Consider the following 57,671-nt stretch of genomic DNA (forward strand, 5'->3'; position numbering starts at 1 on the left):
AAAGTAAGCTAAATTATGCTATGAGGCGTTTTTTTTCATACTAGTGCCGGTTTCTTCATATTTAGAATAGAATATTGTTTGGAAACAATCCATTATGGGAAAACTTACAGGTAAATATGCTTTAATAATAATGAGGGATACAAATGATTATTCGTTATAAAAAATCTTTTGAGAAAATTGCAATGGGCCTGCTTTCTTTTATGCCAGCTGAAAAAGATTTAAAGGTGCTCCAGCAAACGATTAAACAATACGAGGCTAATGAAAATTGGCAGCTTTTTTTATGGAAGGAAGAAGAGGACATCATCGGTCTGATCGGTATCATTTTTGAGGATGAGACGAGTATCAGCATTCAGCATATATCCGTTAATCCTTCTCATAGGCATCAAGGTGTTGGAAAAGCAATGGTGCAAGCAATTAAGTCACAATATACCAACAAAAAAATAGAAGCAAACGAATTGACTGTAGGGTTTCTTTCTAAATGCATGAATATGGAGGAAAATCTAAATTCGTAATAAATAAGCCCCTAACCAGAAAAGTGGTTAGGGGCTTTTTGCTGTTAAACTAATTAAGGCGGTTTTTCCGCTCCTCAATAGCAGCGGTTCTTTCAATCATTACCTCTGTTCTGTCTCGTGTCAAATGACGATTAATAATATCATCTATTGGAATGTGAGAGGACTGCCACTCCATTCCAACAGATTGACACCATTTCACACATTCTAGCTCCAGGGATTTAGCATTGATTGGCAGAATGAAGGGACTGTAGGATAGTTGATTCCTAATATCTAGCTGTCTTTGGTCCATTCTTTCGAACAATAATGTCTCATCAAGTCCGAAGTCATTCCAGTTCCAGTCACCGCGGTGAAACATGCTGGTTGCTTTCTCTAATGTTTTGCCTGCCCCGCGGAAGTTTCCCCGACGATGATGATAACAGGATACAGCTAAAAGGATAAAGGCAACCCAAATAGAGTCTTTATTGCCAGGATCGACCTCCTTCCAATATTCTTCTAGAATCTCGTGACACTCGAAAAAATCCTGATCTCCATGGAAATGCCCCAAGTACTCAATATATTCATGTGGATACACCAACACTTGCTCCTTTCCAAACAAATTAGCTAATGATTATTATACTGTGTTTAAAGGAAGACATAAAAGTCTTCTAATCTGCTTATTTGATCACTTGGTATAATTTATTATTGGATAACTTTGTCGAATCATCTATACTTATACTAGCATAGGAAAGACTTAGATGTTATTTTATTAGGATTTTGGTGAGATATAATGCAATATAATGTGAAAATTGATAGCTTTGAAGGTCCATTGGACTTGTTGCTGCATTTAATAAATAAATTAGAAATTGATATATATGATATAAACGTCGCAGAAATTACAGAGCAATATTTAGAATATATTCATGCAATGAGTGTGCTTCAGCTTGATATTGCCAGTGAATTTTTAGTTATGGCAGCAACGCTCCTAGCGATAAAAAGTAAGATGCTGCTGCCTAAATATGATGAAGAGCTGCTTGATAATGACCTTGTTTACGAGCATGAGGAAGACACAAGAGAGGACTTAATTGAAAGGCTTGTAGAATATCGTAAGTATAAGGAAGCAGCTGGTGACTTGAAGGAAATGGAGCTGGAAAGAGGCTTGATTTTCACAAAACCCCCAAGTGATTTGTCAGATTACGCCCAAGGTACGGAGGAATCAGCAAAAAGCGAGCTTGATGTTTCTTTATATGATATGCTGGCAGCCTTCCAAAAGCTGATGCGCAGGAAAAAATTGCAGGCGCCGCTAGCAACGAAAATAACGAGACAGGAAATTCCAATTGAAAGCAGAATGGAGGAAATCCTTCGGTTCATTAAAAGCAAACGAGGCAGAATCCATTTCGAAGAGCTTTTTCCTGTACATGATAAAACCCATATTGTCGTGACTTTTCTTGCGGTGTTGGAACTGATGAAACGTCAAACGTTATTTGTTGAACAAGAACATAATTTTGCAGATATATTTGTGGTTGGAAAGGAAGAGGAAGGATTTTGATGGTTACAAATTGGAAAGGTATTATTGAAAGTCTGTTATTTGCTGCAGGAGATGAAGGTCTTACAGTCAAGCAGTTGGCACATGTCCTGAATGTAGAGCAATTTGAAGCAGAACAGATAACAAGGGAACTGATGGAGGATTACGGAAAGGATCAAGACAGAGGTATTTCGATTGTGGAAATAGCGGGCACATTCCAGCTTGCTACAAAAAAGGAACACTCTGTGTATTTGAAAAAGCTCGTTGAATCTCCTCATGCTTCCACCTTATCGCAGGCTGCTTTAGAAACACTTGCGATTATTGCTTATAAACAACCGATAACAAGGGCGGAAATAGAGGAAATTCGCGGTGTAAAAACAGAAAGACCACTGCATACACTTTCCGCTAAAGCACTGATTAAAGAAGTAGGCAGGGCAGAAGGAGCAGGTAGAGCCATATTGTATGGGACGACGAAGGAGTTTTTAGATCATTTTGGACTCAAGGACCTAGGTGAACTCCCTGTACTTGCAGAAAAAGAAGAGGAATTTAAGCAAGAAGAGGCTGATTTATTTTTTGAGTCATTCCAGCAATTGGAGGATTAGCGGTAAGACTGTACTTTAAGCATAGCTTCCAAGTACAGTCTTTTTTTGTATATATCGGAGGCTGTTTTTTTATTTTTTAAACATGTTCCCCCTTTCTCTTTCATATTGTTTATAAACTGACTAATAGTGAAAAGGGGTTAACTTAACCAATGAGCAGCTACAATGAATATGTAAAAGATGTGTTAGTCTGGAATAAGGAATTGAAGGACTTTTTAGAAACAGAGAATATCCAAAGAAGTGATGAAATTTGGAAAAGCCTTGATAAGTTCACATCCTTAATGGAAACAGTCCAGCGAAAGCCGATAGATACAGAAGAATTAATTAAAATCCAGCATAAAGCAGAAGAACTACAGGATGAAATGGAAGGCTACTTTAAACAAAGGCAGCAAATAGGGACAATATTTGTCAATGAGCCGACAGTACCTGCAGGCGGTCACAGGCTGCCGTCTCTCCCATATGCTTATAATGCCCTAGAGCCTTACATAGCAGAAGAGATTATGAGGCTTCATCATACAAAACATCACCAGTCCTATGTTGATGGGCTGAATAAAGCGGAAAATATGCTCGTCAAAGCAAGGAAGGACCGAAAGTTTGAGCTAGTGAAGCATTGGTCCAGAGAGCTTGCCTTCCATGGATCAGGACATTATTTGCATACAATATTTTGGAATAATATGAGTCCGAATGGGGGCGGAGAACCAAAGGGGATGCTTCTTGAAGCGATTAAAGACTATTTTGGCAGCTATGATGCTTTCAAGCAGCATTTTACGGAAGCTGCAAAAGCAGTTGAAGGTGTTGGCTGGGCGATTTTGGTGTGGTCACCGCGAGCACGTCATTTGGAAATACTTCAATCTGAAAGGCATATGCTGCTGACACAATGGGATACGATTCCCTTGCTTGCCCTTGATGTATGGGAGCATGCGTATTATTTACAGTATAAAAATAATCGGGCAGATTATATCAGTAATTGGTGGAAAATCGTCAATTGGAAGGATGTAGAGGAAAGGTTTCTTAAAGCGAGTGATTTGAAATGGCGGCCATATTAATTTTAGCTTTTCAGCAGGTGAACAACTAGTGTTCACCTGTTTTTTTATGGAAGCAGTAGGCAGGTCGCACTGTTAAAGTTTCTTGATTTTGTCATAAGCCCGCTTGTCCTGCATAAGTATGTACAAACCATATAAGGAGACGAGGTAGTGTTATATGAAATCAAAGAATCTAATCCTATCTTGCATCGCTGTATTGCTATTGCTGACGCTTCCGCAAAACGCAAGTGCACAAATCTATGTCAGTGCTAACAGTGCCATCTTGATGGAGCAGGAATCAGGACGAGTTATTTACGAAAAGGATGCGCACACTCAAAGAAGAATTGCGAGCATAACCAAAATCATGACAGCCATTCTTGCCATTGAGTCGGGAAAAATGAATGATATGGTGACAATAAGTGAAAATGCGGTCAGGACTGAAGGCTCTTCCATTTATCTAAAAGCTGGCGATAAAATTCCGCTGGAAGATTTGGTATACGGGTTAATGCTGCGATCTGGAAATGATGCAGCAACAGCAATCGCCGAATATGTTGGCGGAAGCTTAGATGGATTCGTTTATTTAATGAAGCAAAAAGCAGAAGAAATTGGGATGAAGGATACTAACTTCGAAAACCCACATGGATTAGATGATCATGAAAACCATTATTCCTCTGCTTATGACATGGCATTGTTAACAAGGTATGCAATGGAAAATGACATGTACAAAAAAATAGCGGGAACGGAAAAATACCGTTCGGAAAATCCTGATGGGGACTGGGACCGGGTTTGGAAAAACAAAAACAAGCTGCTTACAGGTCTTTATGAGTACACAACTGGAGGGAAAACAGGCTTCACAAAATTAGCGAAAAGAACGCTTGTATCAACTGCTGAAAAGGACGGGGTAGAGCTGATTGCAGTGACCTTAAATGATCCTGATGATTGGGATGATCATATCAATATGTATGAATCAGCATTTAAGGAATATAAAATGGCATTAGTGGTAGAAAAGGGCAAGGTGAAAACGAAAGACTCTTTTTATAAAAACAAACTTTTTATTAAAGAGGATATAGCCTATCCAATCACCTCTAAAGAGGAAGATGGACTTGAAGTTAAATACAAGCTGTCAAAGGTTAAGAGTGACTGGAAAAAGCAGGAGCAACATGTGCCTGATATTGTTGGCAATGCGGAAATTTATTTAGATGGCAAGCTAGTTGATAGTACTGCAATTTATTATGAACATACCAAATTGAAAAAAAATAAAAGCTTTTTTGATCATTTTAAGAGTATGTTTCTAGCGGTTATGGGAGTAGAGAAGGATGGTTAATATCATCTGGGTGCTGCTGACTGTGATTGGAATTGTGTTTGCGATTTTTAATGGCACAATTGATGAAGTCAATAAAGCGGTCTTTTCTGGCGCGAAAGAAGCGGTCACAATTTGTATCGGATTGATAAGTGTCCTTGTCTTTTGGCTTGGCATGATGAAGATTGCCGAGCAGGCTGGTCTGTTAAAGAAGCTTACCAATTTGTTTCGTCCTTTTGTAACAAAGCTATTCCCCGAGGTACCGAAGGATCATCCAGCAATGGGGTATATCCTTTCTAATATGATGGCTAATATTTTTGGCTTAGGTAATGCAGCTACCCCTTTAGGCATTAAGGCAATGGAGGAGCTGAAAAAGTTAAATGGAGGCAAAAATAATGCAAGCAACAGCATGATTACTTTTTTGGCATTAAATACCTCCAGCATTACCTTAATTCCGACGACGGTTATTGCCATTCGCATTAATTACGATGCAGCTTCTCCAACAGATATTGTTGGGCCGACGCTGATTGCAACCATCTTTTCGGCAATAAGCGGTATATTAATCGATCGTTATTTTTACTATCGAAGAATGAAACGAGGATGAATTCATGATGCAGATTATTTCACTTTTATCCGTTTGGATGATTCCTTCTTTAATTTGCTTTATTCTCCTTTATGGGACGTACAAGCGTGTCCCGACATATGAAAGCTTTGTAGAAGGTGGTAAAGAGGGAATATCAATGGCTTTTTCCATTATTCCCTTTTTAGTCGGGATGCTTGTGGCCATTTCAGTATTTCGGGCGTCAGGAGCATTGGAGTTTTTTATGGGCTTTTTGAAGCCTGCCTTGGATTTTTTTGGAGTGCCATCAGAGGTCGCTCCTCTAGCGTTTATTCGTCCTATTTCGGGAAATGCTGCTTTAGGGATGACAAGCGATTTAATTGCGACATATGGTGCAGATTCTTATATTGGCAGATTGGCAGCGACAATCCAAGGAAGTACAGATACAACCTTTTATGTGCTGACAGTTTACTTTGGCGCTGTTGGTATAAAAAAAATGGGTGACGCACTTAAGGTAGGCTTACTTGCAGACCTTGTAGGATTTGTTGCAGCAGTCGTCGTGGTGACATTAATGTTTGGAAGATAATTCTCCGATTTTCTCGGAGTTTTTTTTATTTTCGACAAAAAGATGATATTCTTCATGGTTTTTATGGAACTTTCCTTTGAAAATGGGCAAACTTATGTCATAATTCATAAGTAACAGAAAAATAAACGTTATTGTCCTGTTTGATGAATTTAATGAGGTGAAACATAGATGGAAAGACTGCAAAAGGTAATTGCTCATGCTGGGATAGCATCACGAAGAAAAGCAGAAGAATTAATCCAAGATGGAAGAGTTACTGTAAATGGAAAAGTTGTCAAGGAATTAGGCGTGAAGGTTGGTTCAAATGATAAGATTGAAGTGAATGGGGTTCCGATTGAAAGGGAAGAGCCTGTTTACTTTATATTGTACAAGCCACGCGGCGTCATTTCGAGTGTTAACGATGATAAAGGCAGAAAGGTTGTAACAGATTACTTTTCTGAAATACCGGCAAGGATATATCCAATTGGCCGTCTTGACTATGACACATCCGGGATTATTTTGCTGACAAATGACGGCGAATTTGCCAACACAATGATGCACCCTAAAGGCGAAGTGGAAAAGGTTTATGTAGCGAAAATCAAAGGCATTCCAATGCGAGAAAAGATTAAGCAATTGGAAAAAGGTGTGATGCTTGAGGATGGTAAAACGGCACCTGCAAAAGCAAAAGTATTATCAGTAGATAAGAAAAAAGGAACATCTATTGTCGAACTGAAGATTCATGAAGGCAGAAACCGCCAAGTGCGTCGGATGTTTGAAGCAATCGGAACACCTGTCTTAAAACTGAAAAGGGAAAGATACTCATTCTTGAATTTAAATGGCTTGACTCCTGGGGATGCCAGAGAATTGACAGCGCATGAAGTAAAGCTGCTACGCACAGAAGCTAATAAGAAGAGATAATAAATAAAAATTTCATAAAACGTTCACAGAACAATGTGGATGATTACAATATCTGCAACATTAAAATGATATAATGACTATATAGTTTTTGTTCCTAAATCCCATTGATACATAACCATCTTTGGGATTTTGTTTATTTTAAAAACAGACTTGCGCATAACAGGAGCATGCACACATGCTGCTGCATGCTTCCGTTTAATAGGATAGAAGTGTTGTTAGGAGGATGTTCAAATGGAGAAGGAAATAAAGATTCTTGTTGTAGACGATGAGGAGAGAATTAGAAGGCTTTTAAAAATGTATCTCGAAAGGGAAGATTTTATGGTAGAGGAAGCAGCTGACGGCGAAGCTGCTTTAAAAAAAGCTCTTTCTGTTGATTATGATATTATTTTACTCGATTTGATGATGCCTGGTAAGGATGGGATGGAGGTTTGTAAGGAGCTGCGGGAGAAAAAAGCGACACCAGTTATTATGCTTACAGCTAAAGGCGAAGAAATTAATAGAGTTCAAGGCTTTGAAGCAGGTACAGACGATTATATTGTTAAACCGTTTAGCCCAAGAGAAGTTGTTTTGAGGGTTAAGGCTCTTTTAAGGAGATCGTCTCCGGCGGTTTTTGTTCAAAGTGAACCGGTTGCAAAAGACATGATTGTGTTCCCGGCATTAACGATTGACAATGATGCCCACCGAGTATTGGCAAATGGCAGGGAGGTCAGCCTGACCCCGAAAGAGTATGAGCTATTGTATTTTCTTGCAAGGTCTCCGGATAAAGTATATGACAGGGAGCTGCTTTTGAAGGAAGTATGGCATTATGACTTTTTCGGCGATTTGCGAACAGTTGACACCCATGTTAAGCGTTTAAGAGAAAAGCTTAATAAAGTATCAGAGGACGCTGCCCGGATGATTGTTACAGTTTGGGGTGTAGGTTACAAGTTTGAGGTTAGCAATGGATGATGTTTTGGAGAAGTGTTGTATTTAAGCTTTGGTTTACTTTTTTACTGCTGATTACTGTTGTGTTAATCATACTTACTGTTATGCTCCTAGAATATTTTGAGCAATACCATATGGAATTATCGAAAAAAGAGCTTACTAGCAATGCGGTCAAAGCGTCAAGCATGCTCGAACAGCACCCCGATATCGGGATGGATATCGTCTGGGAGCTTCTGGATGAATCTGCGGCAGCTGCCATTGTGACAGACAGTAACATCGCTATTTCTCCTGACAGTGAGTATAGCAAGGAAACTTTGGAGTCTGCACTAGCCCGTCAGGATTTAAAGACTGCTATTACGAGGAACAAACAGACTATTAAGACAATTGAATTAAGGGATAGCCGGACGAATGACAAAATCGAGGTTACCATCAGCGCTGTCCCAATCTTAAACGATAATAAAGCTGTCGGAGCTGTTTATGTTTTTCAAAATTTGTCTGTCCTTAATGATACTAAAAACTCGACAACTAAATTTATCGTGTTAGCGGCAGTGGTTGCCATCATTCTTACAACCATTTTTGCGTTCTTTTTACTTACGAGGATTACGGCTCCTCTCCGCAAAATGCGTGAGGCTGCGATGGAGCTTGCAAGAGGAAACTTTGAAACAACTGTACCGATATGGTCTCAAGATGAAATTGGAGAATTGTCCATTGCCTTCAATCAAATGGCAAAACGCCTTAATTTCAATGTGAATGCATTAAGCCAGGAAAAGGAACAGCTTGGCAATATATTAAGCGGTATGGCAGACGGTGTGCTGACCTTTAATAAAAATGGCAGCTTGCTTATAATAAATCCACCTGCTGAAAGGTTTCTTCAATATTGGCATTATGAACAAGGCAGCAGTGAGCCGTTACAAGAGCAAGTTCCGGATGAGGTAAAGGAGCTTTTCCATTTGGCCATCGGCACAGGAGAAGAGCAAATTGCTGAAATGAAGCTTTCTCATAAATCATGGGTTATTATTGTAAGTCCCCTTTATAATCAAGACCAAATAAGAGGGGCGATTGCTGTTATAAGGGATATGACAGAGGAGCGAAAGCTGGACAAGCTGCGAAATGATTTTATCGCAAATGTGTCTCATGAATTACGAACACCTATCAGCATGCTTCAGGGCTACAGTGAGGCAATTGTTGATAATATTGCTCAGACGGAGGAAGAAAAGCAAGAAATGGCCCAGATTATTTATGATGAATCACTTAGAATGGGTCGCCTTGTCAATGAACTGCTTGATTTGGCAAGGATGGAGGCAGGGCATCTAGAGCTGATGCTTGAATCGGTTGAAATGAGCTCCTTTTTCCATCGAGTTTCCAGAAAGTTCAATGCGATTGCAAAAGAAAAAAATATCGACATGACGATGGATATTCAAGAGGATATGAAGCCATTTACGATGGATGTTGATAAAATGGAGCAGGTTGTCACAAATATTCTTGATAATTGCATCAGACATACGCAAGAAAAAGGAACAGTCACGTTAAATGCAAAGTCGGACGATGTCGGGATTTATTTAGAGATACAAGATAGTGGTGTTGGAATTAAGGAAGAGGATCTGCCTTATATATTTGAACGGTTTTATAAAGCTGACAAGGCAAGGACGAGAGGCAACTCAGGTACAGGGTTAGGTTTAGCTATTGCTAAAAATATCATTGAGGCCCATAATGGCCATATTTCTGTAACGAGCAAATATGGGCAAGGAACGACATTTTTTATCTTTTTGCCCCGAAATGTTGAATAAATTTAGAGATGTTGCCGATTCTTCTTGATTCACAAGAAACAATTAAACATAATAGTACATAAGGAAGGATGGATTCCTTCCTTTTTGTTTTGGGTAAATTCCTGAAAAGCATTGGGGAAATACATAAAAATTAAGATAAATATAAAAAAAACCGTAACGATTAGAAAAGTAATTACGACTAATTTAATAAACGGGGAGGAGAAACTGATGGACTCCGTTTTTGATGAACTATATAAAAAATATCATCATGACGTTTTTCAATTTTTATTTTATATGGTCAGCCATAAAGAAACAGCAGAGGATTTGATGCAGGAGGTATATATACGGGTATTAAAATCTTATGATCGGTTTGAAGGGAAAAGCGCAGAAAAGACGTGGCTTTTTAGTATTGCACGAAATGTAGCAATCGATCATTTTCGTAAGCATAAAAACTGGAAAGACAGAATTATGGAGAAGTTTGATTGGTCAAAGCAGCAAATCAAAGCCGATGATTCGTTGCCAGAGGAATTGGCAATACTGTCTGAAGAAGTTCAACACCTATATAAAGTGTTGAAAGTATGTACACTTGACCAAAAAATGGTCATTATTCTTCGCTATATCCAAGAGCGTTCCATCATTGAAACAGCAGAAACTCTCGGCTGGACAGAGAGCAAGGTGAAAACGACCCAGCACCGTGCTCTGAAAGCATTAAAGAAGCATATGGAGGAATGGAGCAGAGAGGAGGAATACAATGAAAAAAAACAATTGGAGCGATGAGCAGTTGAAAAGCCTCTTAGGGCAATTTCCCTCTATAAAGGATGAACGAGATCCTAATGTCATCTATCAAAAAATAGAGGCAGGCAAAACAAAATACAGGCCCCGCCGTCCTTGGTTAATGCCAGCGGTGGCCACCGTGTTTGCTCTTATGCTATGCATCGTTATAGGTGAAAGCTTTTTCCGTTCAAATAACAGCAATTATTCTTTAAGTGATTCTTCTAAAATGGAAAAAAGTGAATATATAGCAATTAGCGAAGATAGAGATAATATGGAAAACTCATCGTCTTATCAGATGAAAGGGCAGGCTGATGATATACAAAAACAGCAGACAAGTAACCCTTTAATAACGGAAGCTGTTTATCAGGAGGATGTCGGGAACAAGGAACTCCTCACATACCCAATTCCAGATAATAATGTCCAAGTTGCAGTACCTGTCAGCATATTAGTGGATAACCCTGAAAACCTAACGAAATTCGATTTATATAAAAAGTACATGGATGTCATTAATGAAAATGCTTGGGGACTAAAAAATTATTATCCTTTCAATGGCAACATCGTCTATGACACAGAAAATGAAACAGTCATTATTGACTTCTTGGATGATATATCATCACTTGGTTCGTTCGGTTCCGATAACTTCTTAAATTCCATTGTGTATCAGCAGCTAGAATCTATTGGCGCAAAAAAAATGGAATTCAAACAGAATGGCCAAAACGGAGTAGTGGTTGGCAACCGTGAATTAAACGAAATGGTTTATCATCCACTTGAAAACAGAGGGTATTTCCTCTTATCTGATTCAAAAGATAATGAGACTGCTCTTTATGTTCCGTGGGAAGCACCATATCGTGATATTGAGACAGCAATTAGCAATATGAGCAAGGATATCCCAGATTATGGGCTGTCTGCGTCTATTCCAGAAAATATCTCCTTTGATAAAATTATTAAAAATACAGACGAAAATGAATTAGTGCTGCATTTTTCAAATGACAGCAGCCTTGCTGAAGATAAACATACAGTAAGAGCAATTGAAACGATTTTGCTTACAGCAAAGGATTTTGAATTTAAAACGGTAAAATTTGAAAATGCCAAGCTGGAGCAAATCGGAAAATTCGTAATGAATGAAGATATTACCGTCCCAGTTGCGGCAAATAAAAAGGAAATAGCTGAATAATTTATTTAAGCTCCAGCAAAATTGCTGGAGCTTTTTTGTACAGCTATTAATCCAATAGAAAAAAGTGCATGGTTTTATGGAACTTATCCCATACTAACATTTGATTCTTGCCTAATGGAATGTAGGCAGAAACTCGTATGTAAATGGTTGCTACTTTCTGAGCGCGGTGACTATGTCAGTTCTAAGACTAAACATGTACTCATATGGTGAAAGAGAAACTTTCGAATGTAATAGTAAATAAGGTAAGCAAAACTTCTTAAATTAATAAAATGCATAGACGCAAAGTATAGCATTGACCCGGACTACGGGAAAAGGAGGATACGATGGGAGACTTTATCAGACGGCTGCTCATAGCTGCAATAATGCTTCTGTTTGTCAGCTTGTTATTTTTAGGCGGCAAAGCTTCAGAGGCCCAATCACCTTCACTGTCTGAACGTACAAAAGGATGGACTTGGCCAAGTGAAGGGATGATCTCAGATACTTTTAATACGAGAAATGGCGATCATAAGGGAATTGACATTGCAGGGGATTTAGGGGCTTCCGTATATGCTGTAGACAAAGGACTAGTTGTGAAATCCTATTATTCCCAAAGCTATGGAAATGTAATTTTCATAAAGCATGAAAATGGGTTAGAAACAGTGTATGCTCATTTAAATGAACGACTAGTTGTGGAAAATCAAAATGTGGAAATGGGAGATATGATTGGGAAAATGGGCAATACAGGAAGGTCTTCAGGTGTCCATTTACACTTTGAGATACATGAAAATGAATGGACGGTAACAAAGGAGAATGCCATTAATCCAATCCTTGCATTAGGAGATGCAGATGTGGGACAGACAGTCGAGGCCGCAGCAAAACCAGCAAGGCAGGAAGCCGCTCAAGCCAAAAGAAAACAAGCACAGAAGGATATGACGACAAAAGTAGAAAATGAGAAAAAAAGCGAAGCTGAAGAAAAAGAAAAAGAAATTGAAAAAGCAAAATCAGAAACACTGGAAATTACGGTAGAAGAACCGGTTGAATATGACCCTGAGTTGGGCCAAGTTCCATATAAAAAAGCAATTTACTACATAAAAGAAAATGAAATAAGTAAAATTCTTGGTGAGTTGCCTGCGCTGCAAGCTCCAAAAAGCATTACTATTCAGCAGTTCAATGAGGTGCAGCAGAAAAAGGAAAGAAGTATTCGTGCACCGTTTACTACCTACTATGAGTAAGTATATACATAAAAAAATTTGCACATATTAGTTCAAAAAACTCTGTCGGTTAAGCATGTTTTTGTCTTTGTGTAAACTTATAGCAATATGTTGTAAGCATTGTTCTTTTCAAAGCAGTATTTCTTATGTATAATGAAGAAGTAAAAAAAATATTGATCTATCTTCGGGGCAGGGTGAAATTCCCGACCGGCGGTGAGGAACTTAGTTCTAAGTCCGCGAGCCTATTCGTTAGGCTGATTTGGTGAAAATCCAAAACCGACAGTAAAGTCTGGATGGGAGAAGATGGAGGTTCTGCAATCGTTCGAAAAATTATAGTTAGAACGTTTGTTAAGTGTGCCTTTAAATGCTCCCTCAAGCTTAGATTGCTTGAGGTTTTTATTTGGCATGCATTAACAAAATTGCTGAATCTCTCTTCTTAGGCTGATGGATCCTAAAGGGAGAGAGTAGAAATGATAAGAAAGAAAATGAATGTAAGAAAATTTGTATTAATTGGGATGATGAGCAGCCTTTCATTTGTGCTTATGCTTGTCCAATTCCCGCTACCGGTATTTCCGACCTTTTTAAAATTGGATTTCAGTGATTTACCGGCATTGATTACGGCTTTGATACTCGGTCCGGTTGCTGGAATATTAGTGGAGCTAATTAAAAACATTCTAGATTATTTTGTAATGAGCAGTGAAACTGGGATACCTGTAGGTCATTTGGCGAATTTTATTGCTGGTACGGCTTTTATCCTGCCTGCATACTTTATATATAATAAATTTAAAACAAAACAAGGCATGGTTGTGGGATTAATCTCAAGCGTACTTGTTATGAGTGTTGCCCTGAGTGTATTCAACTATTTTGTACTGCTTCCTGTTTATATGAAACTAATGGCAATTGACCCAATGTCCTCTGCCGAAATGCGCGGATATATAATTTCGCTTATCCTGCCATTTAACTTGGTAAAAGGCATCATTGTATCAGGGCTATTTATGATCATCTACGCGAAAATGAAAGTGTGGATCACTAAGCAGGCACAATATCGAAGAGTTGCATAATAAAAAAAAGCAAAAAGAGAAAAAATCTCTTTTTGCTTTTTTTTATTCGTATTTTAATGCGTCGCCATCAAACGATTCGTCAGAAACTTTAATGGAATCTGTTGGGCAGCCTTCAAATGCATCAAGCATATCGTCAAGCAACACTTCAGGAACCTCGACTGTACCTTCGTTATCATCAAGCATTACGAATGCCAAACCTTCATCATCGTAATCATAGATATCAGGAGCTGCAGCTCCACATGCACCACAAGCAATGCATGTATCTTTATCAACAATCGTATATTTTGCCATGAGTCGTAAAAACCTCCAGTATTCTTTGTTAAGTAATATGCATATATAAAAAACGCTACATCTTTACTATCCATTCCTTATTGTAAAACTGAATGTATAACTTTTCAATAAAAAAGACCAATATAAAGGAATAAAGTATTGTATTTTTGCAAATCCTCAAGTAACCTCCTGCATATTGTTGCCAAGTTTACCTCTCAGTGTTGATTTCATGATAAAATAAAAGCAAGAAAGTACATAATTCGACAGGAACCATCGATTTATTTTTAAAAGGAGTTTACGTATATGACCTTTATCGAGGTAATCGTGTTATATTGTTTACAAAGAATAAAGGGAGAAAGAACCATCTATTCTGTTCTTCACATCCTTAACGGCAAAAAATCAGCCCAAACAATTCAGGATATCCATATATTTAAGCTAAAAGCCATATTTCAAACATTTCCGAGTTTGTCGAGAGCAAATTTCGACGGCATTATCCTCTCTTTGAAAAAAAAGGCATGGATACATGTTGGTGAGTCAGGGCAAAGCTTTGTTATTCATCCTGAAAAAGAAGACTCTTTTAAGGAATTACTTATAGAATACCCTATTCCCGCCCATTTAAATGGCTGGAAATATCATCGAATTACAGTTGGATTCTGGGAGCGGCTTTCGCTCGCTATTCAAGTTGCGTCTCAATTAGCAAAAGGTAATAATCGGTATATGCCAGTTCAACGAAATATTGTCGTGCAAGCTTGGATGAAACAAACATTGCAGGATTTTCCTACTGAAAGGCAAAAGCTGAATGAACATCTTTTTCAAGAATTGGCAGAATGCTTGGAAGATGAGGGCGTTTATCCGGAATATCTTATATGCAGGCTGACAGGAGCAGACCATATTGGGCTGACCCCAGAACAAGCCGCAGATAATTTTAGGATAGATTTAAGCTATTATGATATGTGTTTTTTATCATTGCTGCATCTTATGCTTCAAAAGGTTTTAGATCAAGAAGGTGATTTTCCAATTTTGCGGAAAATGATACTAGATGATGATTCAGACTTTATCCTGACAAATTCAACAAAAGCCACCTATAAATTGATTCTGCAAGGCTGTAGTCTTGAAGAAATCAGTAACATTCGCCGTTTGAAAATGAGTACGATAGAAGATCATATCGCAGAACTCGTTTTAAACATTCCTGATTTTTCCATAGAGGAGTATGTAAGTAAAAGCAAAGTTGCAGAAATTACAAAAATTGCGAGAGACATTGCATCTAAGTCTTTAAAACAAATTAAACAACAGCTTCCAGATGCGACTTATTTTGAAATTAGGATTGTCCTTGCCAAATTAGGAGGTGGCATGAAGTGAATTTAGAAAGTAAGCTATATGAATTTTTTTCTTTATCTTCCTTTAGGCCAGGACAAAAGGAAGCAATAACGGCCCTGTTAGAACAACAGCATACATTGGCAATGCTTCCGACAGGTACTGGGAAGTCATTGGTTTATCAGTTGCCAGGAAAACTGCTTAAGGGAACTGTCATCATTATTTCACCTTTGCTGTCATTAATGCAGGATCAAGTTGAGCAAATGAAGATGAATGGAGAAAAAAGCGTTGTTGCTATTAATTCCTTTCTGACATGGCATGAGCGTACTGAAGTAATTAAGCATATACACCAATACAAATTTGTTTTTATTTCCCCAGAAATGATTAGCTCTGAATTTATATTAAATATATTAAAAAAACTGGAAATAGGCTTATTTGTTATCGATGAAGCACATTGTATTTCCCAGTGGGGATATGATTTTAGGCCAGAATATCAAAACTTAGGTAATGTGCGCAATCAATTGGGTAATCCATTAACATTGGCACTAACTGCAACTGCAACTCCCAGTATTAGGGATGATATTAAAGCAAGCCTATCATTAGTAGATGTGAAGGAAGTGATCTACAGTGTTGATAGGCCCAATATCGCCTTAAAAGCGGAAATGCTTGCTGGAGGATTAGAGAAAAAGAAAAGACTTGAGGAGCTAACAGACGATTTGCAAGGTCCGGGCATAATTTATTTTTCAAGTAAAAGGCTGGCAGAGCAAATGGCAGCAGAATTAAAGCGGAAAAGTGGCAAACGGATTAACGCCTATCATGGCGGTATGTCACAAGAAGACAGGATACTGATTCAGCAGCAGTTTTTAAACGGTCAGCTTGATATTGTTTGTGCAACAAGCGCCTTCGGTATGGGAATAAATAAGGATAATATCCGCTTTGTCATCCATTATCATTTTCCGACACAGGTTGAATCATTTTTGCAGGAGATTGGCAGAGCTGGCAGAGACCGGAAGGAAAGCATCTCTATACTTTTATACGTGCCTGGTGATGAAATGCTCGCATACCAGCTTATTGAAACAGAGCTGCCAAATGAGCTGCAGTTACAGCAATTTAAAAGGTCTCTTTTGCAATACTCTACCTACGAGGAATGGTCTAAAAAAGAACTAACCTTGATGGTGGGTCAATTTTCTGAAACGCAATGGAGAATACTTGCGGCGAATGTTCAGCCAGAAGGGAAAACGGTCAAGGAAATTATCGGTAAGCTGGAAGATTTTGCTCAATATTGTGCAAGCAGGCTTACGATAAAAAAACAAAGTATTCAACATATGTTATCTTGGGTCTATTTGAAGTCATGCCGACGCGCGTTTTTAACAGGATATTTCGAGGAAACTGAAATTAGCATGAATCCCGTGTGCTGTGACAATTGCGGATTTAGTTTAGATAGCTTCTATTCAAAGGAAAAAACAAACAATGGAAGAAACAATGAGATGGACAGCTGGAAAAAGAAGCTTGCCATTATTTTAAGTATGAAAAGTGGATCTGCTTATGAATAAGGAAAAATACTTTAAAGTATTGAATCAATTGACTGACAAAGAGCTTGTTAAGCACTTATATATTACCCAAATTATTTTAATTATTCTTTCAGCAGGATTAGGCATATTTGTTTTTCATATGGACGATTTTAGTTCCTTGTTGTCCTTCAAATGGTCATACGTACTAGCAGGAATTAGTGTAGGTGCTGCAGTCGTTCTCATGGATATAATATTTATGAAATATATTCCTAGTAAATATCATGATGATGGTGGGTTAAATAAGCGGATATTTCGTCAAAAACATCCATTGCATATCGCCGTAATTGCGGCGGTTGTTAGCGTAAGTGAGGAAATTTTATTTCGAGGTGTTATCCAAACCAATCTCGGATTATTAGCAGCAAGTATAATCTTTGCAGTCGTTCACTATCGTTATTTATTTAATTGGTTTCTTTTTATAAACATTATTTTTATAAGTTTAATTATCGGTTATTTATATGTATGGACAGGAAGTCTGTTAGCAACAATTATTATGCATTTTACAATTGACTTTTTCCTTGGCCTGTTGATTAGATACAAGGTTTTTGACTAGGTTTTTATATAGTGAGAAATATGTTTAGAAAGAGGGGATGTTCATGACAAGAGAAGATCCTTATAGAGTGCAGGCGGATCGGCAAAAACAGCGGATAACTCGAGTGGAGAAACAAGAGGTAATTCCAAGTGATAAAAAAGAAAAAGACGAGCTGCCGCCGCGCAGGTCGGTTCATCATAATAAGAAAAAAAAGAAAAAGAAAAATCAAAAATCAACAGCTATCACTGTTCTAGCTTTTTCGTTTATTGCCCTTCCAGTTATGTTACTCGGAATTCATGAAATAATGACACGTCAAACTGGAGAGACAATTGTTCCTGTTAGCGGCTCATCGACACAGTTTGAGCAAATCGGTGTCGAACAAAAGGAAAAAAAATCAGCGACAGTTGAAAATAAAGAAAAATCAGATGACTCAGATGAAACCAGCTCAAAGCAAGCGGCTGACGGGCAACAGTTGACTGACGAAGAGCAAAAAGCAGCAGAGGAAGCGGAGCAAAAGGCTAAGGCAGAAGCTGAGAAGAAGGCAGCAGAAGAAGCGGAGCAAAAGGCTAAGGCAGAAGCTGAGAAGAAGGCAGCAGAGGAAGCGGAGCAAAAGGCTAAGGCAGAAGCTGAGAAGAAGGCAGCAGAGGAAGCGGAGCAAAAAGCAAAAGCTGAAGCTGAGAGAAAGGCTGCAGAAGAAGCCGAGCAGAAAGCAAAAGCTGAAGCTGAGACAACGTATATTTACCATACAGTTGCTGCGAATGAAACATTATACCGGATTGCGATGAATTATTATAATTCTAAGGCGGGGGTTGATATCATTAAACAGGCAAATCAACTAGCAAGTGATAATGTAATGGTAGGACAGGTGCTGAAAATTCCTCAGCAATAATGCTTCTAACTAGTCCTTTCCCTTCATATAGTTTAAGGGAAGGAGGCTTGTAACATGGAAATATCTATATTGAAGCTCGACAGCAATACGGATGAAACAACTAGAGAAATGTTGCAAAAGCTTGTGGAGAAAAAAAAGAAATTTGATATGATCAAAGCAAGACATTTGGTTGTTATGTGGCTGACAATAATAGTTGGATTTTTTTATGCATACTGGCTTTATAAGCATATTGCCGTCCCGTTTTCCCATTCCTTTGCGATCATGTTTTCGATATTTATTGCGAAAACATTCAATTTATATGCGCTTTGTCTAATTGTTGGATCCTTTGGCTTTATGAATGTACTTAAACAAAAAAAGGACAAGGCCGAGAAGGAATATCATGAATTGCGCTGTGAAATCATTGATAAAGCAAAAGACCTGTGGAAGAAGGAAGAGGAATGGAAAAGTCGCCATCATGTTTTTTATATGATGAAAAAAGAGTATGATATAAATCTTTTTCATGAAACGAAATAAAAAAGAGACTAAACATTGCATTAGTCTCTTTTTGCGCACTTAGAAAACCTTTTTTCTGTCCCTGTCATCTTTAATAATTTCAACAGCCTCTCTGAAGCGCTGTGAATGAATAATTTCCCGCTCCCGCAAAAAGCGGAGGCTGTCATTTAAATCTGGATCATCACTCATATTAATAATCCACTGATATGTGGCTCGAGCTTTTTCTTCTGCAGCAATATCTTCATATAAATCGGCAATCGGATCACCCTTTGCTTGAATATATGTAGCAGTCCAAGGATTGCCTGAAGCATCATGATAAAATAACGCCTTTTCATGAGAAATATAATGACCATCAAGCCCTGCTGCTTTTAATTGGTCTGTAGTAGCGTCTTTTGTGAGTTTATAAATCATTGTCGCAATCATTTCCAAATGAGCAAATTCTTCTGTCCCAATGTCTGTTAACAGACCGATTACTTTATCAGGTATTGTGTACCGCTGATTTAAATAGCGAAGAGCTGCCGCAAGCTCTCCATCTGCACCCCCGTATTGTTCAATTAAAAATTTTGCAAGCATCGGATTACAGGTACTTACCTTAACAGGGTACTGCAGTTTCTTTTCGTATAGCCACATAATTAAAGCGCCCCCTCAGTCATCTTATACTTGCCAAGGCCACGGTCCCTCGTCCCAATCCCATGGGGTATTTGAAAAGCTGTTTCCAAACTGAAGCAGTGGCCCATAATTGCTTTCATACAAGTTTTTAAATTTTTGTCTTTCTTTCGCATAGTGGTTGAACTGATTAATGGCATCTTGATCGTTAGGATGTGTGTCTAGGTAAAGTGTTAATTCTACCAATACAAAATCGACAGCTTGAAGCTGTTCGAGCAGCTGGTAATATTCTTTAGGCAGCTGTTTCATTAAGTGTCACCTTCTTTTTTTTCATGTGGACCGTAATAAGGATCATAAAAAGCCTTCCATAATGTTCCTGCTCGTAATGCTTCCATCGGTGAAAATTGTGGTAGATGTGGTGGTTGAAAGCCCATATATAAATTGGGCGGTGTGGAATATTCTTTTGTTTTTATTGGCGGGCAAGGATCATTTGGGCTTATAAAGGGGTGGTATTGTTTGTAAAATTGACTCATGAAAAAAAGCCCTCCTTTTTTATTATCTATAAAATAATATGAAGAAAATGCTAAATCATGCTTTCGATTTGTTGGTAAAAAGGGTATGCACATTATACAATAACAAAAGGATAAGATGAAAAAGTGTAAAGGGGGGGATTGGATGCTGGCAACTATTAATGTTATCGTGGCAGTCATCCTGATAATCCTTGCAGGGATTGCATTAGTAATTAAGATGCATAAGAATGCATTGGAGGATCACATTAAATACGAAATGTTTTACTTTCCTAATTTTCCAAGGTCTTTCAAGGAAATTTCGTTATTTTTTATTTCAGATATACATAAAAGAGAAGTTTCTTCGTCCATTGTAGAAGAAGCGAAGGGGATTGCAAAGTTTGTTATTATTGGCGGAGATTTGCTTGAAAAAGGAGTAAGCTTCGATGCTATCCGCAAAAATCTTCGTAAGCTGAAGGAAATAGGTCCCCTTTATTTTGTGTGGGGTAATAATGATTACGAAGCAAATGTTGACGAATTAAAGGAGCTTTTTAGAAGTGAGGATGTAACAGTCCTTGATAATAGATCTGTTTCTTTCACCTCCAATAAAGGAGAAAAATGGCATTTAGCAGGGACTGAGGATCGTTCTTTAGAATTAGATGACCTTGACTCGGCACTTCAAGATATAAAAAAATCAGAATTTAAAATTTTGATTAGCCATAATCCGAAAGTGATGGAAGATCTTACTGATGATCATAAAGTAACTTTGGTGCTTAGCGGTCATACTCATGGGGGGCAAATACGAATTTTTGGCTTTGGACCATATGAAATTGGGGCTACTAAAGTAATTGGAAATACAACTATTCTTGTCAGTAATGGGTATGGAACGAGCTCGATACCATTAAGACTTGGTGCAAAGCCAGAAACCCACATCATTAAAATTCAGCATACAAAAGATAAACGAATCTAAATGATGCAGACAAATCACCGTTTTCCTGCTTTTTTCATACGTTACAGTAAGAGTTTTTTCAGATAGAGCAGGAGGCATTGTCATGCGCTTAGAACGATTGAATCATAACAGAATTAAGATCTACCTGACATTTGATGATCTGTATGAACGTGGACTGACGAAGGATGATATATGGAAAGACTCGATAAAATGGCAATATTTTTTTCATGAAATGCTCGAAGAAGCCAATGATATGTTTGATCTCGAAATACATGGTTCTGTCGCAGTCGAGATTTTTTCCATGAAGGCACAAGGGATGGTTATGATTTTAACAATGAACGAGGAAGAGTCCCAAGACGAAGAGCTGCTGGCAGAAGGTTTTTTGGAAATGCAGGTTACTGTTGAAGAGACTGTTGACATATTATATGAGTTTACGGAGCTGGAAAATGCCATTCAAGCAGCAAAGGTTCTGCAAAACGCCTGTTTCTCTGGGGGGACATTGTTTAGTATCGAAAATAAATACATTCTGTATTTTCCTGACATTGCTGCAGCAAAGGAAGCACAAGCAGCAGCAATCCTCGGTGAATTTGGTGAAGCAAGCATTAAAAGCATCTATATTATAGAAGAATATGGACGTACTATATTAAAAAACGATGCGATTGAAATGTTGAACCAACATTTTAAATGAATGATATCGTTAATCAGATCTTATAATTTCTTTTTTTACTCTTTCTTGGCCGCTTTTCGCCTTGGAAGAGTTTTTTTTTTAGAAAAGGAACGAAATTGCTCAAAAAATGTCCTGCAAAAAAATTGAAAACAGTTAACTTCATCGTTGGTAAATTCGAGGAAAAATGATAAGATAATGATAAAGAATTATATCTTAATTCTTTATAGCTGTGTCAAGCAAATCTCTTTAAGAACAAAAAATAGAATGTGCCGTAAAATGTATGGAAGATAGGGACAAAGTTGTATCTTTTTGAATATATTATAAAGGAGAGCATACTATAAAACATCTATCCATAGTGGCAAAGGCATTTTGTACAATTGACTCTGCTGTACATGCATAGATTTACCGTTTTTACGGTTAATATTTACTTTATGCATAAAGACAGAGACAATCCATTTTATAAAAATAAGCAGTAGTAATTTTCTCTAAAAAAATGCTTCAAAAAAGTACATACTATATTAAGCATGTATTTGTATGTAGACGAATAGTAATGCTAGTCTTTAATGAGAAATTTGACCGTTAAAAAATGATAATTTAACTTTGCAGTTTTTTAGGAGGATTCATTAAATGGTAGCCAAAAAGTCTAATGAAAAGAAGATTGTTGAGGAGCAACACGATGTTTTAAAATCAACACAAACGATCATTCATAAGGCATTGAATAAGCTAGGTTATTCTGATGAGGTGTATGAACTACTGAAGGAACCGATTCGCATGATGACAGTGAAGATACCTGTAAGGATGGACGATGGCAGTGTTAAGATATTCACTGGCTACCGGGCACAGCATAATGATGCAGTTGGTCCAACAAAGGGAGGAATTAGATTTCACCCGCAAGTAACAGAAACTGAGGTGAAAGCCCTTTCTATCTGGATGAGTTTAAAATGTGGTATTGTTGACCTTCCATATGGTGGCGGTAAAGGCGGGATTGTCTGTGATCCACGAGACATGTCCTTCCGTGAGCTAGAAAGACTTAGCAGAGGTTATGTAAGAGCAATCAGTCAAATAGTTGGCCCAACAAAAGATATTCCAGCGCCTGATGTTTTTACAAATTCGCAAATAATGGCATGGATGATGGACGAGTATAGCAGGATTGATGAATTTAACTCGCCTGGCTTTATTACAGGAAAACCACTCGTTTTAGGCGGTTCACACGGAAGAGAAACGGCAACAGCAAAAGGGGTTACCATCTGTATACGTGAAGCTGCTAAGAGAAAGGGCATTGATATTGTTGGTGCAAGAGTTGTTGTCCAGGGCTTTGGAAATGCAGGTAGCTTCTTGGCGAAATTCATGCATGATGCTGGGGCAAAAGTAATTGGTATTTCGGATGCATATGGTGCATTGCATGATCCGAATGGATTAGATATTGATTATCTTCTTGACAGAAGAGACAGTTTTGGAACAGTAACTAATTTATTTAATAATACTATTACAAACCAAGAGTTGTTGGAATTGGATTGTGATATTTTAGTTCCTGCTGCAATCGAAAATCAAATTACTGAAAAAAATGCTCATAATATAAAAGCAAGTATTGTTGTAGAGGCAGCAAATGGCCCAACAACATTAGAAGCAACAACGATTTTAACAGACAAAGGTATCCTTCTTGTGCCAGATGTCTTGGCTTCTGCTGGCGGTGTGACTGTATCTTATTTCGAATGGGTGCAAAACAACCAAGGTTTTTACTGGACAGAGGAAGAAGTGGAAGAAAAGCTTGAAAAAGTAATGAGTAAGTCTTTTGAGAATATTTATGATACGGCTCAAATCCGCAGGGTGGATATGAGATTGGCCGCTTATATGGTCGGAGTAAGGAAAATGGCGGAAGCATCAAGATTCCGTGGTTGGATTTAAGTTAGGATAACAAACTATTGTATAATAACCAAAAATCTCCTATGCTATAAATAGGAGATTTTTTTATTAAAAGCATACTACATAAAAGTATGATATATATGAATATACGCTGTAAAGAATGTAAGGAGAGGTTAACATGAAAGAGGAACAAGCGATTATTATCGGTGCAGGACCTTGTGGATTAGCTGCTGCAATCGCTTTAGAACAAGTAAACATCAAACCCCTTATTATCGAGAAGGGGAATGTAGTGAATGCAATCCATGGGTATCCAACACACCAGACTTTTTTCAGCACTAGTGAGAAGCTTGAAATTGGCGGAATTGCTTTTCTGACAGAACAGTATAAACCAAATCGTAACCAAGCGCTTGTTTACTATAGGGAAGTGGCGAAACGAAAAGATTTAAGAATAAATGCCTATGAAGAAGTAATCAATGTAAAGAAGGAAGCCGATTACTTTACAATAAGAACTTCAAAGGATGAATATCGTGCAAACTATGTAATCGTTGCTACAGGTTATTATGATCATCCTAATTATATGAATGTACCAGGTGAAGATTTGCCGAAGGTTAGCCATTACTTTAAGGAAGCACATCCATATTTTAATCATGATGTTACTGTTATCGGTGGCAAAAACTCAAGTGTTGATGCTGCGATTGAATTAGTGAAGGCAGGAGCGAGGGTAACGGTTTTGTATCGCGGCACAGAATACTCAACCAGCATTAAGCCATGGATTCTTCCTGAGTTTGAAGCACTTGTAAGAAATGATGTTATTAAAATGGAGTTTGCTGCAGAGGTCGTTGAAATTAAAGAAAAAACGTTAATATATACGAAGCATGGTGAAACAGTAGAAATTGCCAATGATTTTGTTTTTGCCATGACTGGGTATCACCCGGATCATCAATTTATTAAGCTGATGGGTGTTGAAATGGAGGCAGAAACGGGCAGACCAGTATTTAATCCAGAAACAATGGAAACGAATGTTCAAGGGATTTTTATTGCTGGAGTTATTGCAGCAGGCAATAATGCAAATGAAATATTCATCGAAAACGGCAAGTTCCACGGAGATCAAATAGCGGGAGCGATAGCGAAGAGAGCGTAATCGCATACCGCTAACAAAAAGGGAGAGGAAAAGAGCGAATGTTAGCCATACTATCCGCTGGTATAGCACCAGGGCTGGCGCTTTTAAGTTATTTTTATTTAAAGGATCAATATGAATCAGAACCAATCGGATTGGTTTTAAGGGCATTTATAACAGGGGCGTTGCTGGTTTTTCCGATAATGTTTATCCAATACGTTTTGCGGGTTGAGGAGGCTGTTCCTTCCAATTTGTTAAACTCCTTTATCACAACAAGTCTGTTAGAAGAATTTTTCAAATGGTTTATTTTGTTTTTTACAGCCTATCAGCATATAGAATTTGATGAGCCGTATGACGGTATTATTTATGGTGTATCTATCTCGTTAGGCTTTGCAACAGTCGAAAATATTCTTTACCTTGTAGCAAATGGTGTGGAATATGCTTTAGGAAGAGCATTGCTTCCTGTATCAAGTCATGCCCTTTTCGGTGTGATCATGGGGTATTATATCGGAAAAGGGAAATTTACGATGCCAAAAGGCAAGTGGATTTTCTATTCGTTGGTCATTCCCTTTCTTCTCCATGGTATTTATGATTACATCCTAACGATGCAAAAGAACTGGCTTTTGTTCATCACTCCCTTCATGCTGTTCTTATGGTGGCTTGGCTTACGAAAAGTCAAAATCGCTAGAGAACTGAGTCGAGACCATGTGAACAAATATATGAATGCAAATTTATAAAATTTGAGAACAAAAAAATAGGTAAAAAGAAAATGAATTCTGTTCATTTTCTTTTTTTTTGCATAAAAAACCAATCGCTACAAAAAATAGAGTTAATGACAAATAGTATTTACATCTGGGGGTTAACACGCATGAATAAAAAGTTCTTAACGAAAATTTCTGCCGTAATTTCCGCCTGTATCATTCTAGCGCCATTAGCGGTTGTGGAGCATAAAGCGGAAGCATTCACAAATCAAGTGGTTCAGCAAGGTGCTGTTGGAGATGATGTCATCGAACTGCAAGCAAGGCTCCAATATATAGGGTTTTATAATGGCAAAATTGATGGAGTCTTTGGCTGGAAAACATATTGGGCATTAAGAAATTTCCAATATGAATTTGGGTTGCCGATTGACGGAATGGCAGGCTGGCAAACGAAACTGAAACTAGCAAAAGCATCAAAGTATAATGAACAATTTGTGAAAGAACAAATCAACAGTGGGAAGAAATTCAGCCATTATGGCGGGGTAGATTTGAATAAACAAAAAACACCTTCCGCTAATAAAAACACGAACAATAAGGCTGCTGGCAATGCAAATAAAGGCAGTGCGGCACCTAGTAAAAATTCTAACGCTAACACAAACAAGGCTCCAAGCAGCAATAATCAAAAATCCACAAATCAGACAAAAACGAACAATGCTGGAGCAAATAAAGCAAACAATAATAATTCAACAACTAAAAATACAGGAACGAGCAATAATGCGAAAAAAACAACTCCAACGAAATCTGCCCAAAATAATGGCGGCGAGGTTGTGAAGAAGCAAACACCGACTGCGGCTAATGTGCCTAACGGATTCTCTCAAAATGATATTCAACTGATGGCAAATGCCGTTTACGGCGAATCAAGAGGTGAGCCTTATATCGGTCAAGTAGCAGTTGCATCTGTCATTTTAAACCGTGTGAGCAGTGCTTCCTTCCCAAATACAGTGTCAGGGGTTATTTTTGAACCGAGGGCATTTACAGCAGTTGCCGATGGACAAATTTGGCTGACACCAAATGATACAGCAAAAAAAGCTGTGCTTGATGCTATCAATGGATGGGACCCTACAGGAAATGCTATTTACTATTTTAATCCAGATACCGCTACAAGTGGCTGGATTTGGTCAAGACCGCAAATCAAGCAAATAGGCAAGCACATATTCTGTAAATAAAAGGGGTGAACGTTAAATGCTTAGAGGGATTATGATAGGCGTATTGACAATTGGGGTTGCAGGTGCAGCTTATTGGGGCTATCAAGAGCATAAAGAGAAAAACGCAGTGTTAATGAATGCGGAAAACAGTTATCAACGAGCTTTTCATGATTTATCGTATCAAATAGACCTTTTGCATGACCAAATTGGCACAACACTTGCCATGAATTCACAGGAATCACTTTCACCGGCATTAGCAGAAGTGTGGAGAATTACGTCAAACGCTCATAGTGATGTTGGCCAGCTTCCGCTTACATTATTGCCATTTAACAAAACAGAGGAGTTTTTGGCGAATATCGGAGACTTCAGCTACCGTACTGCGGTTAGAAATCTTGATGACGATCCACTGACAGATAAGGAATACAAATCACTGAAAAAGCTATACGGAGATGCAAAGGATATTCAAGATGAACTGCGCAACGTGCAGCATTTAGTCCTTGAGAACAATCTGCGCTGGATGGATGTAGAAATGGCATTGGCGACAAATAAGCAAGGTGATAATACTATTATCGATGGGTTAAAAACAGTGGAAGAAAAAGTCGATGGTTATCAGGAAACCAGCTTTGGTGTTACTAATGTTAATATGGAGAAAAGGGACGAAAATTTCAGCAATTTGGAAGGTAAGACAATAACAAAAAAGGAAGCACAGAAAATTGCTGAGAATTATGCGGACTTTAAAGGTGACTTGGATGTGAACATCACTGAAAATGGAGAAGGTGCAGGATACGGCTTCTACAGTGTTGCACTTAAAGAAAATGACTCCGGGGTAGAAGCAAATATGGATATAACAAAAAAGGGCGGTTTCCCTATTTGGTCCATTGTTTCTCGAGAAGTGAATAAACAAAAAATCAGCTTAAATGATGCAAGCAATAAAGCAGTCGATTTTTTGAAAAAGCATGATTTTAAAGATTTGGCATTGTTTGAAAGTATGCAATATGATAATATCGGTGTCTTTACCTTTGTAACAGAGGAAAATGGGGTGAAAATTTACCCTGATAGCATTAAGATAAAGGTTGCGCTCGATAACGGTAATATTGTAGGCTTTGCTGCAGAAGATTATTTAAAACAGCATAAGAAACGAGATATTCCAGATCCTGTTATTTCAAAGGCAGAGGCACAAGATAAAATCAGCAAAAACGTGAAAATAATGCAGGATGGATTAGCGGTCATACTTAATGATTTGAATCAAGAAGTGCTTTGTTATGAATTTATCGGGACATTGGATGATGATACGTACCGAATTTACATTAATGCAGAAACAGGCACAGAGGAAAAAGTAGAAAAGCTTAAAAACGCTGAACCACTGTACGATGAAGTAGTTTAAATATAAAAGCAGTAGGAATGTACTATTTCCTACTGCTTTTTTGCTGTCGTTTTTAAGGTGTCTATTGATATTCGCCATATTTCTGCGATAATATAGGTAAAAAGAATTACTATTAAATTGCAAACAAGAAGGCGTGGTACTGCAGTGATAAATATAGGAGATACTTTAATTTTAGAACCGGCTCATAGTGAGACTCCAGAACAATATAAATGCCGTTTAGTCGAAAGAAATGACAACGAAATTTTTATAGATTATCCTATTCATTCCAAAACAAAAAAAGCCGTATTCCTGCTTAATGGCACACAGCTGAAGGTTAGCTTTGTAACTAGCCATGGAACAGTTTATATGTTTTATTCAGAAATCATCGGCAGAGAAAAGCAAGGGAATATTCCGATGTTGCTTTTGCATTATCCTCCAAGTGACCAATTGGTTAAAATCCAAAGGAGGGAGTATGTAAGGGTAGAAACGAATGTGGATGTTGCGATTACTTCCAGTGATAAGGAACTAACACCGTTTGCTACCATAACAACAGACATTAGTGCAGGTGGTGCAGCAATCCTCGTACCAAAGAATTCTAATATGAAAGCAGAAACAATGGTTGAGCCATACTTTGTTTTACCGATGCAAAATGGCGAATATTACTATCCAAAAGTACAAGCACAAGTCAAAAGTATTTTCAAACATAATGAAACACATAATAAGGCACCGCTTGAGTTTCTTGACGTAAGTCCTGCTGATAGACAACTGTTTTTGCGCTTTTGTTTTGATCGTCAACTGTCATTCCGTAAGAAAGGCCTGGAATTCTGAATAAACGGATCATCATATTCCGATACTATGGTAAAAGCAAATAGAATTGGAGAGTATCGGAATATGAAGCGCATTGAACGGTTATTGATTAAGCTAATTGCCATCCAACTGTTTTTTTTGCTAGCTGGACAAATACTTATATCAACAAACATACTACCTGGAATGCAAACTCTTGCTGAATATGAAGGTGTGACTGAGTCGAATTATACCTCTATATTGGAAACAATTGGAATAGAGCAGAAGTGATGCATGAAAAACCTTTCGATCTGGGATTTGAAAGGTTTTTTTTTAATCATATGAATTCACAAAAAAATAGTATGGATTTTAATAGGTTTAATCAACAAATAAAAACATAAAATATGATAAAATAAACTTGCGAATAAAAATTTGTTCTAAGTAAATTCAATACTTAACGTTGAATACGAAGAATGGATAAGGTTTTTAGGAGGAAATATGGATAAGAAAATCAGCATTGCAATAGATGGACCGGCAGCAGCCGGAAAAAGCACTGTAGCAAAAATTGTGGCAGAACAGCTCGGTTATATATATATCGATACAGGGGCGATGTACAGAGCGCTAACCCTTAAGGCTATAAACAATGAGATTAGCTTAGAGGATGAGGCAGCATTGGTAGATATGCTTTCAAGTACATCCATTGAGCTGTTTCCTGGCGAAACAGGGCAAAAAATCTTCTTGGACAGTGTGGATGTCACAGAAGATATTCGCAGAAGCAATGTAACTAACTCGGTGTCTATTGCTGCTAAGCATAAAGAAGTGCGTGAAGAGATGGTTCGCAGACAACAAGGGTTTGCAATTGGCGGTGGCGTGGTAATGGATGGTAGAGACATTGGAACACATGTTATACCTACAGCAGAAGTGAAGGTATTCTTGCTTGCTTCTGTCGAAGAGAGAGCTGTTAGACGCCACAATGAGAACTTAAATAAAGGCTTTGAATCAGATTTAGAGCAATTAAAATCAGAAATAGCTGCAAGAGATAAGCTGGATTCAGAACGTGAAGTTGCTCCGCTTAAAAAAGCAGATGATGCCATTGAGATTGACACTACTTCTTTGTCCATCGAGGATGTTGTAGGTAAAATCATGGGATTAACAGAGGACAAAATCACTAGCTGATGTCCTCTGATTAGCTGATAAAGCACGCTAGTGTTTCTTACTTGACAAATAATCACATTTATAAGAAGTTAGATAGAAGAAATAAATTTTTATTATTCTATTAATTTTTTATGAAAGCTATATGGGATAAGCAACCTGCTGCATAAAATTCCAATAGAAAAGTTGAAGGAGGAGTACATATGTCTGAAGAATTAAATGATATTGTCGTTCATAATTACACAGTTGGAGACCGAGTTTCCGGTAAGGTAACAAAGGTCGAAGAGAAGCAAGTTATTGTCGCGATTACTGACAGCAAACTGGATGGAATCATTCCAATCAGCGAATTATCAAGCCTTCATATTGAAAAGGCTGAAGATGTTGTATCAGAAGGTGAAAAGCTTGACCTTCAAGTAATTAAAGTGGAAGAGGATGCTCTCGTTCTGTCCAAAAGAAAAGTGGATGCGGAAAAGGCTTGGGAAAGCTTGGAAGAGAGATTTAATTCTGGCGAAATCTTTGATGCAGAAGTAAAGGATGTCGTTAAAGGCGGTCTTGTTGTTGATTTAGGCGTACGCGGTTTTGTTCCTGCTTCACTTGTGGAAGCTCATTATGTAGAAGATTTTTCTGACTACAAAGGCAAAACCATCTCCTTTAAAATTGTCGAACTGGAAAAGGATAAAAATCGTTTGATTCTTTCTCATAAGGCTGTTGTGGAAGAGGAAAAGAGCAAACAAAAACAAAATGTGCTTGAATCGTTGCAGGAAGGGCAAACACTTCAAGGTGTTGTTCAAAGAATAACTGATTTTGGTGCGTTTGTTGATTTAGGCGGAATTGACGGGCTGGTTCACATCTCTCAACTTTCACATGAGCATATCACCAAACCTTCTGACGTTGTTCAGGAAGGGCAAGAAGTGAATGTAAAAATCTTGAGTGTTGACCGTAATAATGATCGCATTTCCTTGTCTATAAAGGATACTTTGCCGGGACCGTGGGCAAATATTGCTGATAAAGCCGAAAAAGGCAGTGTTTTGGAAGGAACAGTTAAACGCATTGTGTCTTATGGAGCGTTTGTTGAAGTGTTCCCAGGTGTGGAAGGACTTGTTCATATTTCACAAATTGCTCATAAACATATCGGAACACCGCATGAAGTTCTTAAAGAAGGTCAAACTGTTCAAGTTAAAGTACTTGATGTAAATGAAGACGAACAACGTCTTTCATTAAATATCAAAGACTTGACTGAAAAAGAGGAAGAAAATGAAGTATATGAGCTTCCAGAAGAATCAAAAGGCTTCCAATTGGGAGATATGATTGGCGAGCAATTGAGAAAATTAAAGCAACAATAATAGTATAGAGCTGTCTTAAAAAGAGCGGTCCCTTCTCACAACGGAGAAGGAACTGCTCTTTTTTTATGGAAACTTATTCACTGTATTTATTATCGTTTAATGCGCGGCCTTCAGCAGGGCTTTGCAAGCTTGTCGCCCCATTATAATGGATTGCCTGATCTCTGTCAGATTCTACACGATGACTTTTCTTCAACTTTTTTTCTTGTCGATCTTTACCCACTTAAACACACCCCCTAACAATAGAATGATATATAGTAGGACACTTTATACAGACAATTTCCTTGTGATTTTACTTGCCTGCTTTTTTCTTAGTTTAAAGTACATATTAAATTGACATAATGGAAAAAGTAGGAGTGTGAACAGATGATGGAAGGTAATTTGTTTTATTGGTTCGCGTGGATGCTTTGGGTAATATCAACCTTTATGATGGACAAGGATAATAGGAATAGGGTATTTTACGCATCCATTTTATTAATTGCAATGATTTTATATCCTTATCATTTTTTTATTGGCGGCATGGATTTATCGGTCTTGTTGTTAATCCAATTAGTAGCAGCATTAATATTTGCATCAAGACTGAAATTATCTCAGCAGCTCTTTACCGTGTTAACTTCGTTTATGACAATGCTTGCATATGTTTCTTTCCAGCTATTGAGCATTCTTGATCCAGTATGGCTGGTTGCTGACAAAAGTTTGCTGTTGGCTGCAACGCTTGTCCTATTAGCTCTTTTATTACATAAGTCTGTATTCTGCCAAGTCGTGATGGTTGTTTTAGGAAGTTCATTTGGTGAAGTAGTGTATGGCGGGTTGCTGCATTATTATTCTATGGATGTGGGATTCGGGACACCTGCCTATTTTGACAGTTTGCTTATAGGAATCAGCAGTTTGGTTGTGCTTCATATGACAAAAGTCGTTCTTGCAAGATGGGAACAGCATATTTATTTACTTGAAAAGGAGAAGCAAAAACTATGATGACTACATTTACATATCCGATCATGTTCGGACTTGTGATCGGAACTGCCCTCCGTATGTTTATGCTTCGAACAGATTACCGACAGTATCCAACATATTTGCATGGGAAGATAATCCATATTGCTCTGGGGTTTATCGCGGCTGGTCTTGGTACAGTCGCCATTCCTTCAATATTAGACAAGGATTTCACTGCAGTGACCTTCTTAACTGTCGCAGCATCACAATTCCGCGATGTTCGCAACATGGAGCGGAACACACTAACAGAACTAGATAGCTATGAAATGGTGCCACGGGGAAAGACATATATTGAAGGAATTGCGATTGCCTTTGAAAGCAGAAACTATCTTGTTATGTTCGCGAGCCTGCTTAGCACCTTTGGATATATTACTTTTCACATCTGGGGAGGAATAGTCGCTGCCATTATCTCCTTTTTTATCAGCCGGAAGCTGATGTCAGGTGGAAAGCTTCGTGACATTGTGACAGTCGATTATGTTGAGCCGAGATTCGATGGAGCAGGTCTTTATGTTGATAATATTTATATCATGAATATCGGGATACCAGCACGGCAGGAGGAAGTATTGAAATATGGTATGGGCTTTATCCTAACACCAAAGAATTTCAATGCGCGAACAACAATTGCTAATCTAGGGCAACGACAGGCAATTTTGTATGATGTCTCAACAGCTTTAGGAGTGTACAGGGATTCTGGAACACCTGCTTTGGTGCCTTTGGCAAAAAGGGACTTAGAGGATGGAAGGGTTGCTGTGTTTATTTTGCCGCAAAACAACCAAAAGGAAAAAGCGCTTGAAATAATTGGCGCTGTCCCTACCCTTGAAAATGCCATCCGTATGCCGAGCAAAAGGCTGCGACGGGAGGAAGAAGCACAGTGACAATTGAAAAGTATATATTAGCAGCTATTACAACAAAACCGGACAAAGTAGCACCAGGAACTGGCGTCTTTTATTGCAGTGATGTGAATGAAATGGAAGCAGTTGCGACAAACCTGGAGGCGATACTTGACGGAATTGCCCATAAAATTAGTGAGGACGTTTTTATTATCGTCAAGCATTGACTTATCAGGGTATTAGGAAAACCATGAACAGGCCATCTCCCTAACAATAAACAAATTTCTAGCTCTTGCCTGTACAAGGCCACTCTGTTAAGATATATTAGTTAGGGGACTGCCTCAAAAAAAAGGTAATCCCCTAATTGTTTTTAGTTAGTTTAAAAAAGGTGGCAAATAATCAATATTTATTGGCTTATGATAGACACAAGGCTTGGAATAACAAATATACATAGTATTTTGTGAGCATAAAGCAAAAAAGACTATTTTGAAGTATGGAAGGGTGTAAGTAAGAATGGCGAAACCTGTAATAGCAATAGTAGGAAGGCCTAACGTAGGTAAGTCTACTATTTTTAATAGAATTGTTGGAGAAAGAATCTCCATTGTAGAAGATATTCCTGGTGTAACAAGAGATAGAATATACAGCTCAGCAGACTGGCTTAATCACGATTTCAATCTTATCGATACTGGCGGAATTGACATTGGTGATGAGCCGTTTCTTGATCAAATCAGAGCACAGGCAGAGATTGCAATCGACGAAGCAGATGTTATTATTTTCATCACAAATGGCCGTGAGGGAGTAACAGCTGCTGATGAAGAGGTTGCAAAAATCCTATATCGAGCAAAAAAACCTGTTGTTCTTGCGGTTAACAAAATTGATAATCCAGAGATGCGTGAGCAAATTTATGATTTCTACTCATTAGGATTTGGCGAGCCAATGCCAATTTCAGGATCACACGGCTTAGGTCTTGGCGACCTTCTGGATGAAGCAGCTAATCATTTCCCGAAAGGAAATGGACAAGAATACGATGATGATGTTATTAAGTTCTCCCTTATCGGACGCCCGAATGTTGGGAAATCCTCACTAGTTAACGCAATGCTTGGAGAAGACAGGGTAATTGTCAGCAATATTGCTGGGACAACAAGGGACGCGATTGACTCTCAAGTAACTGTAAATGGCGAAAAGTATGTAATCATTGATACTGCCGGAATGAGAAAAAAAGGGAAAGTGTACGAAAGCACAGAGAAATACAGTGTGCTGCGTGCATTGAGAGCGATTGAAAGATCAGACGTTGTTTTAGTTGTTATTGATGGAGAAGAAGGCATTATCGAGCAAGACAAAAAAATCGCAGGCTATGCACATGAAGCTGGCAGAGCTGTCATTATTGTCGTTAATAAATGGGATGCTGTCGAAAAAGACGAAAAGACAATGAAAACATTTGAACAAAATATTAGAGAGCATTTCCTATTTTTGGATTATGCACCGATTGTTTTCTTGTCTGCTAAGACGAAAAAACGTATTCATACATTGATTCCAATGATAAATGTTGCGAGTCAAAACCATACATTAAGGGTAGAGACAAGTGTATTAAATGATGTTGTCATGGATGCTGTTGCAATGAATCCGACACCAACTGATAAAGGAAAACGTTTGAAAATATACTACACGACTCAAGTTGCAGTCGGACCGCCAACATTTGTTGTGTTTGTTAATGATCCTGAGCTAATGCATTTCTCTTATGAGCGTTTCTTACAGAATCGTATACGAGATGCTTTTGGTTTTGAAGGAACACCAATAAGAATTTTTGCGCGTGAAAGAAAATAATAGAGGTGGATCTAATGGGTAATCAAACAAAAGTCGCAATGATCGGAGCTGGAAGCTGGGGAACAGCACTTGCACTTGTACTTGCTGACAATGGACATACTGTGCATCTTTGGGGGAAAAACGAGCAGGATATTGCAGAAATAAATAAAAACCATATTAACAAAAAATATCTTCCGGAAATTAAGCTTTCAGAAAACATCATTGGATTTACATCCATGCAGGAAGCATTACAGGATGTCCAATTTATCGTCATGTCTGTTCCGACAAAAGCGATGCGTGAAGTAATGCAGCAAATGATTCCTTATTTGGATGAGCCGAAAACATTTATTCATGTTAGTAAAGGGATTGAACCAGGCACTCTTCTTCGTATATCTGAAATTATGGAAGAAGAAATACCGGAACAACTTTTGAAAAGTATTGTCGTGTTGTCAGGGCCGAGCCATGCAGAAGAAGTGAGCTTGCGTCATTTAACAACAGTTACCGTTTCTTCGAAAAATATGGAAGAAGCAGAAAAGGTTCAAGATTTATTCATTAATTCTAAATTTAGAGTTTACACAAATCCAGATATTATCGGAGTTGAAATTGGCGGAGCGTTAAAAAATATCATCGCTGTTTGTGCCGGTATTACAGATGGATTAGGATTCGGAGATAATGCAAAAGCGGCTCTTATCACAAGAGGACTTGCTGAAATGGCAAGATTAGGAACGAAGATGGGAGCTAATCCTTTGACGTTCTCAGGCTTAACTGGGATTGGTGATTTAATTGTGACATGTACAAGCGTCCATTCACGCAACTGGAGAGCCGGAAATCTGCTTGGAAAAGGTTGCCCGCTAGAAGAAGTCCTTGAGAACATGGGAATGGTCGTAGAGGGGATTAGAACGACGAAAGCAGGACATCAGCTTTCTGTTAAATACGGCATTGAGATGCCGATAACAAATGCCTTATACGATGTGCTTTTTAATGGGAAGAACGCGAAGGATGTCGTTGAAGGTTTAATGACAAGAGACAAAACGCATGAGATGGAAGATCTTGTGAATATTCTTGCTTCCCAGTATACGGAATAACCACCACATCTTCTAAAATTTAGGTGTTTGTTTTCAGAAATTGTTATATTACTGGGCATTTTCATGATGCGAAATATATATTTATGCATACAATGCCTTGAAGCAACCTGGTGGAATGAACAGGTGATGGGCTATATAGTCATTAAATCAAAGTAAAGGTTCCCCTGCTTTTACTTTGATTTTTTTTTGAGAAGAAATATTGGCTATTTAACTGATGTATACAAACGAAATAAAATAATATTTTTAAAAATTGTCATAACCCTTTTTTTCATGTGTATACATGATTTAGAAGGGTTATTTTTTTGGCGTGAATAAAACCTTAAAGGAAAACATCACTAGTAGCTTTTCTTTTAAGGTTTGCGATAAAGTCCGCTATTTTCCTGTGTTTGTGCTAGTTAAGAGAATGGTTTCAAAGGGGATTTGGCTGTTGATTTACAAGTTGCCTAGCAAAAAAAAGGGGGAATTTTTAAAAGTAGTCATAATGAGATAGGACAACATCATAAATATATAATGTCTACAAGTTATTATATGGATTTTTGTTAATCTCTACACTAGGGAGAGTTCAGGAGGGGATCATTTGGAAAAGGTTAATATTTTTAAGGATATTGCCGAAAGAACTGGCGGTGATATTTACTTAGGTGTAGTAGGTGCTGTTCGTACAGGCAAGTCTACTTTCATAAAGAAATTTATGGAATTGGTTGTAATTCCTAATATGGATAATGAAGGAGATCGTGCAAGGACGAAGGATGAGTTACCTCAAAGCGCTGCAGGCAAAACAATCATGACGACTGAGCCAAAATTTGTTCCAAATCAGGCTGCATCCGTTACTGTAGACGAAGGTTTGGATGTAAATATCCGATTAGTTGATTGTGTCGGCTATACAGTTCCAGGTGCACAAGGGTATGAGGATGAAAATGGACCTCGAATGATTAATACTCCATGGTATGAAGAGCCGATTCCATTTCATGAGGCGGCTGAAATTGGTACAAGAAAGGTTATTCAAGAGCACAGCACAATCGGTGTCGTCATAACTACAGACGGGACGATTGGGGATATTCCAAGAAGCAATTACTTAGAAGCAGAAAATAGGGTTATTGAAGAGCTGAAAGAGGTTGGTAAGCCTTTTATTATGATTATCAATAGTGCTCAGCCTTTTCATCCAAACACAGAAAAACTTCGAAATGAGCTGACAGAAAAATATGATATTCCAGTCATTGCCATGAGCGTTGAAAGCATGAGAGAGTCAGACGTTCTTAATGTAATGAGAGAAGCATTGTTTGAGTTTCCGGTATTGGAAGTTAACGTAAACTTGCCGAGCTGGGTTATGGTTCTTAGAGAAAATCACTGGCTTCGTGACAATTATCAAGAGGCAGTTAAGGAAACAGTTAAAGATATTAAGAGACTGCGAGATGTGGATCGAGTTGTTCAGCAATTCAGTGATTTTGAATTTATCGATAAGGCGGGTCTTGCTGGAATCGAGATGGGGCAAGGTGTGGCGGAAATTGATTTATTCGCGCCAGATGAATTGTATGATGAAATTCTCAAGGAAATTGTTGGGGTAGAAATCAGAGGGAAAGACCATCTGCTTGAGCTAATGCAGGATTTTGCCCACGCAAAAACGGAATATGATCAAATTTCAGATGCGTTGAAAATGGTGAAACAAACAGGCTACGGTATCGCAGCACCATCCCTTGTTGATATGAGCCTAGATGAGCCGGAAATCATTCGCCAAGGCTCCAGATTTGGTGTAAGACTTAAGGCTGTAGCGCCATCTATCCACATGATAAAAGTAGATGTAGAAAGTGAATTTGCACCAATTATCGGTTCTGAAAAACAGAGTGAGGAACTTGTCAGATACTTGATGCAGGATTTTGAGGATGATCCACTATCAATATGGAATTCAGATATATTCGGAAGAAGTCTTAGCTCCATTGTAAGAGAAGGGATTCAGGCAAAGCTTTCTCTTATGCCAGAAAATGCTCGTTACAAATTGAAAGAAACGCTAGAGCGCATTATCAATGAAGGCTCTGGAGGACTTATCGCTATCATTTTGTAGGAAACTCTCTATTGGGAGTTTCTTTTTTTTTTATCTTAAAATGATTAGCGATGCAATCTAAGCTGATTTACGTAGGGAGCCATTGTTACAAGCTTTTAAACGTCTGTAAAATTGTGGGTTCCTTATTACACTTTCATATCAATTAATGAAAAGATTGCTATCATTATATAAAATTTCTTGATAAGCTCAAACGATTATGATAATCTTTTAAAGGAATCAGCGTCATTACAGCGATTAAAGCATTATGATGTTTATTATGAATGCTTGTCATGTTAGAAGTAGCATCATTTTTTAAATAATGATGTGAACGAGGAGAAAATATTCTTAATGACGTATAAAATTCCGATAAATTGTTTACAAATAATGATATGAAACGATTTTTTAGGATTTATTTGAAACATTTGGGAGGAGGTGAAAGGCATGAACAAGACAGAATTGATTAACGCGGTTGCAGAAGCAAGCGAATTATCAAAAAAAGACGCTACTAAAGCAGTTGATGCTGTTTTTGATACAATCTTGAATGCTTTAAAAGATGGTGATAAAGTACAACTTATCGGTTTTGGTAACTTTGAGGTTCGTGAGCGTGCAGCTCGTAAAGGACGCAACCCTCAAACTGGTGAAGAAATCGAAATTGCAGCAAGCAAAGTTCCTGCTTTTAAACCAGGTAAAGCACTTAAAGACGCAGTGAAGTAATCTACATACATTGCATATTATTTCTCTAAAAACCGCGAATTACTCGCGGTTTTTTTGCTTTTTTTAGCAGGCTGGCAATCATTAAAGGGCATTATGATAGGATTTACATAAAGGCACTGGATGTAAATGGATGTTAAAAGAATTAGCAGCCATTCGTGGTGTTCATTGTTTTTATATGCTAATATGGTTAAAGGAAATTGGATTGATAGCTTTAGGAGGAAAAAAAGAATGTCGAATGTTGATTTGGCCAAGATAGAAGATGCGGTAAAACAAATTTTGGAAGCAATAGGGGAAGATCCTGAAAGAGAAGGGTTGCTGGATACCCCGAAAAGAGTTGCCAAAATGTATAGTGACATATTCTCAGGGTTAAATGAGGATCCGAGAGAATACTTCCATACGATTTTCGGTGAAGAACATGAGGAGCTAGTGCTTGTAAAAGACATTCCGCTGTACAGCATGTGTGAACACCATCTCGTTCCGTTTTATGGAGTGGCTCATGTAGCATATATTCCTAGAAACGGTAAAGTAACGGGCTTGAGCAAATTAGCAAGAGCAGTCGAAGCTGTCGCAAAACGTCCCCAGCTTCAAGAACGCATTACATCAACTGTTGCTGATGCCATTATAGAAATGCTTGACCCTCATGGCGTTATGGTTGTCATTGAAGCAGAGCATATGTGTATGACAATGCGAGGAGTAAACAAGCCTGGTGCGAAGACGGTAACTACTGCGGTGCGCGGAAGTTACGCGGAAAATGCAGAGGCGCGCGCAGAAGTGCTTGCTTTAATAAAATAAGACATGCCTCTATAGGCCTTTTTAAGTGGTCTTGTCAGGTGTTTATGCTATAATAATCTAGACTTTATACAAATATAATGACGTTTTGTGTTGAAAAAGATACAAAGAGAAATTTTTGGGGAACAAGGGTGATATTATGATGTTATTTCAAGAAATGGTGGAAATGGTGCGGGAAGAGGTTTTGCAAAAGATTGCTCATCCTTATCTTTTTAAGCATATAGACAACCCGGTAATAGATGAAGACAAGCTTTTGTTAACCGTATTTCTGTTAAAGCAGGCTGACTTAAACGACAGTCAGGTCATCACATATGCCACAACGAAGATGCTTATTCAAATTGCCCTTGATACCCATGAACTTGTAACAAATGACAGCGTTCATAAAGGAATAGAAAAGAACAGGCAGTTGACAATATTGGCAGGTGATTTTTACAGTGGCCAGTATTACAAGCTGTTGGCAGACCTGGAAGATTATGAAATGATAAAAGTATTCGCTGAAGCGATTAAAGAAGTGAATGAGAATAAGATGATCATTTATCAGCAGGCGTTTGCTGGCCTTTCTGAAATGAGAGAAGCAATCGTAGCCGTGGAATTTTCCATCCTGGAAAAATTGATTGACCGTTTCCGTTTGGATAACTGGAAAAACTTTGCGCTGTCATTTCTATTTCTGAACAGAATGCTGCAAGACAGGAATACATATAATTTGACTGGTAATTCATTTTTATTCAGTATGCTGACTAAGCATAGTGAAGAGCTTGCTCGTCTTGCAGAGGAAAATAAATATCTCCTGTTCGAGCCGTTTATTCAAGGAGCATCTGACATGCTCACAGCAGCACTAACGAGCTCTAAAAATGTCGAGGACAGCATTACAGCAAGGACAACAGCAATATTGGATAAAATTAAACAACAAATGTATGTGGAAGAAGGGTAAGAGGCAATGCGGGAGCACCAATCAAAAGAAGAAAAAGTGCACCATGTATTCGAAAAAATATATGGCAATTATGACAAGATGAATACGGTAATCAGCTTTCAACAGCATAAAATTTGGCGCAAAGACACAATGAAAAAGATGAATGTCCTAAAAGGTGCTAAAGCGTTGGACGTTTGCTGTGGTACTGCAGACTGGACAATCAGTCTTGCAGATGCTGTTGGGCCGACTGGTGAAGTCAAAGGGCTTGATTTCAGTGAAAATATGCTGAGCATTGGTAAAGAAAAAACGAAAGGCTACAGCAATATTGAGCTGATTCATGGCAATGCGATGGAACTTCCGTTTCCAGATAACAGCTTTGACTTTGTGACAATCGGGTTCGGTTTGCGAAATGTACCAGACTATTTACAGGTACTTAAGGAAATGAAAAGAGTAGTGAAACCAGGAGGCAAGGTTGTCTGTCTCGAAACATCACAGCCTACTATGCCTGTTTTTAAACAAGGCTATTACTTATATTTTCGCTTCATCATGCCGATGTTTGGAAAGCTTTTTGCCAAAAGCTTTAAGGAATACTCATGGCTGCAGGAATCGGCTCGGGATTTTCCGGGTATGAAGGAACTTGCTTCTCTTTTTGAAAAAGCAGGCTTATCAAATGTGACGTTTAAACCATACAGCGGTGGTGTAGCTGCTGTGCATATTGGCTTTAAAGAAAAATAATGTCTGTATCTATTTTTATGCAGCAGTTAAAGACGGGTGAAGTTTAGTGAAATTAAAAATGATGTATTCATTTTTGAATTCGGATTTGGAGATAATCGAAAAAACACTTGAAGAAACAGTGAACGCCAACACTTCCATTTTAAGAGATTCGTCACTTCATCTTCTCAAGGCAGGCGGGAAGCGGATTAGGCCAATTTTTGTCCTGCTTGCAGGCCAAATTGGCCATTATGATATCCATGTCATTAAAAAAGCAGCTGTCGCTTTAGAGCTCATTCACATGGCTTCTTTAGTACATGACGATGTTATTGATGACTCAGACCTGCGCAGAGGTCAGCCGACGATTAAAGCAAAATGGGATAATAAAGTTGCCATGTATACAGGCGACTATATCTTTGCTAAATCACTTGAGATTATGAGCGAACTAAAGAAGCCTGCTGCACATAAGGTGCTTGCTGATACAATAGTAGAGGTTTGCATTGGAGAAATTCAGCAGATTAAGGACAAATATTACTTTGAACAGAATGTCAGGGATTATTTCCGCCGTATAAAAAGAAAAACGGCCCTCCTCATTTCAGCTAGTTCTTTAGTAGGCGCAATTGCTTCCGATGTGGAAGAAAAGCACCAGAAAAAACTACATAAATTTGGCTATTACGTTGGGATGTCCTATCAAATTATTGATGATGTTCTTGATTTTGTTGGTACAGAAGAAGAGCTTGGAAAACCTGCCGGCGGTGACTTACTGCAAGGCAATATCACCTTGCCTGTTCTGTATGCGATGGAAAATGAAAGTATTCGTAAAAGGGTGTCCACCGTTCACGAAGACATGAACCGGGCAGATCTTTTAGAAATTATCGAGCTGATAAAGAGTACAGATGCTATTGACCGTTCGATGAAAATAAGTAATGCTTACCTGCAAAAAGCATTGGATGCAATTGCAGACCTACCAAAGGGAAGAAGTAAAACAGCACTTATTAATATTGCGAAATACTTAGGTAAAAGAAAGTTCTAAGTTATGCTTTGCAAAGTACTCTTATGTATGATATCGTTTTCATAAATACTTGTTTTTCTTTTTACATTCATACATAGGAGTGAATCAAATGGAGAAGACGTTTTTGATGGTCAAACCGGATGGAGTGCAAAGGAATTTAATCGGCAAGATTGTGGAGCGCTTTGAAAGTAAAGGATTCCAGCTTGTTGGTGCAAAATTAATGGTCGTATCTCAAGACCTTGCCAAGCAGCATTACCAAGAGCATGTGGACAAGCCATTTTTTATGGAGCTCGTTGATTTTATTACATCAGGACCAGTTTTCGCAATGGTATGGTCAGGTGAAGATGTAGTAACAAAGGCGAGGGCCATGATGGGCAAAACGAATCCGTTGGATGCAGCCCCTGGCACCATTCGAGGAGACTTTGGTGTTGTAATGAGAAAAAACGTCATTCATGGCTCTGATAGTGTGGATAGCGCTGCTAGAGAAATCGGTTTATTCTTTAATGAAGAAGAATTAGTAGAATATAATAAGTTAAGCAATACATGGGTCTATTAATCCAGTAATAACTGTCCTTTAAGGCGAAAAGCTTCACAGTAACTTTTGTGAAGCTAGCTTTAAAGGACAGTTTTTTTCATTTCTAACAAGTATGAATGTGGGCACAATCCAAATAATAGGAATACACGTAATAGACGATATTTGCCTTTTAAGAATAAACACAGCTAAATTATTACCCCATTTTCAATAAATATCGTTTATACTAATAAAAAGAAAATTAATAGCAGCAGGATGCGAGGTTTAACTATGGAAAAAGACTACCAAGAGTTCATCAAAAATTTTCATCAAGTATCAGGCATCGATTTATCTTTATATAAGGAAGCACAAATGAAAAGACGGTTGACTTCCCTTTATGAAAAAAGAGGATATCGTTCCTTTAAGGAATACGCACTGGCAATCGGCAAAAACAAGGAGCTACTTGAGGAATTGCTGGACCGCATGACGATTAATGTGTCAGAATTTTACCGTAATTTCAGAAGATGGGAAGTGCTTGAGAATAAAATATTGCCAAACCTCATGAAAACCAGTGCTAATTTAAAGGTTTGGAGTGCTGCTTGTTCAACAGGTGAGGAGCCTTATACGCTTTCCATGATTCTGTCAAACCATCTGCGTCCGTCCAACTTTCAGATAAAAGCAACTGATCTCGACATAAATGCTATTGAAAGAGCAAAGGTAGGTCTTTATGTGGAGCGCTCATTAAATGAGGTGCCAGCTGCACAAAAGCAAAAGCATTTTAGTCAGTCGGGAAGCATGTTTAAAATTAGTGATGAAATAAAAAAGCCTGTTACCTTTAAGCAGCAGAATTTATTGGCAGATCCATTCCAAGGGCCTTTTGATTTAATAGTCTGCCGCAATGTAATGATATATTTTACAGAAGAAGCAAAGGATATTTTATATCAAAAATTTGCGAATGCTTTAAGACCTGGCGGAATATTTTTTGTTGGCAGTACCGAGCAAATTTTTAATCCGGGCAAATACGGATTAGAAACAGAAGATACTTTTTTCTATAAAAAGATGTAAAATTTAAGTTTTTTATAGCTTTCAAGGATTTTTTACTATTCATATTCGCAAACGTATGATATATTGAAACATATTTCCTTTAAAGCGTTGAAGGGAGAAAGGATTTTGATATGAGATATTTAACTTCAGGGGAATCACATGGTCCAAAACTAATTACAATTATAGAAGGTCTGCCAGCAGGTATGCCATTAACTGCAGAGGACATTAACGGACAGCTAGCAAGAAGACAAAAAGGGCATGGCCGAGGCAGAAGAATGCAGATTGAAACAGATACTGCCGAAATCGGTGGCGGAATTCGACACGGCCAGACACTTGGCTCACCAGTGTCGCTTATTGTGGAAAATAACGACTGGAAGCACTGGACAAAAGTCATGGGTCAAGGACCGATTGATGAAGAGGAATCAAGTGAAATTAAACGGAAGATTTCCCGTCCAAGACCTGGTCATGCTGACTTGAACGGTGCAATTAAGTATGGACACCGCGATATGCGCAACGTATTAGAAAGATCTTCAGCAAGAGAAACAACAGTTAGGGTTGCCGCAGGTGCTGCAGCAAAGAAATTATTGTCACTATTAGGAATCAAGATTGCTTCACATGTTTTAGAAATAGGCGGAGTGAAAGCAGACATACAAGAATATCCTTCCATTGATAGAATCATGGAATTAACGGAGCAATCTCCTGTTAGATGCTTAGATCCTGTTGCAGAGAAGAAAATGATGCAAGCTATTGATGATGCGAAGACAAATGGAGATTCTATCGGCGGAATTGTTGAGGTTATAGCAGAAGGCATGCCTGTCGGCGTTGGCAGTTATGTTCATTATGACCGAAAGCTTGATGCGAAGCTTGCAGGTGCAATTATGAGTATTAATGCATTCAAAGGAGTCGAAATTGGTATTGGATTTGAAGCGGCAAGCAAGCCTGGAAGCGAAGTACATGATGAAATCATTTGGGACAGCGATCATGGCTACACGCGCAAAACGAATCGTTTAGGCGGCTTTGAAGGCGGAATGACGACAGGTATGCCTGTTATTGTTAAGGGTGTTATGAAGCCAATTCCGACGCTTTACAAGCCATTAAACAGTGTTGATATCGAAACAAAGGAACCTTTTGCAGCAAGTATCGAGCGCTCTGACAGCTGTGCTGTTCCTGCTGCAGCTGTTGTTGCAGAAAGTGCTGTTGCATGGGAATTGGCATGTGCAATCGTTGATCAGTTTTATTCTGACCGTTTTGAAGGCTTGCTTGAAAATGTCGAGAAGCATCGTCAATATGCGAGGGAATTTTAATGAAGACAGTTCAAGTTGATGCAGGTTCTAAATCGTATCCTGTTTTTATCGGCGATAACACAGTCACACAAGTAAATGGATTTCTTCAAGCCCATCTACCTGAATGCACAAAGGTGCTTATTATAACAGACGAGACAGTTGCAACGCTCCATTTACAAGCACTGGAACGGGAGATAACAGGGTATCCTGTTGTTTCCCATATCGTTCCTGCTGGAGAACACGCCAAAACATTTGATGTATTCTACAGCTGCCACAGCTTTGCACTGGAAGAAAAGCTGGACAGAAAATCACTTATCATCGCTTTAGGCGGAGGGGCTGTCGGTGACCTTGCCGGTTTTGTTGCATCATCCTTTATGCGCGGTATTCCGTTTATCCAGGTGCCAACAACCATTCTAGCACATGATAGTGCAGTTGGCGGAAAAGTTGCGATTAACCATCCGCTCGGCAAAAACATGATTGGTGCTTTTTATCAGCCAGAGGCTGTTTTTTACGAGACACGTTTTCTTAAAACATTGCCAACGCTTGAGCTTCGAAGTGGATTTGGTGAAGTAATAAAGCATGCCTTGATAAGTGATACAGGCTTTTATGAAACATTGCTTAATGAAATTGATGCGCTAGAAAAAGTATCAGAAAAGACATGGGCAGTGCTATTGGAAAAGGGGATTCTTGTTAAAAGTAATATTGTTGCCAAGGATGAAAAGGAAGCAAATGTCCGTGCATTTCTTAACTTTGGCCATACACTTGGCCATGCGATAGAAGCGGAAATGGGCTATGGAAATATGTCACACGGTGAAGCCGTTGTCATCGGCATGTTGTTTGCATTGCGCTTAAGCAAAAAGAAGCTTCAGCTTGATTTCTCCATCAACACTTTTGAAGCTTGGCTGCAATCATTGGACTATGAGACAAAGGTTCCAGCACATTTAAAGGTAGATGCCCTGATAGATAGAATGAAGCAGGATAAGAAATCAGTTAGTGGAACAATCCACTTTGTTCTGCTTGATGCCATTGGTAATCCGGTTATCGTTAAAATGGATGAACAAGAATTAATCGAAGAACTACATATTTTTAAGGGAGAATAGAGCATGATTAGAGGAGTACGGGGAGCAATCACGGTTGAAGTAGATGAAGAAACGGTGATTTTGGCTGCAGCAGAGAGGCTTGTAAAGGAAATGATAGAAAAGAACGCAATCATAGCGGGCGATGTTGCTTCTGTATTCGTTTCTGTGACAGACGACTTGACTTCTGCCTTTCCTGCCAAAGTGATTCGCCTTCAAGAGGGATGGACTTATGTTCCTGTCATGTGCATGAAGGAAATTGATGTGCCGAATTCATTGCAAAAATGCATCCGCATTATGATACATGTTAATACGAATACGGCTCAAAAGGATATTAACCATATATATTTAGAAAGAGCAATCCAATTAAGACCAGATCTTAAGCAAGAGAATTAATACATTATAGAGGTGAATGTTGATGAAATGGAAAGAGCAGTTATTAGGGCTTCATGCATATCAGCCTGGTAGAACGATTGATGAAGTGAAACGTGAATTTAATTTAGAAAAAATTGTTAAGCTTGCTTCGAATGAAAATCCTTTCGGCAGCTCACCACATGTTACAGAGGAACTAAAAAAAGTAGATGGTTCTTTTGCTTTATATCCAGATGGCTATGCAACAAATTTGCGTCATGCACTAGCTGAGTTCCTTCAAGTGTCTCCAAGTGAGCTCGTGTTAGGAAATGGATCGGATGATCTTATTCTGATGATTTCAAGGGCATTGTTGGCTCCTGGTAGAAACACAGTTATGGCAAGCCATACGTTTGGTCAATACAAGCATAATGCGATTGTAGATGGTGCAGAAGTAAGAGAAGTTCCATTAACTGAAAAGGGTGAACATAATCTCCCTGCAATGCTTGAAGTAATGGATGAAAATACAAGTGTTGTTTGGGTATGCAGTCCTAATAATCCCACTGGAACTTATAATTCAGAGTCGTCATTAGTCGAATTTTTGAAACAGGTGCCACAAGATGTGCTTGTCGTTTTAGATGAGGCTTACTATGAATATGTAGTAGCAGAAGATTACTATGATGCATTAGAGCTAGTTAAACAGTTCCATAACTTAATTGTGTTAAGAACATTCTCGAAAATCTATGGCCTTGCAGCGTTCCGTGTTGGATATGGAGTTGCTTCAGAAAGCTTAATCCAAACACTAGAACCAATTCGTGAGCCTTTTAATGTAAATACTTTAGGGCAAATTGCGACACAAGCAGCAATTTCTGATCAGGACTTTGTGACAAGCTGTTCCATTAAAAACCGCGAAGGGCTCACTCAGCTGTATACCTTCTGTGAGGAACACGGGTTAACATATTTTCCTTCCCAAACAAATTTCATTTTAATTGACTTTAAAGTGGATGGAAATGAAGTATTTCAATATTTAATGAAACATGGATATATCGTGCGGTCTGGTGTGCCACTTGGTTTCCCGACATCTGTGCGCATAACTATTGGGTCAAAGGAAGAAAACGAAGGTCTGCTTGAGGTGCTTGCCAAGTTCTTGCAAGAGAAAGCAGCAGCCATTTAATTTAAGCGAAAAGAGAAGGCGGTGATAAAGTGAATGGTCGCGTCTTCGTTATCGGATTGGGACTTATTGGAGGATCATTAGCACTATCCATAAAAAACAATCATCCAGATTGTACGATTATTGGCTTTGATATAGCCGAAAAAAATAATAAGCTGGGTAAAATGCTTGGTGTCATTGATGATTGTGTAGATTCACTGGAGGATGGGGCAAGAGAGGCTGATTTAATCATCATCGCAACACCAGTCAGACAAGCGGAAATGATGATTGAACAATTGGCGCAAATGCCATTGAAAAACGATGTTCTTGTGACTGATGTTGGAAGCACAAAAGGAAAAGTCGTCGAAAAATCACGTCTTCTTCAAGAAAAAGGCATCACCTTTATCGGAGGACATCCAATGGCGGGCTCACACAAAAGCGGTGTGTCTGCCTCTAAAGCACTTTTGTTTGAAAATGCCTTTTATTTGCTGACACCAGAGGAAACTGTTGATAAGGCATCTGTGCAACTATTGATAAACTGGTTATCTGGAACAAGAGCGAAGTTTTTAGTAGTATCGCCTGAAGAACATGATTTGTTGACAGGGGTTATCAGTCATTTGCCACATATTGTCGCAGCATCTCTTGTCCACCAAGCAGATGATGTCGCAAAATCAAACGAGCTTGTAACAAGGCTTGCAGCAGGTGGTTTTAGAGATATAACGAGAATTGCGTCAAGCAGTCCAGCAATGTGGCGTGACATATTATTGCATAATAAAACAGTTCTTCTTGAGCTTCTCGACAAGTGGACAAATGAAATGGAGAAGGTCAAATCACTGATCAAGACAGAAGAGGCTGATGAGATATTTGATTATTTTCAAGTGGCGAAAAATGTCAGAGATGAGCTTCCCCAAAATCAAAAAGGTGCAATTCCGGCATTTTACGATTTATATGTAGATGTGCCTGACTATCCTGGGATTATATCAGAGGTTACAGGATTTCTGGCAAAGGAAAAAATAAGTATTACCAATATCCGAATCATTGAAACAAGAGAAGAGATATATGGTGTGCTTGTAATCAGCTTTCAGACGGAAGAGGATCGGAAAAGAGCGCAAGCTTGTATTGCTGCGTATTCCACTTACGAAACCTCAATCGGATAAAGACTTGGATGGATTAGGTGATAAAAATGGATCGAAAACAGTTGAAGCGAGCATCAGGACCATTGGCAGGGGAAATTGCAATACCGGGCGATAAATCTATTTCCCACCGCTCTGTCATGTTTGGCGCAATTGCAGAGGGTAAAACGACAGTTACTAACTTCTTAATGGGAGAGGATTGCTTAAGTACAATTTCCTGCTTCCAAAAGCTCGGCGTCAGCATTCAGCACGACAATGAGAAGGTTATTATTGAAGGTAAAGGGCTTGATGGACTGCAAGAATCACTGGAATTGCTGGATGTCGGCAATTCAGGCACAACCATCAGACTTATGTCAGGAATTCTTGCAGGCAGAGATTTTCACAGCACGTTAGCAGGTGACAGCTCTATTGCTAAAAGACCGATGACAAGAGTTGTAGGTCCTTTAAGAGAGATGGGTGCTAAAATCGATGGAAGAAGCAATGGTGAATTTACACCTATTTCTATTCGAGGGAATAAGCTAAAGGCAATCTCTTATAAGCTTCCTGTTGCAAGTGCACAGGTGAAGTCTTCTATTTTATTTGCAGGACTGCAGGCAGAAGGAACAACAACTGTAATAGAGCCGGTATCAACGAGAGATCATACGGAAAGAATGATCAAAAGATTCGGCGGCAATATTAATGTTGATGGAAAAAATATTCATATTACAGGCGGTCAAAGCTTAACAGCGGCTGATATTCATGTGCCTGGAGACATTTCGTCAGCGGCATTCTTCCTTGTGGCAGCAAGCATTGTTCCAAATAGCTCTGTAATATTAAAGAATGTCGGCCTAAATCCGACAAGAACTGGTATTATGGATGTGCTCACGAATATGGGTGCAAATGTATCCATTTTGGATTTGAATGATGAGTTTGAGCCGACAGGTGATATTCGCATTGAGGCATCTAATTTAAAAGGCACAACAATTGATGGGGAAATCATCCCACGATTGATCGATGAAATTCCGGTTATTGCACTGCTGGCAACACAAGCAGAAGGAACGACCATTATTAAAGATGCAGAGGAATTAAAAGTGAAGGAAACGAATCGTATTGATACGGTTGTTAATGAATTACAAAAGCTAGGCGCAAATATTGAAGCAACTGAGGATGGCATGATTATTCATGGTGGTGCGCCACTTAAAGGTGCTGTAGTCGACAGCCATGGAGACCATCGCATCGGCATGATGCTTGCAGTTGCATCATTAGTCACAGATGGAGCTGTTATTCTTGAAAATGCGGAAGCTATTGCGGTTTCATATCCTTCCTTCTTTGAACACATGGACAGTTTGACAAAACAATAACCAGTACCAATACTCTTACGTGCAAGTAAACCCCATTTTCGAATGGGGTTTATTGCGTATTAAGCAGAAAATGAGCAAACATTCACGTAATCAGGCATAAAATGAATAAAATCATCATAGCTTGTCTTAAAAAAGCTTGGTGGTGAAGAAATGGGCTATATTATTGAAAATATAAACATTTTAAAAAAACAGGCTTTAAAGAAAACTTCTATGCTCGTAGAAGACAATCGTATCGACATGATAAAGGAAACCTTTTGGAAGGGAATTATGAAAATGGATGGAAGTCCATATATAATGACTCCAACACCGATTGTTTACGATAATCATGTGAAAGAATTGCTGAATCCGAAGCAGCAACGAGACTATATCCAAGAAAACCTCATAAAAAAAGGCTGTACAATGTTCGTGACAGCATGTAATGTCAAAAAGGAAAGGGAGCTTTTAGGCGAGCTGAATAAGACAAAAAACATGCTGTTGAATTGTGCAGTCGATTATGTTATATGTATTAAAATCCCCTTGAAAATCCTTACAACAAGTCTTATCAGAACTTGCAAAAAAGCAAAAATCCCTGCTATAATCATTGAAATAAATAATTCGGATGATTTATATAAAGTGCCATGGGGCTGGATTAAGGAAGCAATCTTCCCATTTAATTGTCCACTTATCCCTGAGTTTTTAATGATAGATGAGGAAGAGCGAAATAGAGCACAGATAACTTTTGCAGCAATAATGCGTGATACTAATATACCTTCCCTTAGAAAAGACTTAACAGAATGTGATATCATTCCATATGAGGCACTCATTAAAATGGGCATTTACCCATTTAAAGGCAATATTTATCAAAGCGGAGAAGTGACTTATAATCTTTACGAGAAAAGCCGCTCAATCATAAATATTGATGAAAAGGAATTATTTCATTATCATTATAATAGAATTCTTGTCACTTACCATAAAGGCAAATGTATTAGAACTGGCGAGAAAGTGTTTTATCTGCCGGGATTTGGAGAGCAGATGGAAATAAAAGTACCTTCCTTCTTTAGCACAGGAGGAGTTTAGAAAGGATACAAGATGGAAAAAGTAAACGAAATACTTTCATTATTAGAAAATGGTCAACAAGCAAAAGCTTTATCATATTATGAGGAAATACTTAATCAAGGTTCGAATGAAGAACGATTCGTGTTAGGGGAGGAATTGTTCCAGCTTGGTTTTCTTGAGGAAGCTAAAGCATTATTCCAAATTTTATTGGAGGCATACCCAGAAGAAGGAGAGCTTTTGGTTATGCTTGCAGAGGCAGAGATGGAAATTGGCAATGAGGAAGAAGCAATTTCACAGCTCGAAAAAATCAACCCCGAAGATGCCAGCTATCCACAAAGCCTTCTGCTGTTAGCAGATTTATATCAAATGGACGGGCTTTACGAGGTGAGTGAGCAAAAGCTTCTTCAAGCCAAAAAAATCCTTCCAAATGAAGTGATCATTGATTTTGCATTGGGAGAGCTCTATTCCGAGCAAGGCAGGATTACAGATGCCATTAAAGCATACAAAGTTGTTGCCACGGAGCAGTCCACAGTCGCCGGTGTCAATGTTAATGGAAGAATTGCCGACAATTTAAGTGCAGGTGGAGCCTTTGAGGAAGCAATCCATTATTACGAGCTTGCGATTGAAGAAAAAGTGGAAATAAATACAGTGTTCAACTTGGGCTTGACAGCATTGCAAGCAGGACAGCTGACTATTGCCATCAAGCGTTTTGAGGAAGTAAAAACATTAGATTCATCCTTCCAATCCCTGTATTTATATCTTGCTAGAAGCTATGAGCAAGAGGAAATGGTGCAGGAAGCGTATGAAACAGTGCTTGAAGGCTTAAAGCATGATGAGTTCAATAAAGAACTGTTTTTACTTGGCGGAAAGCTGGCGCTGAAGAACGGGATAGAGGAAGGGGCCGAAAAGCATTTTCGAGAAGCACTGGCAATCGACCCAGAATTTGCGGAAGCTGTGTTGCTTTTAAACAAATTGTTTTTGACACAGGAACGCTTCGAGGATATCATCGAGCTTATAGAACTTATGGATTCTCAAGATATAGAGGAGCCGCAATTATTATGGGATGCAGCAAAAGCCTATCAAGGAAATGAAAATTATTCAGTGGCATTAAACAAATACCAAGAAGCATATACTTTCTTTAAAGAACTCCCAGACTTTTTATACGATTATGGATATTTTCTTTTGGAAGAAGGAAAAAGACAGGAAGCTGCAGAAGTGTTTAATAGCCTTTTAGAAAAAGATCCAAGCAATGAAGAATTTATCGAAATCGTTCAACGTTTAACAAGCGGCCAGTAAACATTAAGCCTATTGCAGCAAGAAAGATTACTTTGTTAAAACAAAAAAATGGTTGCAAGCAGAGGAGGGAAACAAACATGAAAACCCCTGTATCTGTCAACGAAAAAAAAGACTTCATTCGTTGGTTTCTGAATCACTATCAATTAAAAAGAAGAGAATGTGTTTGGATTTTAAATTATTTGATGAGTCATGATCAGCTTATGGAAAAAGTGCATTTTGTTGAAAATGCAGAGAAGTGCCCAAGGGGATTGGTCATGTCCACACATTGTGTTGATGAAGTCCCGTTTCGCTTTTATAAGGAAAATGTCATGACGACAGATGCGGAAAAGTCCTTTCATGATATTCGCTTAAACAGAGATGAAGATATCTATATCCAACTGAATTTTTATGGTTCCAATAAGGCACATCAATATGCGGCCGTGCTTGTGGAAAATCCTTTCATGCCGAAAAATTTGCATATTAGTGAAAAAGACAAAACCATTGCAGAGCAATTTCTCGTTGCCAGCATAGAAAAGTTCCAAAAGGAAAAGCTGCTGGAGCTAATCGATGAGGCGCTTGATAATGGAGACGAACATGCATTTCGAGAGCTGACGGATCGTCTTAAGCAATTACAAAGCACAGAAAGCTAAAAACAAATACAATAAAAGCAGTCTGGCTGAGCGTTAACACGTTTGCCGGACTGCTTTTTTTGTTTTGCCCCAAAAAAAGGACAAAAAAACAAATGAAAACTTTTTATGCTATTATAAAAGAAAATAATATAAAGGAGGTGGCTGCCTGCATGAATTGGTTACGGTTAATATTAGGAAATCGGTCATTTATTTGGCTGCTGCTTATCGTAAACTTACTTGGGACAATCTATGGCTATTACTGGTATAGATTTCAATTGGCGGAAACGCCGGACATTTTCTTATTATTTGTTCCAGACAGTCCAACTGCAAGCCTGTTCTTTGTGATTGTTTTAATCGCCTTTCTTTTTAAACGAAATACGCCATTATTTGAAGCATTAGCACTCCTGACACTATTCAAATATGGTGTTTGGGCAGTTGTTATGAATGTACTCGTTTTTGCTAAGACGGGAACTGTAGAGATAGAATCGCTCATGTTAATTGTTTCTCACGGTGCGATGGCCATACAAGGGCTTTTATACATACCATATTACCGCATAAAATGGGTGCATGTTAGCATTGCAGCTATATGGACATTGCATAATGATGTCATTGATTATGTATTTGATATGATGCCAAATTACAGTATTCTCAACCAGTCTATGGACCAAATCGGCTATTTCACCTTTTGGCTGAGCATTTTAAGCATTGCAATTTGTTGTTATGCTGCTAAAAGAAAAAACACATTAACGATTTCTTAAACAAGCAATTCAAATCTAAAGTTTTTTAGTCTATCCTTGTCCATCCTGACATACATTTTTAATAGTATATCGGGGAGGGACAAGTATGAAGAAGGCTAAATTGGTTGTGTTATTAATGTTATTAATCCTGCTTAAGCCTATTTCTATATCTGTGTATGCAGACCAAGATTCGCCTATAGACGAGTTAGATACATTATCAGATGAAGCACTGCAGTTGGTAAAATCAGAAAGATACGATGATGCGAAAAAAATCCTTGATTATTTTTCTAACCAATTCAGTATAGTGAAACAGCAACAGCGGACATTTACAATGGATGAGCTGCAAATCCTCACAGGTGCCCGTGATGAAGCAGTTGAGGTAATCACAAGCCCGTCTGCTGATACGAACGAGCGGATCAACTCTGCGATTAAGTTCAGATTAGCGGTTGATGCAGTTTCAAGCGGCCAGCAGCCTCTTTGGACGCAAATGCAAGAACAAGTGATGGCATCCTACAGGGAAATGAAGGATGCTGCCATAAACCAAAACAAAGTGGAATATGAAGCGAAACTAAATTCTTTCCTGACGCTTTACCAAATTATAAACCCAAGTTTAAAGTTAGATGTGACAACAGCACAATTTCAAAAACTGAATACACTTGTGGATTTCCTCGATACATATCGCCTTCAAGTCTTCACAAAAGCTGAGACAAAAGAGCTGGACGAATTAGAAGCAGAGCTTGAGGACGTATTTAATCAAGTGTATGAAGATGAAGCAGATCCGTCCCTTTGGTGGGTAATTATTTCAACTGGAAGCATCATTATCCTTACATTATCCTATGTTGGTTGGAGAAAATATTTAGGAGATAAGGAAGAAAAGAGAAGAAGACATAAAAGGCCATAACATTTGACTCTTAGGTTCTCCCTGCTTAAAATAATAACTACTAACTCGAGATATGGGGGAAAAAGCATGTTTATTATCTACTTCATCATCATACTCATCATTCCTCTATGGGCACAAATGAGGGTAAGTGGAGCTTACAAAAAATATTCGAAAGTAGCTGCTTCTTCTGCGATGTCCGGAAGAGAAGTAGCAAGAAGAATTTTGGATTCCAACGGATTATATGATGTATCTATTGAAGAAACGAGAGGCGTTCTGTCTGACCACTACGATCCCCGGTCAAAAGTAGTCCGTCTGTCAACAAATAACTATCACGGGCATTCTGTTGCTGCTTGTGCGATTGCGGCACATGAAGTTGGCCATGCCATTCAAGACCAGCAAGAATATGCTTTCCTGCGTTTCCGGCATGCTTTAGTTCCAGTTGCCAATATCGGCAGCAACTTTTCGTGGATACTCATATTAATCGGAATGCTGCTTGGTGCAAGCAATTTTGTTCTGTTAGGAATTATTTTTATGGCAGCAGCCGTCCTGTTCCAATTTGTAACACTTCCAGTTGAGTTTAACGCATCAAACCGTGCAATGGATGAAGTGGTCGCATTAGGAATTATTCGCAATGATGAGGAAAAAGAAACGAAAAAAGTCCTAAATGCAGCAGCCCTTACCTATGTTGCGGCAGCAGCAGTAGCGATACTCGAATTGCTGCGATTAATTATGATTTATACAGGAATGCAAAGAAACGACTAGTCTATGGAAATCTCCATAGACTTTTTTTATGCAGAAATTATTTCCATAAGCGAAAGATAGTTGTATAATTATAGCTGATTTTATCTATAGTGTATTTATTACATAAAGCAAAGAAAGAAGGGTTAATTTGCAGGCTGAACGAGCATTATCAACTAACCAACCCGTAACGGTGTATCGTATTCTGTTTGCGATAAGCCTAGGTCATTTTATCAATGATTGCATGCAATCAGTAGTACCGGCATTGTTCCCGATTATAGGGCCTACGATGAACTTGAATTATACAGAAATTGGTTGGATTGCCTTTACACTCAACATTACCTCGTCTATCATGCAGCCAGTTTTCGGCGTGCTGGCAGACAAAAAGCCACTTCCCTATTTTTTGCCGTTTGCGATGTTTTCAAGTTTGCTTGGCATGCTTGGCTTGGCACTCGCACCTAATTTTATAAGCGTGCTTATTTCTGTTTTGTTTATCGGGTTTGGGTCAGCTATTTTCCATCCAGAAGGGTCAAGAGTAGCTTATATGGCAGCAGGAAACAAACGAGGCTTGGCACAAAGCATATACCAGGTTGGAGGCAATGGCGGCCAATCACTTGCCCCGTTATTTACAGCCTTCATTTTTATCGGAACAGGTCAATTTGGAACAATCTGGTTTACACTGCTTGCAGCAGCAGGTATGTTTGTTTTGTTTTTCGTATCTAACTGGTATAAACAAGAGCTTCTTGTCCAAGTACCGGCTGCAAAAAAGACACAAGCACATACAGAGAAACGCATGCTGAACAAGGAAATCATTATAGCAATTTGCTTATTAATCTTTTTAGTGTTTGCAAGAAGCTGGTATGGTGCTGGGATTAATAACTTTTTCCATTTTTATATGATTGAGAAATTTCATAGCAGCATTAAGCATGCACAAATATATGTATTTTTATTTATGCTCGCAGGAGTTGTAGGCACATTCTTTGGCGGACCGCTGGCAGACAGATTTGGTAAACGTACGATTTTGCTTTTTTCCTTAATTGGTGCAGCTCCGTTTGCCTTAATGCTGCCTCATGTTCCTCAATGGCTTATCGCACCACTCCTTGTGCTTATCGGCTTTATACTCCAATCAAGCTTTAGTGTAACAGTCGTCTATGCTCAAGAGCTGCTTCCAGGTATGATTGGACTTGTATCAGGATTAATTGTCGGCCTAGCGTTTGGGATGGGAGCATTAGGGGCTGTTATTTTCGGAGTAATTGGCGATTTATACAGTCTGCAGACAATCATGGTATTTTGCAGTGTGCTTCCTATTTTAGGGATACTTACGATTCTACTTCCAAGTGATGCAAAGGTTAGAGAAATTCATCAACGAACATAAAAAAAAGAAGAGGCTGGGACATAAGTATATGAACCAGTATAAAAAACGAACTATCCATTCTGGTTTCGATTAGATAGTTCGTTTTTTGTTTTTTAAAATACAATAATTAGAAATTCTAGTGGAATGGAGCGGAGGCCACTCGACTCCTGCGGGAAATAGAGGACGCTTTAGACCCCGCAGGCGAGGACGAGCGCGCAATGAAACGAACTAATTTTAACTCCATATTCTATTTTGTCACAAGCTTCATTATTCAAATATGGATGTAATTTAATTATTCGTGTTTAGAAAGGTTATCTTTTGTTTTGTCCCAGCCTCTTCTTTTAATGCTCAATCGGCCTTTTGTATTCATCTAAAGTAAAGCCTTCTCCCAATACATCGTGAACAACGGTCACAGATACGAATGCATGTGGGTCAACACTTGTAATGATAGATTTAAGTCGGACAATTTCCGTTTTAGCAACAACACAGTAAAGGACTTCTTTATCTTGTTTTGTAAATGACCCGTGTCCTTTTAGCACAGTTACACCGCGATCCATTTCCTTCATGATTTTATCAGCAATATCTGGGTTTTTATCAGAAATGATGATGGCACCTCTTGCTGCATAGGCACCCTCTTGCATGAAGTCAATCAGCCTTGTGCCAACAAAAACAGCAACAAGTGTATACATTGCCTCTCGATAACTTAAATATGTCAGCAAGGATAATGTAATAACACATGCGTCGAACAAAAACATTGTCTTCCCAATACTCCAATGGAAGTATTTATTGACAAGTCTTGCGATAATATCGACACCGCCTGTTGTGCCGCCGAATCGAAAGATTATGCCAAGTCCAATACCTATAAAGGTTCCAGCGAACAAGGAAGCGAGTGTTAAATCCTCACGCAGCGGAATATGTAGTTCGATTTGGGGCAGCTGGAAAAACCATAAAAACACGGACACGCTGATAGTGCCGATAATTGTGTATATGAGAACATTTCTGCCAAGCAGTTTCCAGCCAATAAAAAACAGCGGCACATTTAAAATTAGATTTGTGATGGAAGGGTCCCAGTTGAATCTTGCG

63 protein-coding genes and 1 riboswitch (1 of these 64 cut by a window edge) are annotated in these 57,671 nt (G+C 38.5%); of the genes, 56 read left to right on the plus strand and 7 right to left on the minus strand.

Features of this window, described 5'->3' with window-relative positions; all coding sequences use genetic code 11:
- Positions 1-143 precede the first annotated feature (143 nt).
- Positions 144-512: a GNAT family N-acetyltransferase gene (locus CEQ21_RS19830; protein WP_127737571.1), complete on the plus strand. Its 369-nt coding sequence runs from the start codon at positions 144-146 to the stop codon at positions 510-512.
- Positions 513-561: 49 nt separating this feature from the next.
- On the opposite strand, the gene CEQ21_RS19835 is transcribed toward CEQ21_RS19830, so the two are convergent.
- Positions 562-1,083 carry a DUF309 domain-containing protein gene (locus tag CEQ21_RS19835; RefSeq protein ID WP_235907408.1) on the minus strand — a complete coding sequence of 174 codons (522 nt, stop codon included), beginning with the start codon at positions 1,081-1,083 and terminating at the stop codon, positions 562-564.
- 192 nt (positions 1,084-1,275) lie between these two features.
- Between CEQ21_RS19835 and CEQ21_RS19840 the strand changes: the two genes are divergently transcribed.
- From CEQ21_RS19840 to CEQ21_RS19900, 13 genes are all read left to right on the plus strand, one after another.
- Positions 1,276-2,037, plus strand: a complete 762-nt coding sequence (locus CEQ21_RS19840) for a segregation/condensation protein A (RefSeq protein ID WP_328593508.1) — start codon at positions 1,276-1,278, stop codon at positions 2,035-2,037.
- The gene (gene scpB, locus CEQ21_RS19845; protein WP_185765990.1) at positions 2,037-2,615 is read left to right on the plus strand and encodes an SMC-Scp complex subunit ScpB; all 579 of its coding nucleotides are present in this window, start codon (positions 2,037-2,039) and stop codon (positions 2,613-2,615) included. The genes CEQ21_RS19840 and scpB overlap by 1 nt, the downstream gene beginning before the upstream one ends.
- Before the next feature lie 149 nt (positions 2,616-2,764).
- The gene (locus tag CEQ21_RS19850; RefSeq protein WP_185765991.1) at positions 2,765-3,658 is read left to right on the plus strand and encodes a superoxide dismutase; all 894 of its coding nucleotides are present in this window, start codon (positions 2,765-2,767) and stop codon (positions 3,656-3,658) included.
- A gap of 154 nt (positions 3,659-3,812) precedes the next feature.
- Complete coding sequence (locus tag CEQ21_RS19855; protein WP_185765992.1) at positions 3,813-4,958, plus strand: D-alanyl-D-alanine carboxypeptidase family protein; 1,146 nt, start codon at positions 3,813-3,815, stop codon at positions 4,956-4,958.
- On the plus strand, positions 4,951-5,538 hold the full coding sequence (locus CEQ21_RS19860) for a nucleoside recognition domain-containing protein (RefSeq protein ID WP_185765993.1): 588 nt from the start codon (positions 4,951-4,953) through the stop codon (positions 5,536-5,538). Before CEQ21_RS19855 ends, CEQ21_RS19860 begins: the two co-directional genes overlap by 8 nt.
- 7 nt (positions 5,539-5,545) lie before the next feature.
- Positions 5,546-6,079, plus strand: a complete 534-nt coding sequence (locus CEQ21_RS19865) for a spore maturation protein (protein WP_127737919.1) — start codon at positions 5,546-5,548, stop codon at positions 6,077-6,079.
- 168 nt (positions 6,080-6,247) lie between these two features.
- Positions 6,248-6,973, plus strand: a complete 726-nt coding sequence (rluB, locus tag CEQ21_RS19870) for a 23S rRNA pseudouridine(2605) synthase RluB (RefSeq protein WP_185765994.1) — start codon at positions 6,248-6,250, stop codon at positions 6,971-6,973.
- 231 nt (positions 6,974-7,204) lie between these two features.
- The gene (locus tag CEQ21_RS19875) at positions 7,205-7,921 is read left to right on the plus strand and encodes a response regulator transcription factor (RefSeq protein ID WP_185765995.1); all 717 of its coding nucleotides are present in this window, start codon (positions 7,205-7,207) and stop codon (positions 7,919-7,921) included.
- Positions 7,918-9,684 (plus strand): ATP-binding protein, encoded by a 1,767-nt coding sequence (locus tag CEQ21_RS19880; protein ID WP_185765996.1) that lies wholly within the window; start codon positions 7,918-7,920, stop codon positions 9,682-9,684. Before CEQ21_RS19875 ends, CEQ21_RS19880 begins: the two co-directional genes overlap by 4 nt.
- 207 nt (positions 9,685-9,891) lie before the next feature.
- On the plus strand, positions 9,892-10,440 hold the full coding sequence (gene sigX / locus CEQ21_RS19885; protein WP_127737581.1) for an RNA polymerase sigma factor SigX: 549 nt from the start codon (positions 9,892-9,894) through the stop codon (positions 10,438-10,440).
- Positions 10,415-11,611, plus strand: a complete 1,197-nt coding sequence (locus CEQ21_RS19890; protein ID WP_185765997.1) for a hypothetical protein — start codon at positions 10,415-10,417, stop codon at positions 11,609-11,611. Before sigX ends, CEQ21_RS19890 begins: the two co-directional genes overlap by 26 nt.
- A 323-nt stretch (positions 11,612-11,934) precedes the next feature.
- Positions 11,935-12,822: a M23 family metallopeptidase gene (locus CEQ21_RS19895; protein WP_185765998.1), complete on the plus strand. Its 888-nt coding sequence runs from the start codon at positions 11,935-11,937 to the stop codon at positions 12,820-12,822.
- A 155-nt stretch (positions 12,823-12,977) separates the two neighbouring features.
- A riboswitch (FMN riboswitch) is annotated at positions 12,978-13,110 on the plus strand.
- A 161-nt stretch (positions 13,111-13,271) separates the two neighbouring features.
- The gene (locus tag CEQ21_RS19900) at positions 13,272-13,862 is read left to right on the plus strand and encodes an ECF transporter S component (RefSeq protein WP_185765999.1); all 591 of its coding nucleotides are present in this window, start codon (positions 13,272-13,274) and stop codon (positions 13,860-13,862) included.
- Between the two features lie 42 nt (positions 13,863-13,904).
- On the opposite strand, the gene CEQ21_RS19905 is transcribed toward CEQ21_RS19900, so the two are convergent.
- Positions 13,905-14,153, minus strand: coding sequence for a ferredoxin (locus CEQ21_RS19905; RefSeq protein ID WP_185766000.1), 249 nt, complete (start codon positions 14,151-14,153; stop codon positions 13,905-13,907).
- A gap of 282 nt (positions 14,154-14,435) precedes the next feature.
- Here CEQ21_RS19905 and CEQ21_RS19910 point away from each other — a divergent pair, with 282 nt between their 5' ends.
- From CEQ21_RS19910 to CEQ21_RS19930, 5 genes are read left to right on the plus strand one after another with little or no spacing between them, the layout of a single operon-like run.
- Complete coding sequence (locus CEQ21_RS19910) at positions 14,436-15,491, plus strand: YpbB family protein (RefSeq protein WP_185766001.1); 1,056 nt, start codon at positions 14,436-14,438, stop codon at positions 15,489-15,491.
- On the plus strand, positions 15,488-16,999 hold the full coding sequence (locus tag CEQ21_RS19915) for a RecQ family ATP-dependent DNA helicase (protein WP_185766002.1): 1,512 nt from the start codon (positions 15,488-15,490) through the stop codon (positions 16,997-16,999). The genes CEQ21_RS19910 and CEQ21_RS19915 overlap by 4 nt, the downstream gene beginning before the upstream one ends.
- On the plus strand, positions 16,992-17,567 hold the full coding sequence (locus CEQ21_RS19920; protein ID WP_185766003.1) for a CPBP family intramembrane glutamic endopeptidase: 576 nt from the start codon (positions 16,992-16,994) through the stop codon (positions 17,565-17,567). Before CEQ21_RS19915 ends, CEQ21_RS19920 begins: the two co-directional genes overlap by 8 nt.
- Before the next feature lie 43 nt (positions 17,568-17,610).
- Entirely contained in the window at positions 17,611-18,435 is an 825-nt protein-coding gene (locus CEQ21_RS19925) for a LysM peptidoglycan-binding domain-containing protein (RefSeq protein WP_185766004.1), read from the plus strand.
- A gap of 54 nt (positions 18,436-18,489) precedes the next feature.
- Complete coding sequence (locus tag CEQ21_RS19930) at positions 18,490-18,948, plus strand: YpbF family protein (RefSeq protein WP_185766005.1); 459 nt, start codon at positions 18,490-18,492, stop codon at positions 18,946-18,948.
- A 39-nt stretch (positions 18,949-18,987) separates the two neighbouring features.
- Here the strand turns inward: CEQ21_RS19930 and CEQ21_RS19935 are convergent, their stop codons facing one another.
- From CEQ21_RS19935 to CEQ21_RS19945, 3 genes are read right to left on the minus strand one after another with little or no spacing between them, the layout of a single operon-like run.
- Positions 18,988-19,557, minus strand: a complete 570-nt coding sequence (locus CEQ21_RS19935) for a manganese catalase family protein (RefSeq protein ID WP_144452791.1) — start codon at positions 19,555-19,557, stop codon at positions 18,988-18,990.
- A gap of 24 nt (positions 19,558-19,581) precedes the next feature.
- Positions 19,582-19,842 carry a spore coat protein CotJB gene (locus CEQ21_RS19940; RefSeq protein ID WP_185766006.1) on the minus strand — a complete coding sequence of 87 codons (261 nt, stop codon included), beginning with the start codon at positions 19,840-19,842 and terminating at the stop codon, positions 19,582-19,584.
- A complete protein-coding gene (locus tag CEQ21_RS19945; protein WP_185766007.1) occupies positions 19,842-20,066 on the minus strand; it encodes a spore coat associated protein CotJA in 225 nt (74 codons plus the stop codon). Before CEQ21_RS19945 ends, CEQ21_RS19940 begins: the two co-directional genes overlap by 1 nt.
- A gap of 142 nt (positions 20,067-20,208) precedes the next feature.
- On the opposite strand from CEQ21_RS19945, the gene CEQ21_RS19950 reads away from it, so the two are divergent.
- The 11 genes from CEQ21_RS19950 to rpsA all read left to right on the plus strand — a co-directional run bounded on the left by CEQ21_RS19950 (position 20,209) and on the right by rpsA (position 31,179).
- Entirely contained in the window at positions 20,209-21,009 is an 801-nt protein-coding gene (locus tag CEQ21_RS19950; RefSeq protein ID WP_235907288.1) for a metallophosphoesterase, read from the plus strand.
- Between the two features lie 82 nt (positions 21,010-21,091).
- Positions 21,092-21,676, plus strand: coding sequence for an adaptor protein MecA (locus CEQ21_RS19955; RefSeq protein ID WP_185766008.1), 585 nt, complete (start codon positions 21,092-21,094; stop codon positions 21,674-21,676).
- Positions 21,677-22,282: 606 nt separating this feature from the next.
- Complete coding sequence (locus CEQ21_RS19960) at positions 22,283-23,560, plus strand: Glu/Leu/Phe/Val family dehydrogenase (RefSeq protein ID WP_127737595.1); 1,278 nt, start codon at positions 22,283-22,285, stop codon at positions 23,558-23,560.
- A gap of 136 nt (positions 23,561-23,696) precedes the next feature.
- A complete protein-coding gene (locus CEQ21_RS19965; protein WP_185766009.1) occupies positions 23,697-24,659 on the plus strand; it encodes a YpdA family putative bacillithiol disulfide reductase in 963 nt (320 codons plus the stop codon).
- Positions 24,660-24,697: 38 nt separating this feature from the next.
- On the plus strand, positions 24,698-25,372 hold the full coding sequence (gene prsW / locus CEQ21_RS19970) for a glutamic-type intramembrane protease PrsW (RefSeq protein WP_185766010.1): 675 nt from the start codon (positions 24,698-24,700) through the stop codon (positions 25,370-25,372).
- Positions 25,373-25,503: 131 nt separating this feature from the next.
- Positions 25,504-26,559: a spore cortex-lytic enzyme gene (gene sleB, locus CEQ21_RS19975; RefSeq protein ID WP_185766011.1), complete on the plus strand. Its 1,056-nt coding sequence runs from the start codon at positions 25,504-25,506 to the stop codon at positions 26,557-26,559.
- A 16-nt stretch (positions 26,560-26,575) separates the two neighbouring features.
- Complete coding sequence (ypeB, locus tag CEQ21_RS19980; protein WP_185766012.1) at positions 26,576-27,922, plus strand: germination protein YpeB; 1,347 nt, start codon at positions 26,576-26,578, stop codon at positions 27,920-27,922.
- 144 nt (positions 27,923-28,066) lie between these two features.
- Positions 28,067-28,729, plus strand: a complete 663-nt coding sequence (locus CEQ21_RS19985) for a flagellar brake protein (protein WP_185766013.1) — start codon at positions 28,067-28,069, stop codon at positions 28,727-28,729.
- Positions 28,730-28,792: 63 nt separating this feature from the next.
- The gene (locus CEQ21_RS19990) at positions 28,793-28,975 is read left to right on the plus strand and encodes a DUF5359 family protein (RefSeq protein WP_185766014.1); all 183 of its coding nucleotides are present in this window, start codon (positions 28,793-28,795) and stop codon (positions 28,973-28,975) included.
- A 207-nt stretch (positions 28,976-29,182) separates the two neighbouring features.
- Positions 29,183-29,860 carry a (d)CMP kinase gene (cmk, locus tag CEQ21_RS19995; RefSeq protein ID WP_185766015.1) on the plus strand — a complete coding sequence of 226 codons (678 nt, stop codon included), beginning with the start codon at positions 29,183-29,185 and terminating at the stop codon, positions 29,858-29,860.
- A 179-nt stretch (positions 29,861-30,039) separates the two neighbouring features.
- Complete coding sequence (gene rpsA, locus CEQ21_RS20000) at positions 30,040-31,179, plus strand: 30S ribosomal protein S1 (protein WP_185766016.1); 1,140 nt, start codon at positions 30,040-30,042, stop codon at positions 31,177-31,179.
- Positions 31,180-31,252: 73 nt separating this feature from the next.
- Here rpsA and CEQ21_RS20005 read toward each other — a convergent pair whose 3' ends face one another.
- A complete protein-coding gene (locus tag CEQ21_RS20005) occupies positions 31,253-31,399 on the minus strand; it encodes a YpzI family protein (protein WP_185766017.1) in 147 nt (48 codons plus the stop codon).
- Between the two features lie 143 nt (positions 31,400-31,542).
- On the opposite strand from CEQ21_RS20005, the gene CEQ21_RS20010 reads away from it, so the two are divergent.
- From CEQ21_RS20010 to CEQ21_RS20135, 26 genes are all read left to right on the plus strand, one after another.
- Positions 31,543-32,151 carry a YphA family membrane protein gene (locus CEQ21_RS20010; RefSeq protein WP_185766018.1) on the plus strand — a complete coding sequence of 203 codons (609 nt, stop codon included), beginning with the start codon at positions 31,543-31,545 and terminating at the stop codon, positions 32,149-32,151.
- Positions 32,151-33,041: a YIEGIA family protein gene (locus CEQ21_RS20015; protein ID WP_185767348.1), complete on the plus strand. Its 891-nt coding sequence runs from the start codon at positions 32,151-32,153 to the stop codon at positions 33,039-33,041. The genes CEQ21_RS20010 and CEQ21_RS20015 overlap by 1 nt, the downstream gene beginning before the upstream one ends.
- A complete protein-coding gene (locus CEQ21_RS20020; protein ID WP_127737606.1) occupies positions 33,038-33,223 on the plus strand; it encodes a capping complex subunit for YIEGIA in 186 nt (61 codons plus the stop codon). The genes CEQ21_RS20015 and CEQ21_RS20020 overlap by 4 nt, the downstream gene beginning before the upstream one ends.
- 286 nt (positions 33,224-33,509) lie before the next feature.
- Positions 33,510-34,820 carry a ribosome biogenesis GTPase Der gene (der, locus tag CEQ21_RS20025; protein WP_127737607.1) on the plus strand — a complete coding sequence of 437 codons (1,311 nt, stop codon included), beginning with the start codon at positions 33,510-33,512 and terminating at the stop codon, positions 34,818-34,820.
- Between the two features lie 14 nt (positions 34,821-34,834).
- Complete coding sequence (locus CEQ21_RS20030) at positions 34,835-35,884, plus strand: NAD(P)H-dependent glycerol-3-phosphate dehydrogenase (RefSeq protein ID WP_185766019.1); 1,050 nt, start codon at positions 34,835-34,837, stop codon at positions 35,882-35,884.
- Positions 35,885-36,461: 577 nt separating this feature from the next.
- On the plus strand, positions 36,462-37,940 hold the full coding sequence (gene spoIVA, locus CEQ21_RS20035; protein WP_185766020.1) for a stage IV sporulation protein A: 1,479 nt from the start codon (positions 36,462-36,464) through the stop codon (positions 37,938-37,940).
- A gap of 420 nt (positions 37,941-38,360) precedes the next feature.
- Positions 38,361-38,633, plus strand: a complete 273-nt coding sequence (locus CEQ21_RS20040; RefSeq protein WP_016203034.1) for an HU family DNA-binding protein — start codon at positions 38,361-38,363, stop codon at positions 38,631-38,633.
- Positions 38,634-38,861: 228 nt separating this feature from the next.
- On the plus strand, positions 38,862-39,425 hold the full coding sequence (gene folE / locus CEQ21_RS20045; protein WP_185766021.1) for a GTP cyclohydrolase I FolE: 564 nt from the start codon (positions 38,862-38,864) through the stop codon (positions 39,423-39,425).
- A gap of 136 nt (positions 39,426-39,561) precedes the next feature.
- A complete protein-coding gene (locus CEQ21_RS20050) occupies positions 39,562-40,353 on the plus strand; it encodes a heptaprenyl diphosphate synthase component 1 (RefSeq protein ID WP_185766022.1) in 792 nt (263 codons plus the stop codon).
- A 6-nt stretch (positions 40,354-40,359) separates the two neighbouring features.
- Entirely contained in the window at positions 40,360-41,067 is a 708-nt protein-coding gene (locus CEQ21_RS20055) for a demethylmenaquinone methyltransferase (RefSeq protein ID WP_185766023.1), read from the plus strand.
- 46 nt (positions 41,068-41,113) lie between these two features.
- A complete protein-coding gene (gene hepT / locus CEQ21_RS20060; protein ID WP_185766024.1) occupies positions 41,114-42,076 on the plus strand; it encodes a heptaprenyl diphosphate synthase component II in 963 nt (320 codons plus the stop codon).
- An 88-nt stretch (positions 42,077-42,164) separates the two neighbouring features.
- Complete coding sequence (gene ndk, locus CEQ21_RS20065; RefSeq protein ID WP_185766025.1) at positions 42,165-42,611, plus strand: nucleoside-diphosphate kinase; 447 nt, start codon at positions 42,165-42,167, stop codon at positions 42,609-42,611.
- 246 nt (positions 42,612-42,857) lie between these two features.
- Positions 42,858-43,631: a CheR family methyltransferase gene (locus tag CEQ21_RS20070; RefSeq protein WP_185766026.1), complete on the plus strand. Its 774-nt coding sequence runs from the start codon at positions 42,858-42,860 to the stop codon at positions 43,629-43,631.
- Positions 43,632-43,741: 110 nt separating this feature from the next.
- Positions 43,742-44,914, plus strand: coding sequence for a chorismate synthase (aroC, locus tag CEQ21_RS20075; RefSeq protein ID WP_185766027.1), 1,173 nt, complete (start codon positions 43,742-43,744; stop codon positions 44,912-44,914).
- Positions 44,914-45,993 carry a 3-dehydroquinate synthase gene (gene aroB / locus CEQ21_RS20080; RefSeq protein WP_185766028.1) on the plus strand — a complete coding sequence of 360 codons (1,080 nt, stop codon included), beginning with the start codon at positions 44,914-44,916 and terminating at the stop codon, positions 45,991-45,993. The genes aroC and aroB overlap by 1 nt, the downstream gene beginning before the upstream one ends.
- Before the next feature lie 3 nt (positions 45,994-45,996).
- Entirely contained in the window at positions 45,997-46,365 is a 369-nt protein-coding gene (gene aroH / locus CEQ21_RS20085) for a chorismate mutase (protein ID WP_185766029.1), read from the plus strand.
- A 22-nt stretch (positions 46,366-46,387) separates the two neighbouring features.
- Positions 46,388-47,491 carry a histidinol-phosphate transaminase gene (gene hisC / locus CEQ21_RS20090; protein ID WP_185766030.1) on the plus strand — a complete coding sequence of 368 codons (1,104 nt, stop codon included), beginning with the start codon at positions 46,388-46,390 and terminating at the stop codon, positions 47,489-47,491.
- Positions 47,492-47,520: 29 nt separating this feature from the next.
- Complete coding sequence (locus CEQ21_RS20095) at positions 47,521-48,624, plus strand: prephenate dehydrogenase (protein WP_185766031.1); 1,104 nt, start codon at positions 47,521-47,523, stop codon at positions 48,622-48,624.
- A 26-nt stretch (positions 48,625-48,650) separates the two neighbouring features.
- Complete coding sequence (gene aroA, locus CEQ21_RS20100; RefSeq protein ID WP_185766032.1) at positions 48,651-49,940, plus strand: 3-phosphoshikimate 1-carboxyvinyltransferase; 1,290 nt, start codon at positions 48,651-48,653, stop codon at positions 49,938-49,940.
- 150 nt (positions 49,941-50,090) lie between these two features.
- Positions 50,091-50,996, plus strand: a complete 906-nt coding sequence (locus tag CEQ21_RS20105) for a hypothetical protein (RefSeq protein ID WP_185766033.1) — start codon at positions 50,091-50,093, stop codon at positions 50,994-50,996.
- Between the two features lie 12 nt (positions 50,997-51,008).
- Positions 51,009-52,271 carry a tetratricopeptide repeat protein gene (locus tag CEQ21_RS20110; protein WP_185766034.1) on the plus strand — a complete coding sequence of 421 codons (1,263 nt, stop codon included), beginning with the start codon at positions 51,009-51,011 and terminating at the stop codon, positions 52,269-52,271.
- A gap of 77 nt (positions 52,272-52,348) precedes the next feature.
- Positions 52,349-52,900: a ReoY family proteolytic degradation factor gene (locus CEQ21_RS20115; RefSeq protein WP_185766035.1), complete on the plus strand. Its 552-nt coding sequence runs from the start codon at positions 52,349-52,351 to the stop codon at positions 52,898-52,900.
- A 149-nt stretch (positions 52,901-53,049) separates the two neighbouring features.
- Entirely contained in the window at positions 53,050-53,637 is a 588-nt protein-coding gene (locus tag CEQ21_RS20120; protein WP_185766036.1) for a lipoprotein heptaprenylglyceryl N-acetyltransferase LhaT, read from the plus strand.
- Positions 53,638-53,722: 85 nt separating this feature from the next.
- On the plus strand, positions 53,723-54,517 hold the full coding sequence (gene ypjB / locus CEQ21_RS20125; protein WP_185766037.1) for a sporulation protein YpjB: 795 nt from the start codon (positions 53,723-53,725) through the stop codon (positions 54,515-54,517).
- A gap of 66 nt (positions 54,518-54,583) precedes the next feature.
- Positions 54,584-55,258: a zinc metallopeptidase gene (locus CEQ21_RS20130; protein WP_185766038.1), complete on the plus strand. Its 675-nt coding sequence runs from the start codon at positions 54,584-54,586 to the stop codon at positions 55,256-55,258.
- Between the two features lie 127 nt (positions 55,259-55,385).
- Positions 55,386-56,609: an MFS transporter gene (locus CEQ21_RS20135; RefSeq protein ID WP_235907289.1), complete on the plus strand. Its 1,224-nt coding sequence runs from the start codon at positions 55,386-55,388 to the stop codon at positions 56,607-56,609.
- A gap of 320 nt (positions 56,610-56,929) precedes the next feature.
- On the opposite strand, the gene CEQ21_RS20140 is transcribed toward CEQ21_RS20135, so the two are convergent.
- On the minus strand, positions 56,930-57,671 hold the 3' portion of the coding sequence (locus tag CEQ21_RS20140) for a YitT family protein (RefSeq protein WP_127737628.1). 137 nt of this gene lie beyond the right edge of the window; the window shows 742 of its 879 coding nt (coding positions 138-879); its start codon lies off the right edge, out of view; the stop codon is at positions 56,930-56,932.

It is taken from the genome of Niallia circulans, assembly GCF_007273535.1.
In the GTDB taxonomy this organism is placed as follows: Bacteria; Bacillota; Bacilli; order Bacillales; family Cytobacillaceae; genus Niallia; species Niallia circulans_B.

Bases quoted from the DNA above. Each gene is read 5' to 3' on its own strand.
- CEQ21_RS20055 (WP_185766023.1), top strand. From the start codon at position 40,360: ATGCGGGAGCACCAATCAAAAGAAGAAAAAGTGCACCATGTATTCGAA.
- CEQ21_RS20015 (WP_185767348.1), top strand. From the start codon at position 32,151: ATGACTACATTTACATATCCGATCATGTTCGGACTTGTGATCGGAACT.
- CEQ21_RS19940 (WP_185766006.1), bottom strand. From the start codon at position 19,842: ATGAAACAGCTGCCTAAAGAATATTACCAGCTGCTCGAACAGCTTCAA.
- CEQ21_RS19830 (WP_127737571.1), top strand. From the start codon at position 144: ATGATTATTCGTTATAAAAAATCTTTTGAGAAAATTGCAATGGGCCTG.
- CEQ21_RS19855 (WP_185765992.1), top strand. From the start codon at position 3,813: ATGAAATCAAAGAATCTAATCCTATCTTGCATCGCTGTATTGCTATTG.
- CEQ21_RS20030 (WP_185766019.1), top strand. From the start codon at position 34,835: ATGGGTAATCAAACAAAAGTCGCAATGATCGGAGCTGGAAGCTGGGGA.
- CEQ21_RS20050 (WP_185766022.1), top strand. From the start codon at position 39,562: ATGATGTTATTTCAAGAAATGGTGGAAATGGTGCGGGAAGAGGTTTTG.
- der (WP_127737607.1), top strand. From the start codon at position 33,510: ATGGCGAAACCTGTAATAGCAATAGTAGGAAGGCCTAACGTAGGTAAG.
- ypeB (WP_185766012.1), top strand. From the start codon at position 26,576: ATGCTTAGAGGGATTATGATAGGCGTATTGACAATTGGGGTTGCAGGT.
- ndk (WP_185766025.1), top strand. From the start codon at position 42,165: ATGGAGAAGACGTTTTTGATGGTCAAACCGGATGGAGTGCAAAGGAAT.
- folE (WP_185766021.1), top strand. From the start codon at position 38,862: ATGTCGAATGTTGATTTGGCCAAGATAGAAGATGCGGTAAAACAAATT.
- CEQ21_RS19900 (WP_185765999.1), top strand. From the start codon at position 13,272: ATGATAAGAAAGAAAATGAATGTAAGAAAATTTGTATTAATTGGGATG.
- cmk (WP_185766015.1), top strand. From the start codon at position 29,183: ATGGATAAGAAAATCAGCATTGCAATAGATGGACCGGCAGCAGCCGGA.
- CEQ21_RS20040 (WP_016203034.1), top strand. From the start codon at position 38,361: ATGAACAAGACAGAATTGATTAACGCGGTTGCAGAAGCAAGCGAATTA.
- CEQ21_RS19925 (WP_185766004.1), top strand. From the start codon at position 17,611: ATGACAAGAGAAGATCCTTATAGAGTGCAGGCGGATCGGCAAAAACAG.
- scpB (WP_185765990.1), top strand. From the start codon at position 2,037: ATGGTTACAAATTGGAAAGGTATTATTGAAAGTCTGTTATTTGCTGCA.
- CEQ21_RS19990 (WP_185766014.1), top strand. From the start codon at position 28,793: ATGAAGCGCATTGAACGGTTATTGATTAAGCTAATTGCCATCCAACTG.
- prsW (WP_185766010.1), top strand. From the start codon at position 24,698: ATGTTAGCCATACTATCCGCTGGTATAGCACCAGGGCTGGCGCTTTTA.
- CEQ21_RS19920 (WP_185766003.1), top strand. From the start codon at position 16,992: ATGAATAAGGAAAAATACTTTAAAGTATTGAATCAATTGACTGACAAA.
- CEQ21_RS19860 (WP_185765993.1), top strand. From the start codon at position 4,951: ATGGTTAATATCATCTGGGTGCTGCTGACTGTGATTGGAATTGTGTTT.
- CEQ21_RS20120 (WP_185766036.1), top strand. From the start codon at position 53,050: ATGAATTGGTTACGGTTAATATTAGGAAATCGGTCATTTATTTGGCTG.
- ypjB (WP_185766037.1), top strand. From the start codon at position 53,723: ATGAAGAAGGCTAAATTGGTTGTGTTATTAATGTTATTAATCCTGCTT.
- aroC (WP_185766027.1), top strand. From the start codon at position 43,742: ATGAGATATTTAACTTCAGGGGAATCACATGGTCCAAAACTAATTACA.
- CEQ21_RS19880 (WP_185765996.1), top strand. From the start codon at position 7,918: ATGATGTTTTGGAGAAGTGTTGTATTTAAGCTTTGGTTTACTTTTTTA.
- CEQ21_RS20070 (WP_185766026.1), top strand. From the start codon at position 42,858: ATGGAAAAAGACTACCAAGAGTTCATCAAAAATTTTCATCAAGTATCA.
- CEQ21_RS19875 (WP_185765995.1), top strand. From the start codon at position 7,205: ATGGAGAAGGAAATAAAGATTCTTGTTGTAGACGATGAGGAGAGAATT.
- CEQ21_RS19945 (WP_185766007.1), bottom strand. From the start codon at position 20,066: ATGAGTCAATTTTACAAACAATACCACCCCTTTATAAGCCCAAATGAT.
- rluB (WP_185765994.1), top strand. From the start codon at position 6,248: ATGGAAAGACTGCAAAAGGTAATTGCTCATGCTGGGATAGCATCACGA.
- CEQ21_RS20105 (WP_185766033.1), top strand. From the start codon at position 50,091: ATGGGCTATATTATTGAAAATATAAACATTTTAAAAAAACAGGCTTTA.
- aroH (WP_185766029.1), top strand. From the start codon at position 45,997: ATGATTAGAGGAGTACGGGGAGCAATCACGGTTGAAGTAGATGAAGAA.
- CEQ21_RS19960 (WP_127737595.1), top strand. From the start codon at position 22,283: ATGGTAGCCAAAAAGTCTAATGAAAAGAAGATTGTTGAGGAGCAACAC.
- CEQ21_RS20010 (WP_185766018.1), top strand. From the start codon at position 31,543: ATGATGGAAGGTAATTTGTTTTATTGGTTCGCGTGGATGCTTTGGGTA.
- CEQ21_RS19950 (WP_235907288.1), top strand. From the start codon at position 20,209: ATGCTGGCAACTATTAATGTTATCGTGGCAGTCATCCTGATAATCCTT.
- CEQ21_RS20115 (WP_185766035.1), top strand. From the start codon at position 52,349: ATGAAAACCCCTGTATCTGTCAACGAAAAAAAAGACTTCATTCGTTGG.
- sigX (WP_127737581.1), top strand. From the start codon at position 9,892: ATGGACTCCGTTTTTGATGAACTATATAAAAAATATCATCATGACGTT.
- CEQ21_RS19910 (WP_185766001.1), top strand. From the start codon at position 14,436: ATGACCTTTATCGAGGTAATCGTGTTATATTGTTTACAAAGAATAAAG.
- aroB (WP_185766028.1), top strand. From the start codon at position 44,914: ATGAAGACAGTTCAAGTTGATGCAGGTTCTAAATCGTATCCTGTTTTT.
- CEQ21_RS19965 (WP_185766009.1), top strand. From the start codon at position 23,697: ATGAAAGAGGAACAAGCGATTATTATCGGTGCAGGACCTTGTGGATTA.
- CEQ21_RS19955 (WP_185766008.1), top strand. From the start codon at position 21,092: ATGCGCTTAGAACGATTGAATCATAACAGAATTAAGATCTACCTGACA.
- hisC (WP_185766030.1), top strand. From the start codon at position 46,388: ATGAAATGGAAAGAGCAGTTATTAGGGCTTCATGCATATCAGCCTGGT.
- CEQ21_RS19895 (WP_185765998.1), top strand. From the start codon at position 11,935: ATGGGAGACTTTATCAGACGGCTGCTCATAGCTGCAATAATGCTTCTG.
- CEQ21_RS19930 (WP_185766005.1), top strand. From the start codon at position 18,490: ATGGAAATATCTATATTGAAGCTCGACAGCAATACGGATGAAACAACT.
- CEQ21_RS19905 (WP_185766000.1), bottom strand. From the start codon at position 14,153: ATGGCAAAATATACGATTGTTGATAAAGATACATGCATTGCTTGTGGT.
- CEQ21_RS19865 (WP_127737919.1), top strand. From the start codon at position 5,546: ATGCAGATTATTTCACTTTTATCCGTTTGGATGATTCCTTCTTTAATT.
- rpsA (WP_185766016.1), top strand. From the start codon at position 30,040: ATGTCTGAAGAATTAAATGATATTGTCGTTCATAATTACACAGTTGGA.
- CEQ21_RS20130 (WP_185766038.1), top strand. From the start codon at position 54,584: ATGTTTATTATCTACTTCATCATCATACTCATCATTCCTCTATGGGCA.
- aroA (WP_185766032.1), top strand. From the start codon at position 48,651: ATGGATCGAAAACAGTTGAAGCGAGCATCAGGACCATTGGCAGGGGAA.
- CEQ21_RS20110 (WP_185766034.1), top strand. From the start codon at position 51,009: ATGGAAAAAGTAAACGAAATACTTTCATTATTAGAAAATGGTCAACAA.
- CEQ21_RS19935 (WP_144452791.1), bottom strand. From the start codon at position 19,557: ATGTGGCTATACGAAAAGAAACTGCAGTACCCTGTTAAGGTAAGTACC.
- sleB (WP_185766011.1), top strand. From the start codon at position 25,504: ATGAATAAAAAGTTCTTAACGAAAATTTCTGCCGTAATTTCCGCCTGT.
- CEQ21_RS19850 (WP_185765991.1), top strand. From the start codon at position 2,765: ATGAGCAGCTACAATGAATATGTAAAAGATGTGTTAGTCTGGAATAAG.
- CEQ21_RS19890 (WP_185765997.1), top strand. From the start codon at position 10,415: ATGAAAAAAAACAATTGGAGCGATGAGCAGTTGAAAAGCCTCTTAGGG.